Raw genomic sequence first — 56,184 nt, forward strand, 5'->3', positions numbered from 1 at the left:
GAGAATCCTTCGACCAGGCGCTGGCCTGCTCCCGCCCCGGCGGCACCATCGGCTATGTCGGCGTGCCGCATGGCGTGAGCTTCGACGGCCAAAAACTATTCTTCGGTCAGAAGCGCATGTTGGGCGGCCCGGCGCCTGTGCGCCGCTTCCTGCCCGACCTTATGGACCGTGTGCTCAAGGGCGTGATCAAGCCCGGCAAGGTCTTCGACCTCAAGCTGCCGTTGGCCGAGGTTGCCGAAGGCTACCGCGCCATGGACGAGCGGCGCGCCATCAAGGTCATGCTTTCGGTGTGAGCGAAGATTGGACGGACGGCCTGTCCGCGCCCACAAATCAGAAAAGGAACAACGCATATGACGATGAGATTGAAGATAGCCGCCCTGGCGCTTGCGCTTTCGGTCGCCACGCCGGCTTTCTCCCAAGAGTCCCCGATCATCGGCGCATGGCGCATGAGGTCGCTCGAGGCCGGCGCCGATGGAAACCTCAAGCCCGTGCCATATTCCGGCCAGGTCATCTTCACCGAGTCCGGGACCCTCTCGGTGCAGGCCCGGAACCCCGACGCCGAGGCGCCGGACACGCCTTGCACGACGAATGGCTACGAAGCCTATTACGGGCCGGCCGCCATCAACGACCAGGACAAGACCTTCGTCATCACGGTCGAGTCCTCCCTGGTCCGCAACCTTGTCGGGAAGAGCATGAAACGCAAATTCGAAGTCTCGGACAACAAACTGGTCCTCACGCCGGACAATCCGGCCGAGGGCTGGCGCGTGACCTACGAACGTTACTGATCGGAACAGCCGGCTGTCAAAGTGTTATCGGTGGCCACAAATGGCGCGGACTTCAGACCGAAATGGCGCGATAGCGGAACTGGTGCCAATCATGGCGGCTGTCTTCGCTGGCTTCCTTCTGATCGGCTTGGCGCTACCCGTCCTGCCGCTACATCTTCACCAGCAGCTCGGCTTCGGCCCCTTCGCAGTCGGGCTGGGGACGGGCAGCCAGTTCGTCGCCTCGATGCTGTCGCGCATTGGAGCCGGAAATTATGCCGATGGGCGCGGCGGCAAGCGGGCCGTCATCGTCGGCCTCATTGCCGCTGCCCTGGCGGGGTTCATTTATCTCGGCTCGCTGGCATTGCTCGACCGACCGGTAGCGTCCGCATCGGCGCTCTTCGCCGGCCGGGCGGTACTGGGCGCGTCTGAAAGCTTCATCATCACCGGCGGTGTCGCCTGGGGCCTTTCCCTTGCGGGCGGACAGAACTCCGGAAAGGTCATAGCCTGGGTGGGCATGGCGATGTTCGCGGCGCTCGCGCTAGGCGCGCCGATCGGATCTGCGCTTTACGCGGCGAGCGGCTTCGCCGCGATCGCACTCGCGACGGTCGGCCTGCCGCTTGCGACGCTGCTTGCCATCCTGCCTATGCGTGGCACCAGTCTCGCCGCGAGCGCCGCGCGACAGTCATGGGCGAGCGTGGTGCAAGCGGTCTGGCTTCCCGGCGTCGGAGCTGCTTTCAGCAGCCTTGGCTATGGCGCGATCCTGTCCTTTGGCGCGCTGCTCTTTGCCGAACGCGGCTGGCAGCCGGTCTGGCTTCCCTTCACCGCTTATGCCGCGTCGCTGATCGCGGCAAGGCTGTGCTTCGGCCACCTGCCTGACAGGTTAGGTGGCGCCCGCGTCGCCGTGATCTTCGTGGCGGTCGAGGCGGCGGGGCTGATGCTGATCTGGCTTGCGCCCGGGCCCGTTCTCGCCGCCATCGGAGCAGGCCTGACTGGCCTTGGCTACTCGCTGGTCTATCCCGGTTTCGGTGCCGAGGCCGTAAGTCATCTTCCGCCACGCAGCCGCGGCCTGGCCATGGGACTCTATACCGTCTTCCTCGACGTGGCGCTCGGCTTCGGCAGCCCGGCGCTCGGCTTGGTCGCCGCGTCGGCCGGGCTGCAATTCGTCTTCTTCGCCGTCGCGACGGCGACGCTTCCGGCGTTGGGCATCGCTCTGCTGCTGGGTCGCCGTAACGCAACACTGTAGCTATTCTCAGGTCAATTCATGGCGCATGGCGAAGATTCACTTTCGGGTTCTTGTTCCAGCTGGCATTGCAAGCAGGCCGAATTGGGACATGCGCCCTGCCTATACGTGGCTCTTTTTTCAGAACAGGTCGCCATTCAGCCAGCCTTGTCATGATCACGGCGCGGCTGGCGACGCCTGGCCTGATTGGTCCTTGTTCGTCGTCGCGCAAATGTAATTCAGGTTCTTGGTTCCGACGGCGCCGATATCGCCGACCCGGAATCCGCTCTCGGTCAACAGCGAGGCGACCGAATGCATGTCGACATGACCATGCTTGTGGAGCCTGGGCAATCCAGACTTGCGCACCGGCCTGGCGAAATCGATGAGCAACAGCCGGCCTGCTGGCTTCAAGACGCGTGCCGCCTCGCCGATGAAGGCCGATCGAACGGGCTTCGACAGGTGATGCAGCATCAGCGTGCCGACGACGATGTCGAATTGCGCGTCCTTGAAGGGAAGCTCCTGCGCCGTCCCGTGGACGAAAGTCAGATCGAGACCGGACCGCTCGGCCTTGGCGCGCGCCCTCTTGATCATTTCGGCCGACGCATCGACGCCGGTGACGCTTCCGTCCGAACCGACCAGCCGCTTCGCGGCAATGGCAAGGGTACCCGTTCCACAGGCGACATCGAGCATCGCTTCGCCGGGCTGGAGTTTTGCCGGGCGAAGCATGAGCTCGCGAAAGCGGCCCTCGCGGCCAAAGGTCAGAACGCGCGCAAGCAAGTCATAGGCCGCCGCCCGGTGCAGGACGATGCCGATGCCCCTGTCGCTCGCGCCGTGCGCAGCGTTGCCGACCAGCCCCCGGTGACGCAGGCTGCCCCACAGCGCCAATCCCGCGATCACGGCGAGGACGAGGCCGTGGAATGCCGCCGTCCAGGCACCGGCCTGAATATAGCCCATGCCCAATTTGGCGAGGACGAGGAAGCCGGCGACCAGCGACAGCTTGGCAAGCAGGGCCAACGCAATCACCCTCTTGCGCGAATGCGATCCGTTACCGGCGTGATGATCAGATGAGTGCATGTCTGGCGACCTTCTGCTTCATTGCGGCATGCCCAAATCCGATTTGAGCTCCTGGACTTGGCGTATCATAATGGACACAATGTCTGGAAATGCTGTTGTCGGACACCGGACCGCCGAATGTCCGAAACCGGCCACTGCAGAGGGCCATGACCATGAAAATCGAACGTGCGGGCGAGCGGAACACGATCGATCGACGCGTTGCGCGGACGCGCGGCCTGCTGCAGGACGCGCTCATCGCCCTGATCCCGGAGCAGGGATATGCCGCCATAACCGTCGATGACATTTGCCAGCGGGCCAATGTTGGCAGGTCGACCTTCTATACCCACTATGCCGACAAGGATGCTCTGCGCAGCGCGACCATCGAGGCGCATCTGCGGTCGATAGGCCGCAGGCGCGAGGCGGCAAGTCAAGAAACAGGTAGCCGCCTGTTCGAGTTCAGCCTGCCCATGTTCGAGCACGCTCATGCATTCCGACCGCTTCACCACGCATTGCTTGCAAGCAGCGGCGATACGATCCACGACGAATTGCGTGAGCGTATCCGGCGAGCCGTCCGGGAAGAACTCGTCGACAAACGGATCGGCGATCGCGGCATGCCTGCGGAATTCGCAATTCAGTTCATCGCCGGCGCATTTCTTGCGGTCCTCGCCTGGTGGGTCGCCACCGACATGAACCTTTCACCGGCACAGGCAGACGACCTGTTCCAGAGGATGGCGGGAAAAGGCATCGGCGCCTGATCATTGGCACACTGGTCAAGCGATCGCCAGAACGTCGCACCTGCGAAATGACATAGGGCGCTCCGCTCATGGTGGTTCGGGCCGCGGGCCTGCTATAGACCTTCCCGCCGTTCCTCAGGCGGGCGAACCTTGCGGAACATCGCAAGCAGAAGCATATCGTAGACAATCTTCAAGGCGCCGGCGATCAGCAGCGGCCAACCGAAACCGGACATTGCGAGCAGCGAGCCGGCAAGCATCGGGCTGGCGGCTGCCGCGAGGCTGCGCGGGACAGCGGTGACACCCGCGGCCGCGGCCCGCTCACCAGGCGATACCACGGCCATGACGTAGGAGGTGCGGGTCGGTACATCCATCTGCGACAAAGCGCTCCTGATCAGCAGAAGTGCGATAACGGGACCGAGGCTCGACATGAAGGGGATGAGCAAAAGGCAAAGACTGGATGGCAGGTGTGTGAACACCATCGTGTTCACCAGCCCGATCCGTTTAGAGATTTGCACGGCCACCAGATACGACCCACCCGAAAGGATACCCGTCAAGAAGAAGATTGCGCCCGTCGCGGGGAGCGATAGCCCGAACCGTTGGAAAAGCCAAAGAGCCATCAACGACTGGACCACGAAACCGCCCGCAAAAGCGTCAAGGCTGAAAAGTGCAGCGAGCGTGAGGACGATGGTTCGAGATTTGCGTAGTGGTTCCGCCGGTACCGCTCTCGCATCGAGCGGCTCATCCGGCAGTTTCCGATAAAGGAGCAGCGCTCCGAGTCTCAGAAAGGCATAAAGCAGGAAGGCGATCTGGAGAGCTTGCTTGATGTCCAGGCCGACAACCTGTCGGAGAATGTCGGGGGCTCCGGCCGCAAGAGCACCGACCGCCCCTACAAGTGAGCCGACAAGGCTGTAGCGTGCAAAGAGCGCGGTGCGGTCGCGGTCCGTGACACTATGGGCAAGTTGCGCATGCTCCAGCGGCAGAAACACACTGACGTCGCCCGAGGATGGGTTCAACGTTCCCACGAATGCGACAAGGAGCAGCGGCCAGAAATCCTGAACCAACGCGAAGGCGCCTCCCGTGACGACCATCAGGACGGCAGCTGCGATCAGCAGGGAGCGGCGAGAGAAATGGTGTGCGACAAACCCGACGGTCAAAGTGAGCGCCGCTGAACCAGCGAGCGTCGCTGTGGCGAGAACCCCGATCTTGAAAGGGCTGAAACCAAGCGTGGCCAAATAGGCGGGAAGCAGAAGACTGACGAGTCCGTCGCCGAATGCCCTCAATCCCCTGGACGTCAACAGAAGGGCAGCTGCCGGCCTGGCACCGGCAGGCAGCAGCGAAAACCTCTGTTTGGCTAAAGGTTCGCGCGAAGCATTCGTCGGCGTCTGGGCTGCCAGGTATGCCTCCTGCCGCAAAGTGGTTGCGCCTATGGCACTGCTTAAATCGATCCCGTGGCAACGCCATAAAGCACGCCCAGGACAGAGCATGTCGCGAGCACGGGGATCATGCCGATCTTGAAACGAAACACGGCCAGCAGCGCACCGACTGTCAGCACCAGCGACGGCAGGTTGACGGAGCTGAATACCGGCACATCCACCGTAGTGCCCAGCCAGCTGACCTCACGCAGTTCGCGGAACAGCACATGAAGCGCGAACCATACTGCCAGGTTCAGGATCACACCGACCACCGCCGCCGTGATGGCAGACAGCGCTGCCGACAGGGCCTTGTTGCTGCGCATCGTCTCCATGAACGGCGCGCCGAGGAATATCCACAGGAAGCACGGAACGAATGTTACCCACGTCGTCAGCAGACCGCCGAGTGTTCCGGCGACCAGCGGGCTCAGCATTCCTGGCGCCCGGTACGCGCCCATGAAACCAACGAACTGGGTGACCATGATGAGCGGACCGGGCGTGGTCTCGGCCATGCCGAGGCCGTCCAGCATTTCTCCTGGCTTGAGCCAGCCGTAGTGCTCGACGCCTTGCTGAGCGACGTAGGCGAGCACCGCATAGGCGCCGCCGAAAGTGACCATCGCCATCTTCGAGAAGAAGATCGCGATGTCGGTGAAGACATTGCCTTGCCCAAGAAACACAAGAAGTGCCAGGACCGGCACGAGCCACAGCAGCAGACACACCGTTGCGATCTTCAGCGACCAGCTGACGGATGGCCGGGTATGCGCAGGCACCCCTTCGCCAAGCGCCGTATCAGCGTCGGCAACCTGCTTGCCGCCGACCTTGCCATGTCCGTTGCCAGACTGGAATGCAGCCCACCCTGCCCGTCCCCCGACGTAACCGATCACGCCCGCAGCCAGGATGACCAGCGGGAATGGCGCGTGGAAGAAGAACAGAGCGATGAAGGCCGCCGCCGCAAGCCCGATCATGGCATTGTTCTTGAGCGCCCGTCTGCCGATCCGCAACACCGCTTCGAGCACGATGGCAAGGACCGCCGCCTTCAAGCCGAAGAAGAGAGCCTGAACTGCTCCGACATTGCCCAAGATTGCATAGATCCAGCTCAACGCCATGATGGCGATCGCACCAGGCAGCACGAACAGGATACCGGCGACGAGGCCGCCTCTGGTCTTGTGCATGAGCCAGCCGATGTAGATGGCAAGCTGTTGTGCCTCCGGCCCGGGCAGCAGCGTGCAGTAATTGAGCGCATGCAGGAACCTGGTCTCGCCGATCCAGCGTTTCTCCTCGACGATGATGCGGTGCATCATGGCGATCTGACCCGCCGGGCCGCCGAAGCTGAGCGCGGCCACACGCGCCCACACCCGCGTGGCCTCAGCGAACGAAATGCCATGGCCGGGCGTGTCGTCTGGTCGGTTCGATGCTGTCACGGTGTTCTCTGCATTGGCCATGATTAGTACCTCGGATCAGCCGCGCTTCGAGCGGAAATATCGATAGAGGTTGTCGAACACCGAAGCGCCCTCGGCGATCCGTTGCTCGTCACCGGCATTCGCCATGGAGATCCCGGCGATCAGGCTGGCAATGCCGGTAGTTTCCTCGCGATTGAACTTGGCGTCCTTGAGATCAATATCGTGGACGACCTCGGCGATCGCCTGCAAAGCCGTATCCGTAATGCCGGCGCGACCCAGCAGCACCTCGAAGCTGCAGCGGTCGCCTTCATGGGTGATTTCGCCCTCGAACATGTCGAAGCGCAATTCGCCCTCCTTTGGCACGTATCCCTTGCCAGCGACGAAGCGGATTGTTGCGTCGGCATCGATGAAGCGACGGATCAGCCAGCTGCAGGCGATGCGGTCGACATGCACGTCCCGGCGCGTGACCCAGGTCCGGCCCTTGAGCTCACCCGGCTCGGCCGCCTTCTTCGGTTCCTTGGTCATGGTGGCATCCTCAATAAGCAGTGCCTCGAGCTCGGCGATCAGTCCCTCGACAGTGAGGCGACCGCTGGCGCCAAAGAAGTCGATTTTCACGACGTCGGCGAGCCGCTTGCGCAAACGGCCGAGTTGCGGGCGCGCTTCCGCATGTTTTTCCGATGTCGCGTCGGTCTTGATCGCTACGGCCAGATCGCGCGCTTCCTTGACGATCTCCGCATAGTCGGCGTCACGGGCTGCGTCGAAGAGCGCACGGACCTGGGTGTCGGACAAACCATCTACGAGGCGCGCCTCGCACATCATCGCCTCGCCGCCGCCAGCGACGATCTCCTTGAGGAGCCATTCGAAATCCTCCTGCATCTCGGCATTGGCCGGCAGAGCGTAAACGGTGCTTTTGACTGCGACCGCGCCGATGCCTTGCAAGCGTCGCCAGATCTTCACCCGGAAGTAGGCGGGTTTGCTCGGCAGCTGATGGATCAGGAGCAGCCAGCGCTGCTCCTGTGATTGCCCCTCACTCATAAGTGAACCGTATCACGAACAAAGCCAAATGCAACACTTGTATCATTTTTCATTCGAGCATAGCGTTCGCCCCCTCACGGATGGCCGTGCCGCAGAGTGGGGAAACCGATGCCACACCAGATCATGCCGTTGCCGTTCAAGCCGCCTCGCCTCGTCGGCCTCTCCGAGAGGCTGTTGGCAAGTCACTACGAAAACAATTACGGCGGTGCCGTTCGTCGCCTCAACGCCATCGAACAGCGGCTCGACGGGCTCGACTGGGGCGCGGCGCCAGTTTTCGACATCAACGGTCTGAAACGCGAGGAACTGGTCGCAGCCAATTCAGCAATCCTGCACGAAATCTATTTCGACGGACTCGGTGGCACCGGCAATGCCGGAGGCGATCTCGCTGCGGCTCTGGAGCGCGACTTCGGCAGCGTGGCCGCCTGGCGCGGCAAGTTCATGGCCTGTGCCAAGGCGCAGGCAGGAGGCTCGGGATGGACCCTGCTGACCTGGTCGGAGCGGCGCGACCGACTGACGATCCAATGGGCGGCGGACCACACCAACTGTCTTGCCGGCGGCCTGCCGATCCTTGCGCTCGACATGTACGAACATGCCTACCACATGGATTTCGGCACCAAGGCCGGCGCCTATGTCGATGCCTTTATGAAGAACATCCATTGGGAACGGGTCGCTGCCCGCCACCACCGGGCCGTCACGCAGCGTGATCCTTCAACAGGATCGGCATCGGACGACGCGGTTCCAGCGATTGCGCCAGAGGAACTGCGCGCGCGCCTCGATCAAGGAGAAGATCTCGTGGTGCTCGACGTCTGCCTTGCCGAGGATCTGGCAAAGCGCGGCGACATGCTGCCGGGGGCCAAGCTCCGCGCGCCCGAGAAGATCGCCGATTGGGCGGATGAACTGCCGACGGACAGGCCGGTCATCGTCTATTGCGTCTACGGCTTCCAGGTCAGCGGTGACGCCGTCGCCGAACTGCGTCGCCGCGGCGTCAATGCGAGTGCGCTTTCAGGCGGCATTGCCGCTTGGCATGCGATCGGCGCGCGCACTGTCCCTCTGATAGTCAACGAAGAAAGGATTGCGCCATGAAATGGATTACTCGCGAACGTCCGGTCATCGACCGCATTGCCTGCCCCTGGCTAATTGCGCGTTTCATCGACAAGGAACCTGAGTTCCTCTTCGTGCCGCCCGATCAGGTGATCCGAGTTGCCCAGGAAACGGGCGCCACGCCTTACGACGTGCCCGGCGTCGAATTCACGCATGTCGGCGACGGCTGCAGTTTCGACACCTTTGTTTCCAAAAATGGGCTCGAGCGCGACCCGGCGATCGTAACCATTGCCGCGATCGTACGCGGCGCCGACACGGACCGGCACGATCTCACGCCACAGTCGGCAGGGTTGCTGGCGATCTCCATGGGTCTGCGGGACCTGACGCCCGACGACCACGAAGTGCTGAAGCATGGCTTCGTCATCTATGACGCGCTCTACGCGTGGGCTTCGGGCCGCAAGGCGGAAACGCATAGCTGGCCACCCGCTATCAAGCCGGCGGCCGCATGACGAATTGGGCAATGGGGGCAGATCACAAGGAGAAACTCCATGCATGCAAAACTCGTAACCGGAGCAATGCTGATCGCGATGTCGGCGCTGCTCCAACCGGCATCGGCGGCACCCGATTGGCAAACAATCGCTAAGGCGCTCGGCAAATCCGGAACCGAGACGCCTGGCGGTGTCTACCGGGTGGGCTTGCCTCGAACGGACCTGACGGTATCGCTCGATGGCATATCCCTGAAACCCGGATTTGCGCTTGGAGGCTGGATCGCGTTCGAACCCATGAGGAAACAGACCATGGTCATGGGCGACATCGTTCTGACGCAGGACGAGGTGAACCCGGTCATGAAGAAGCTGGAAGAAGGCGGGATCGAGATCACCGCAGTGCACAACCACCTGCTGCGCGCGGAGCCGATGACGCTCTACATGCACGTGTTCGGCCAGGGCGATCCCGTCACGCTCGCCACGGCGCTTCATGCCGGATTGGCGCTGAGCAAAACACCGATGGGAGGCGACGCCCAGCCACAAGCCTCCGCGCAGCAGATCGGCTTCGACGCGGCCGGTGTCGACCAAACTATGGGTTATGAGGGTAAGGCCAATGGCGCGGTCTACCAGTTCACGATCCCGCGCGCTGAGCCGGTCGAGGAAAACGGAATGGAAGTGCCGGCGGCCATGGGCTCGGCTATAGCGATCAATTTCCAATCGACAGGTGGCGGCAAGGCGGCGATCACGGGTGATTTTGTGCTGACGGCAAAGGAGGTCAATCCGGTTATCAATGCCATGCAGGACAACGGCATCGAGATCACCGCGTTGCATAGCCACATGCTCGGTGAGAAGCCGCGGCTCTTCTTCATGCATTTCTGGGCGAACGACGATGCACAGAAGCTGGCGAAAGGACTGCGCGCAGCCCTCGACAAAGTCGCCGTCAAGAAGAGTTAGATTGGGTGTCCGCGCGCGTCCTACGGCGGAGTTCGGCCGGCTCGGAGCGAACGGCCTTCTTCCCGCCGCCTCGGGAACCGTTCTCTGGCGCTGCGTCTCTCCGCCATCAGCATTGCGCCGGAGATCGCCTTTCCATCGCATACGAGCGGCGGGCCGGGTTGTTGTGAACCGATACGTCCGGAACGATCGAAGGCCCGCTTCGTTCTGATTGGATGGACTGGATTAGACTAAGCCTCCTGGCGTTGGCGGGGTTCCTCACCTGGACACTGAACACCCTCTCGGCCGGAGGCGGGGGTCTGTTGCTGATCCCCGCAGTGGCTTTCATCACAGGCAGCGCGGCGGTTGCGCCGGTCATCACCTTGACAGAGCTCATCGGCAATCCCGTCCGCGCCCTGGCCTTTCGGCGCGACATCGATTGGAGCCTGGTCCGTTGGTACCTGCCCGGCGCCATCGCCGGTGCCGCGGCGGGCTCCTGGCTCTTCGCCAACAGTCGGGCGGAATGGCTCCAGATACTCATAGGGATCTATCTGATCAGCGCAGTCTGGGAATTTCGCGGCGGCGCGCGCGAGCGGAGCTACCGAGCCCGCCGCTGGTGGTTTCTCCCGGCCGGCCTGATCGTCGCCCTGTTGTCGGCGCTGATGGGCACTGTGGGACCCGTCCTGAATTCGCTTTATCTGAACTACGGTTCGGAGAAGGAGACGTTGGTCGCCACGAAATCCGTGAACTCGTTTGTGACCGATGTCGTGAAGATCGCGGTATTCACCGGACTCGGCGCGCTCGGTGGTCAGGCGGCTATATACGGCATAGCCGCGGGTTTGGGCGCCGCGCTTGCCAATCTGCTGGCCAAGCCCTGGCTCGAACACCTGAGTGGACAACAGTTCCGCCGCCTAGTGGTCGCTCTCATGGCTATGAGTGGAGCGCTGATGATCTGGAACCAGCACAGCTTCGTTGTGCAGGCCTGGCGGGCGGCCGGGCTCTAACCCGCTCAGGTTGGAGAAGCTTCGCCCGGTTCCGCTAGTCGACCTAATGATGGTGACCTTCGGGTTCGACCATCTTGAACGGCAGCACCTGTTCGCGATCTTTCGCGGTCAGCACCAGATTTGCCTGGAACTCATGCGGCTCGTCAGGAGCCACCGTACTCTCAAGCCGATGATGGTTGTCGGCGACGGCTTCGAGGCGAAGCGTCTCTGGCCCGTTGGGACGGTCGATGATCACCGTCGCTGTCAAATCATCGGTGTGCCGTTCTATGGTCAGCCGCATCCGCTCGCCGGCCGCCGTGTCGACGATTTCCAACGTCCCTTCAGCCAGATCGCAGGCGACCTTGAAGGGCTCCGTCGCATGATGGTGAGCATGAGAGGCTTCCGCGCCAGTGACGGCCGACCCGGCCGGGCTCACCAGGCGGACATTGGCTTCCGCCAACGCCGGCAAGTGGGCGAACAGCTCCTCCTTGAGGGCTTCGGTAACACCCAGCACGTCCTTGGCCGTTGCCTTATCGGCGACACTGATGGCGACGTCGGCATGCAGGCGATGACCGATCCAGCGTGCCTGCACGCCTTCGACGCGCCCGATGCCCGACACGTGATCGGCGGCATGATGGATTTCGTCGATGACGCCGGGCTCGACTCCATCGAGCATGCGCGTCAACACGGCTTTTGACGACTGCCAGACGATGGCGAAAATCGCCACGGTGATCAGCAGCCCGATGATCGGATCGGCAAGCGGAAACCCCAGCCAGACGCCGATAGCGCCGAGCACGACCGCCAGGCTGGTAAAGCCGTCGGTGCGGGCATGATAGCCGTCTGCGATCAACGCCGCGCTGTTGATCTCTCGCCCGACGCGGATACGAAATACGGCGACCGCTTCGTTGCCGATGAAGCCTATGAGGCCGGCGATGGCGACCCAGCCAAGAAATGCGATGGGCCGCGGATTGATCAGCCTGTCGATCGCCTCATAGCCAGCGACGACGGCACTGAAGAGGATGATGAGAACGATGACGATCCCAGCCAGATCCTCGACCCGGCCCAGCCCGTAGGTGAACGTCTTGCTCGGTTTGCGGCGGGCCAGCACGAACGCGATCCACAGCGGAATCGCAGTGACCGCGTCGCCGACATTGTGGATCATGTCGGCCAGCAGCGCCACGCTGCCGGAGAGGAACACGACCACAAGCTGGAGCGCTGCCGTGATGGCCAGAACGACGAATGACCATTTGATCGCCCAGATGCCGCGCGTCGTCGTGGCGATCGTCGGGTCGATGACGCCATGGGTGTGGCCATGGCGACCATCACCGTGGTCATGTCCGTGGCCGCTGAAGCCCTCTGTCATAGGGCCGAAGCCGAACCAGTCCCGCACTCTACCAAGCATGACGTTACTCACAGGTACTTGGTAATATCCTTGAACTCGTCGATCGAGCGGCGCTGCTCGCGCGCCAAGGGCCCGACGACGTCTTCAAGGCAATGGTTGAGATGATCCTGGATCAGGGTCTTCTTGGCTTGCGAGATGGCCTTCTCGACAGCATGAAGCTGCTGGGCGAGGTCGAGGCAGGGCCGGCCCGCTTCGATCATGTCGATGACGCCCTTGAGATGTCCATCGGCCCTTTTCAGGCGCTTGACGATATCGGGATGGGTTTCATGGATGTGGGGTTGGCCGCTCATGCGACGGATACTATCCTCCTGGAGGGGATGCGACAAGCCTCAGAAGGGCCGCCCCTAGCCATTGCGAAACTTTTTGAGAGTCGCCCCATTCCCACCAAGGATGATATTCCTATCTTGGGAATGTAAAGCCCGATTGATATGGCCCGGATGCGGTTTTCGTTCCGCTGTCAACTCGAAGGCGGACCGGTGCCCGCCTTCGACGGTCGGCCTAGCTGCCCATCTTCTTCGCCATCGCGCAGAATTCTGCATGCGACTTGTTAAGCGTGGTATCGCCGCAGTCTTTCAACACCGCCTTCTGTTCATCGGGTTTCATGGCCATCCATGCGGTCTTGAAATCCTTTTCCGTCCTCAACGTTTTCATCCCGGCGTCCGTGAAGAACGGTGACATCTTTGCCGGATCGTCGAGTGCGGATGTGCTGCCAGCAGCTGCGGCGCCGGCCATCATCGCAAGCGCCATCGCGCCCATTGTGAGCATTTTCATGTTCATTGTTTCCTCCGTCGTTAGGTCATTCAGCATGACCTTTGGGGAAACGTGGATCACTGAACTCGGTTCCCGGCGCGTTCCATTAGCCCAACCCCCTGCATGATGAATTTGTAGATCGTGCCTACAAAAAAGCCCGCCGCTGCTGAGGGTGAGCGACGGGCCTTGCTATGGCGGCACTGTAACACAGCCGCCTAGGAATGATGCCCCGGATGGGAAAGGAAAGCAGACATGATCGCCGTGTGGTTCGCTATCCCGGCGCGTTTAGTTGGGATCGCCGGACCTTGAGCCCCCGTGGGCACCGCCACCGGCATTGTCTGATCCGCCGTGCTGGTTGTCGGACTGACCTCGCCCGAACTTATAGCCGCTATTGGAGGAGCCTACGTGAACGTGGTTCTTGTCACCTGATCCTTTACCGGAACGTGATCCACTTGATTTGGCCACCGCCTCGGAGTTCAAACTTGTGCCGAGCAGAAGTGTTATGGCCGGCGGCGTCACGGCCGCGAAACGGCCAGCCTTCTTCAGAAAGTCGCGGCGCGCTTTGGCCTCCGGAACCTGCTTGTTTTGCCCTGTGCTTTCGGTTGCCATTTCAGCACTCCTTTAAGCTACCCTAGTCTTGCATTGCAGAAAATAACATTGCTCCAAAAGGCTTAGGATAGCGGGTTTCAAGTCTTGATCAGTAGGGAATGGAAACGTTAGTGGGACGCGCATGCCGAAACCAAAATGCTGACTTAAATTCAAATTGCGCACTACCGAGGAGCTCGTCAAAGAGTGGACGCGAGCCAGTAATTTGACGGAACGCGATAGGCATTTCGCATATCAGTCCGACCTCCTGTATGCTTGGCGCAAGAGCATGGGAGAAAAGCCGTGTCCCGAGAGCGTGACGCGCGTATGTGGCGCGAGGCCGGGAAACTTGTGGAATCCGGCGACTACGAAGGGTGGCAGGTCATCGAATGGGAGCTTCGCAAAAGAGGGTTCCCACGCGCCAAGCTATTGCTTGATAACGATCGGATCCGCGACAAATTGGATCAGCTCTGCAAGAGCGCACAGGCGCAACGCGCCTATGCCAACCGGACCTAACGGCCAGAAGCGCCCGCCGCTGTGATCGGCAATGCGTCCGCGCATTGCGAACGAGTCTAACGATCTGCGATCTGCGAAACCAAGACGCGGCTCTGGTTTCGGCGTCGCTTTGCTCAGATCGCCGTCGTGGTCATCCTATCAACCGCCACGATTATCACCATCCGGACCTGTTGTTCGGGCCACAGTGGTTTTCCGAAAGGAAGAGCACAACGGCAACAAAGCAGATCAGGAGAAGCGTCGCAAACGTGTTCGCGATCATCTCACGAGGCATCCAATGATGAGCGCCCGCTACTAGGGTGGCGCAATGACGGGCGCCCCATCTGCTGCGTGGCGACCGTCCTGTCGTCGAGCAGACCAGTCTCGCAATCCTCAGGCCGAGCCATCGAATTGATGCCCCGCAATCACGCTCAAGAAAACCTGCCCGAACTCCTTCAGCTTTGCCGCGCCCACGCCATTCACTTCGGCGAAAGCGTCGAGATCGCGCGGGCGGCGCTCGGCCATGTCGATCAGCGTGCGATCGGAAAATACGACATAGGCAGGCACCTGGCGCTCTTTGGCCAGGCGCAGGCGCAAGGATTTGAGCGTGGCCAGCAGAGATGCATCCACGCCTTCCGCGTTCATACCCTCGGCCGCTCGCATCTTGCGCAAGGCGCGGCTGCGCACCTCTACACGATAGTGGAACGGCATCTCGCCACGACCGAGTGCATGGCCCTTTTCGGCGATGGCGAGACCACCATGGCCGCTCGGATCCGGCTCCAGGAAACCGCCCGCGGCGAGCTGCCGGATCAGCGACAGCCAGAAATCCTTCTTGTGCGCCAGCCCGCTGCCGAAGCTGGCGAGCCTCTGGTGGTTCCTGGCCAGCACCTTCTCGGTTTCATGACCGAGCAGAATGTCGATGACATGGCCGGCACCGAAACGTTCGCCGCTCTGTGCGATGGCCGCCAGGATGGTCCGTGCTTCCGCTCCGCCATCGGCGCGCGGCGCCTGATCGAGACAGGTGTCGCAATTGCCGCAAGGCTGCGCTTCCTCCCCGAAATAGCCCAGCAGCACCTGGCGGCGGCACTGCGCCGTCTCGCAATAGCCGATCAGCGTGTCGAGCCGGCGATGCGAACGCCTTTTGTGCTCGACGGCAGCGTCCTCGTCGTCGATGAACAGCCTGCGCATGCGGATATCGCCAAGGCCGAACAGCATATGCGCTTCCGCATCCCGCCCGTCGCGGCCGGCGCGGCCGATCTCCTGGTAGTAGGCCTCCAGACTGCCCGGCATATCGGTGTGGAAGACATAGGCGACGTCAGGCTTGTCGATGCCCATGCCGAAGGCGATGGTCGCCACCATGACGACGCCGGACAGCGTCATGAAAGCGTTTTGATTCGCGTCACGCGCCTCCTTGCTCATGCCGGCATGATAGGCGAGCGCGGTGACGCCGTTCTTTTCGAGGAACGCCGCCATCTCCTCTGTCTTCTTGCGCGACAGGCAATAGACGATGCCGCTGCGGCCGGGATGACGCTCGACGAAGCGCAGCAACTGGCGCTTGCTATCCTGCTTGGCCTCGATGGCAAGCTTGATGTTCGGCCGGTCGAAGCCCAGCACCAGGGTTTCGACACGCTCAGCAAACAGCCGGGCTTCGATGTCGGTGCGCGTGCTCTCGTCGGCGGTCGCGGTCAGCGCGATGATCGGCACATTGGGGAAAATGCCGCGCAGCCGCGACAAGTCCTCATACTCGCGCCGGAACGCCGGGCCCCATTGCGAGATGCAGTGCGCCTCGTCGACGGCGATCAGGCTGATATCGAGCCTGGCCAGCGCGTCGAGCATCCGTTCGGTCATCAGCCGCTCCGGCGCGAGGTAGAGCAGGCGCGTCTGGCCCGAAGCGACGCGTCGCCAGGCGGCGATATTGGCGTCGCGGTCGATCGAGGAGTTGATCGTGTCGGCCGCCACGCCGGCAAGGCGCAAGGCGGCGACCTGATCCTGCATCAACGCCACCAGCGGCGAAACGACAATGGTGAGCCCGCCCAGAACCAGCGCCGGCACCTGGTAGCAGAGCGATTTGCCCGCACCCGTCGGCATGACGGCCAGCACGTGCCGCCCGGCCAGCAGCGCATCCATGACATCGGCCTGGCCGGGGCGAAAATCATCGAAGCCGAACACGTCCTTCAGCACGCGCCGCTTGGGATCCTGCTCTTCTGTCGCGATGACAGCCGCCTGCATCACGGAGCGTCCGTGGTCGGCGCGCTTACCGCCATATCGTACCCGAACTCGGCACAGAAGCGCCCGACGCGGGCGAGAAATGCCGGCGACAGGCCCCTGAGATAGATCCGCAATTCTTCATTGCTTTCCCATTTTCTCAACGATGTCACCCGGATCGGATTGTCCGGATCCTCGCTGAAGCGAATCCGCGGCGTCAGCCCGAACGACTGCGCGATCCTCTCCTGCATGGCATCGGGCGCGCCGACCATGTCTTCGTAACGAACAAAAAGTATCTGCCTGTGCGGCTGTGCCTTCTTCAGCTTTATCAGCGCGTCGTATTCGGCCAGCCAGCGCTGCGGCGTGACGTGGAACCGACGCTCGTTGCGTGTTTGCGGATGCGAACTTGTCAGCGTGTCGAATGGGTGGCGCACGCAATAAATCAAGCCAATGGACGCAGGCAACTTCGCCAAATGCGCAAAGCTGCGCGCATCGCGCTTGACGACGAGGTTGGATTCCGGCCGGTCCAGCATGTCCAGGATTGTGTATCGCGCTTCGGGCGGATGGACGAAAGTGTCCTCGAAACACCTCATCAGCCGCTGTGTCAGTGTCGTCCCGCTGCGCGCACAGCCCGAGATGAAAATTCTGTTGGCCGGCGTCGCGCGTGCGTATGTGCGTGTTTGCATGCGCCGTTTCAGGGACAGTGGTACCAGCCGCTGAAACTCCCGCACGACCCTCCGCGTGGCCGCACCGAACGCAACCTCAAGCCTGAGAGCGCCCTTCATCCGCAATTCCGCTTGCATAATACGGCGACCCGATCTTGCATCAGCGCCACCCAGTGCAAAACCTGCCGCTTGGGGTCCACGGCCAAGATGCTCGTCGCCCGCACTTGCATCAGGCAGACACCGAGCCGACATTTCGTGAATTGGAGAGGATGTGGAAACCGGTCAAAACGACTCTCCGCATGGGCACCTTGCCTTAGCCCAGCAGGCATCGGACCACAACAGGAACAGGTCAGTATAACAGGCCAACCGATCGGCGGCATCGAGCAAGGGCGGGCCTTCCCCAAGGGCACCCGCACCCCGCTGGTTCCCTCACGCACCACGATGTAAGCTCGGCCCGGCAAGCCAGGGAGGGCGCGATGCTGCAGACCAGACAGGATGCTCTCGGCGAGCGTTTTCGCTTGCAGCGTACGGCCTTCGAGGCGCAGCCTTTCCCCGACAATGGCGTCCGCAAGGATCGCCTGAAGCGCCTGCTGGCGCTGACCGGGCGGCATGAGGCCGAGATCTGCGCGGCCATTGACGCCGACTTCGGTGGCCGTTCCGCGCACGAGACGCGGCTTGCGGAATTGTTTGTCGTGCGCGCCGGCATCCGCCACGCGCTTTCCCATCTCAGCGGCTGGATGCGCGAACGTCGCGTTGCCACGAGCATGCCGTTCCTGCCGGGCAGAAATCGCCTCATCGCGCAGCCGCTCGGTGTCGTCGGCATCGTATCGCCCTGGAACTATCCCTTCCAGCTCGCTGTCGCGCCGGTGACCGCCGCCCTTGCCGCCGGTAACCGCGTGCTCATAAAACCTTCCGAACTGACGCCGGCGTTTTCGGCGCTGCTGGCCGAACTCGTTGCCGAGCATTTCGCGCCCGACGAGCTCAGCGTCATCACCGGCGATGCCGAGATGGGCAAGGCGTTCGTGTCGATGCCTTTCGATCATTTGCTGTTCACCGGCTCGACATCGGTCGGACGCCAGGTCGCGATCGCGGCGGCCGCCAACCTGACCCCGGTTACTCTCGAACTCGGCGGCAAGTCGCCGGCGATCTTCGATCCGTCATGCGATCTCGACGCGGCGGTATCCAGCGTCGCCTATGGCAAGCTGTTGAATGCCGGGCAGACCTGCATCGCACCCGACTATCTGCTGGTGCCGAAGGGACAGGCAGAAACGATCGCTGCCAAGCTCGCAATGGCGATCGCGAAGCTCTATCCGACCTTGCGCGACAATCCCGATTACACCGCCATTATCAGCGACCGGCATCACCAGCGCCTGCGCGACATGATCGCCGAGGCGCGTGATGCCGGCGCCGAAGTCACTGAAATCAACCCGGCCGGAGAGGAACTTGGCGCCACAAGCCGGAAATTGCAGCCAACCCTGGTCCGCAACGCCGGTGTAAACCTGCGGTTGATGCGCGAAGAGATTTTCGGGCCGGTGCTGCCGATCGTCGAATATGACGGGATCGACGAGGCGATCGGCCATGTGAACCGGGCAGACCGGCCGCTGGCGCTTTACTGGTTCGGCCGCGACAGCGGCAATCGTCAACGCATCCTGCATGAGACGGTCGCCGGCGGCGTCACCATAAACGACTGCATGCTGCATCTGGTGCAGGAGAACCAGCCTTTCGGCGGCGTCGGCGCCAGCGGCATGGGCGCCTATCACGGCGAATGGGGTTTCCGCACCTTCAGCAAGGAGAAGCCGGTTTTCCACCAATCCCGCCTGAGCGCCGGGGCCTTGCTGCGCCCGCCCTACGGCAAGACGTTCGAGCGGCTTTTCAGCCTGCTCCGGCACATCACCTGACCGAACGCAGCCACCCAGCCATCACGACCATCCGCGCATTAAGACTATCTTCACCATCATGCGGCAGCTTCCGCATCCTGCGGTCATGTCTTGAGTACCGCGGCGCCACAAGCGCCCAGGCAACAACCCGCGCCTCTTCAGGGGCGCGGGTCTTCCCTGCTCGATCTCCCACCGTTAAGCGAGGAAATCGGCCCGGTGCGGCGTAAAACTGTCGACCAAACGCCCCGCTTCGAGCGCCTTGACGCCGTGCACCAGACCCGAAGGCACGATGAAGCTGCCGCCGGCCGCAATGGTTTCGGTCCGGCCGTCGATGGTCACCTCGAAGCGACCCTCGGCGACGTAGCTTGCCTGGACATGCGGGTGCGAATGCAGGGCACCGACGCCACCCTTGTCGAAGCCGAATTCGACCATCATCAATTCATCGGTGTGCAGGAGAACGCGTCGCCTGTTGCCGTCCGGCGTCGCCGTCCACGCGCCCTCGCCGGCATGCGCGAAAATCTTTGCGGTCATCTTCTTCTCTCCTCAACGCGCCAGCCAGCCGCCATCCACCGGCACCACCGCGCCATGCATGTAGTTCGACGCCGGCGCCAGCAGGAACACGGCGGCATCGCCAATGTCTGCCGCTTCGCCCCAGCGGCCGGCCGGTATGCGCACCAGGATGGCGGCGCTGCGGTCGGGATCGGCGCGCAGCGCCTGCGTGTTGTTGGTCTCGATATAGCCCGGCGCGATGGCGTTGACGTTGATACCCTTTCGCGACCATTCGCAGGCGAGCAGCCGGGTGATGCCGAGCACGCCATGCTTTGAGGCGGTATAGGACGCGACCCGTATGCCACCCTGGAAACTCAGCACCGAGGCGATGTTGACGATCTTGCCCTGACGCCTGCCGGCCAGGACACGCCTAGCAAAGGACTGGCAGAGCAAGAAAGCCGTCTTCAAATTGAGGTCCATGACGTCGTCCCAATCGGTCTCGCTGAGATCGACGGCATCGGCGCGCCGGATGATGCCGGCATTGTTGACCAGTCCGTCGAGCGGACCGCTTTCGTTCCAGATACGGTCGAGCAACGGACCCGCTGCCGACGTATCGGCAAGATCGGCGCTGACCGCCTCGAATTGTCCGCCCAAAGCGGCGACCCTGCTTGCCGTATCGTCCATCGACGAGCGGCCGACGCCGATCACCACGCCGCCGGCGCGTGCGATCGACACCGCGATGCCCTGGCCGATGCCGGTGTTGGCGCCGGTCACCAGAATGCGCTTTCCGGCAAGGCTGAAGGCGGAGAGGTCGCTCACCGCAGATCGTCCAAGCTTACCGGATCGACATCGGTATAGTCGACATTGTCCCCGGCCATCGCCCAGATGAAAGCATAGTTGGAGGTGCCGGCGCCCGAATGGATCGACCAGCCCGGCGACAGCACCGCTTCCTCGTTGCGCACCACCAGATGGCGCGTTTCGTCCGGCTCGCCCATGAAGTGGAAGACGCGCGCCGTCTCGGCCAGGTCGAAATAGAGATAGGCCTCCATGCGCCGGTCATGCACATGGCACGGCATGGTGTTCCACACCGAGCCCGGCGCCAGCTGCGTCATGCCGACCACCAGCTGGCAGGTCTTTGCACCCTCGGCATGGATGAACTGGAAGATCGAGCGTTCGTTGCAGGCATCCTTGCTGCCGAGATCGAGGCGCTTGGCATCGCCGATGCGGATCAGCCGGCTGGGCCAGGCGTGATGCGCCGGCGCGCTGAGCAGATAGAATTTTGCCGGCACGCCCTTGTCCGCCGACGCGAACGACACGTCGGCTGTTCCCATGCCGAGATAGAGCATGTCGCGCGCCTGCAATTCAAAGGACTGGCCGCCGGCCTCGATAACGCCTGCCTCACCGATGTTGACGGCGATCAGCTCGCGGCGGTCGAGGAAGTTCTTGGTGCCGGTCGGCTTGATCGCTTCCAGTTGAAGCGGCAAGCCGGTCGGCACGGCGCCGCCGACGATCATGCGGTCGTAATGGGTGTAGGTTAGGCTGATGCGGCCGGGCTGGAACAGGCCGTCAATGTGGAAATTGTGACGCAGCTCATCGGTTGCCATCGCCGCGGCGGCGACCGGATCGATGGCAAATCGTGAGGTGAAGTCGGTATGGCTCTGGCTCATTATAGTCCTGACTTGAGATGATTATTCGCCGCTAGCGGCGGCTTTGACCGAGTCGGTGTAGAAAGCCTGACGCGCATGGAGGCGCTCGCGGTAGCGCTGCTGGCTGGCGGTGAGGTGTTTCCGCATCGCCTCACGCGCAGCCTCGGCATCGCCCGATGTAATGGCGTTGAGGATCACCAGATGCTCGCGCTGCAGCCCGCGCTGGTAGCTGTCGGACTGCACAAGCTCGGTCGACCAGGGAGAAGTCACGTCGCACGGAATGGCACGCCGGCCGAGCACGTCGAGCATCTCGACATAGAACGGGTTGTTGGTGGCGCTGGCGATCGCGCGGTGGAAGGCGAGGTCGGCCGGGCCGGTCGGCTCGCTGGCGAGCAGCAGCCGCTCGAACTCGAAGAACGCTTCCTGGATCGCCGCCTCCTGCGCGGCGTTGCGGCGGATGGCGGCGATCCCGGCCGATTCGATCTCGATCGCAAGCCGCACTTCGAGGACGTTGAGCGCGATCGAATCCTTGCTGCCCATGTCGGCGGCCAGCGCGCCGAACATCGTCGAGATGTGCTCGGTGACGAAGACGCCGGCGCCCTGGCGCGGCTCGACCAGCCCATCGGCGGCAAGCTTGGCCAGGGCCTCGCGGATGACGGTGCGGCTGACGCCGAAGGTCTCGGTCAGCTGGCCCTCGGTCGGCAATTTGTGGCCAGGCTGAATCTCGCCCGCCTGCAGCTGCCTGCGGATCGCCGCGACGACGGTTTCCGACAGTTTGGGTTTTCTCTCGACCTTGAGGTCGGTTGCGGCAGCGGACACGTGGTGGTCTCCTTAAGCAATCCCGGAAAAGCGTGAAACGTTTTCCGTCCGGAATTGCGTCAAAACTCTAGTGGAACAGGCTCGGCAGCCACAATGAGATCTCCGGTATGTAGGTGACAAGCATCAACACGACGAAAGCCGCGCCGTAGAACGGCCAGATCGAGCGCATCGCCGTCCAGATCGGGATCCGTCCGATGGCGCAGCTGACGAACAGCACCGCCCCCACGGGTGGCGTGCACAGGCCGATGCCGAGATTGAGGATCAGGATGACGCCGAAATGCACGGGGTCCACGCCATAGGCCATCACCACGGGCAGGAAGATCGGCGTGGTGATGATGATCAGTGGCGACATGTCCATGAACGTGCCGAGGATGAGCAGCACCACATTGATCATCAGCAGGATGACCAGCTTGTTGTCGGACACGGACTGCAGGAAGGCGACGAGCGCGGCGGGGACCCTGAGATAGGCCAGCAACCAGCCGAAGGCGGCAGCACAGCCGATGATCATCAGCACCATTGCCGTCGTGCGCACGGCCGCCGTTGTGGCGGCGACGAAGTCGTTCCAGCTCATCGAGCGGTAAATGACAAGCGTCACCAGGAAAGCGTAGACGATGGCGATGCACGAGCTTTCAGTGGCCGTGAAGATGCCGGAGCGGACGCCGCCGAAGATAATGCCGATCAGGACCAGGCCTGGAATCGCGGCGACAAGCAGTTGCAATGCGCGGCCGAAACCCGCGAACGGCTCGGTCGGATAGCCGCGACGGCTGGCGACCCAATAGGCGGTGATCATCAGAGACAGCGCCAGCAGCAGGCCGGGTATAACGCCCGCGGTGAACAGGTCGGCGATCGAGATGCGCCCGCCGGCAGAGATTGAATAGATGATCATGTTGTGCGAGGGCGGGATCAGCAGCGCAATGATGGCGCCGACGGAGGTGATGTTGACGGCATAGTCGATGCCATAGCCGCGCGCTTTCATCTGCGGGATCATCAGCCCGCCGACCGCCGAAGCATCGGCCACGGCCGAGCCGGAAATGCCGCCGAACATGGTCGAGGCAGCGATGTTGACCTGCCCCAGCCCGCCACGCAGGTGACCGACCAGGGAACCGGCCAGCGCCACCAGCCTGGCTGCGATACCGCCACGCACCATCAGGTCGCCGGCGAAGATGAAGAACGGGATGGCCATCAGCGAAAATACGCTGACGCCGGAGTTGAGACGCTGGAACACCACGAGCGGCGGCAGGTCCAGCACCAGCACCGTCGCGAAGCTGGCGACGCCGAGGCAGAACGCGATCGGTGTGCCGATGATCAGCAGGAAGACGAAGGTGCCGAACAGAACCGTCAGTGCCATCACAGACCCTCCTCGCCCGTGGCGTACTGATCAGCATCGACCGGCAGTCCTGCAAACCGCCCGGCCAGCCGCTCAAGCGAAAACAGGCAGACAAGCGCGCCGCCCAGGATGACCGGCAGGAAACCGACGCCGCCCGGGAAGGCAAGAGACGGCATCACCGTGTTCCAGGTCAGCCTGGCAAGCTGGACACCGTAGACGATCATGCCGGCGCCGAAGGCGAGCACGACGATGTCCGAAATGCTGCGCAGCACCGCCTTGGCGGCGGTCGGCAGGAAATAGAGCAACACATCGAACCCCAGATGGGTGCGCTCGCGAACACCGACCGCTGCCCCCAGGAAGATGAACCAACCCATCAAAAGCACCGAGAAGGGTTCCGTCCAGCTTGGCGAACTGTTGAGGATATAGCGTGAAAATACCTGCCAGAAGATGATCACCGTCATCAGGGTCAGCCCGATGCCGCTGACCCACAGCGCAAGCTTCGCCAATCCTGACAGCAGCCGCTCTATTGCGAGCCAAAATGGTTTCATATGCGCGCCTCCCCCGGATGATGGCGCGGACAACGCGCCATCATTAGCCACGAACGAATTTACTTGGTTGCCTGGATACGCGACGCGAGGTCTTTCAACTCGGGCGTCGACAGATACTTGTCGTAGACCGGCTTCATCGCATCGATCAGCGGCTGTTTGTCGATCTCGCTGACCTTGACGCCGGCCTTCTCGACAATGTCGCGCGACTTCTTCTCCTGCGCGTCCCACAATTCGCGCATCTTGACGACGCTGTCTTTTGCCGCTTGCCGGACGATCGCCTGGTCTTCCGGCGTGAGCTTGTCCCAGCTCGCCTTCGACATCACCAGCACTTCCGGAACGATCTGGTGCTGGTCCATGGTGTAGTGCTTGGCAACCTCGTAGTGCTTGGCGGATTCGAAGCTCGGCCAGTTGTTCTCGGCGCCGTCGATGACGCCCGTCTGCAAAGCCGAATAGACCTCGCCATAGGCCATCGGCGTGGCATTGGCGCCCAACGCATTGACCATGTCGACGAACACATCGGACTGGATGACACGGAATTTCATGCCCTTCATGTCGGCCATCGAAGTGATGTCCTTCTTGGTGTTGTAGAAGGAGCGCGCGCCGGAATCGTAGAAGGCGAGGCCGACGAGGTCATGCGCCTCGAAAGCCTTCAGGATCTCATCCCCGATCGGCCCATCCATCACATGCCGCATATGATCGACCGATCGGAACATGTACGGCAGAGACGGAACCGCCGTTTCCGGAACGACGCCGTTGAACGGTCCCATCGAGACGCGGTTGAGGTCGATGACGCCGGCCTGGGTCTGCTCGATCGTGTCCTTTTCCTCTCCGAGCTGCGCCGAATGATAGACCTCGACCGAATAGCGGCCATTGGTACGCTGCTTGATCAGGTCGCCCATGTATTTGACCGCCTCGACGGTCGGATAGCCGTCGGGATGGGTATCCGATGACCTCAGCACGGTGTCGGCATTGGCAATGCCGACCAGCAGCGAGCCGAAGGCAAACGTGGCCGCCGTCAATTTCGAAAAATGCAACATGACTTCCTCCCTTTTAAGATCGTAGCGCCCGGCTCAGAGCCGGTACGCCTTCTTCGCAAGCGTGTAGGCAAGCTCCCGCGCCAGCTCATGCGCCTCGTCTTCGCGCAGCCTGTGCTCGGCGACGAGACGCGCGAGGAACGCGCAGTCGACCCGGCGCGCCACATCGTGACGCGCCGGAATGGATGGAAAGGCGCGGGTGTCGTCGTTAAAGCCGACGGTGTTGTAAAAGCCGGCCGTCTCGGTGGTCATCTCGCGGAAGCGCCGCATGCCTTCCGGGCTGTCGTGAAACCACCAGGCAGGCCCGAGCTTCAGCGCCGGATAGACGCCGGCAAGCGGCGCCAGTTCGCGCGCATAGCTGGTCTCGTCGAGCGTGAAGAGGATGATCGTGAGGTCGCGCTCCAGCCCGACGCAGTCGAGCAGCGGTTTCAGCGCCGTCACATAGTCGGTCCGGGTCGGGATATCGAAACCCTTGTCGCGGCCGAACTTCTGGAAGATCGCGGGCGAATGGTTGCGCCAGGAGCCGGGATGTATCTGCAGGACAAGCCCATCGTCGAGGCTCATCTTGGCCATCTCCGTGAGCATCTGAGCGCGGAACAGTTTCCGCTCGCGCTCGTCGTCGGAACCACGGCGAATCCGATTGAACAGCTCCTCGGCCGCCGCTTCGGAGAGATTGGCGGTCTCCGCCGTCGGATGGCCGTGGTCGGACGAGGTCGCGCCAAAACTCTTGAAGAAGGCGCGCCGTTGGCGGTGCGCATCGAGATAGCCAGTCCAGTTGCCGGTGTCGCAGCCGGCGATTTCGCCGAGCCGGTCGAGATTGGTTGAAAACCCCTCGAAGTCTGGATCGACGACCGCGTCAGGCCGGTAAGCCGTCACGACGCGGCCCTGCCAGCCACTGTCGCGGATCATCTGGTGCCATTTGAGATCGTCGAGCGCGCCCTCGGTCGTCGCGATGACCTCGATATTGAAGCGCTCGAACAGCGCGCGCGGGCGGAAATTCTCCCACTGCAGCAGCGTTGCGATGGTGTCGTAGTGGCTGTCGGCGGTCGCCGCGGTCAGCGGTTCGCCGATGCCGAACAGATCGGCGAGCACATGATCGAACCACAGCCGGGTCGGCGTGCCCCGAAACAGATAATAGTGCTCGGCAAAGCGCCGCCAGATCGCCCGGCCGTCGGTCTCCACCGACGCGCCGTCGAGCGTCGCCACGCCGAGATCCTCGAGGCGAACCCCCTGGCTGAACAGCATGCGGAAGATGTAGTGGTCCGGCACGATGAGCAATTGCGCCGGATCCGGGAACGGCTCGTTCAGCGCGTACCAGCGCGGATCGGTGTGACCATGCGGGCTGACCAGGGGCAGATCCTTGATCCCGGCATAGAGATCGCGGGCGATCGAGCGCGGATGCGCCTCGGCGGGAAAAAGCAAATCCGCATTGGTCAGTGCCACGATCATCCTCCCAGACGGCCATTTGGTAGGGTCGACAAGAAATAATGTCAACATACAAAAACTCGCTTGTTGTATGATGACTTTCAATCCCATTGTGTGGCAGAAGTCTGGATGTTACGCCGCTTGCCGACCACTCCCCGAGGGCGATTTCATGCCATCCGAACAGACCAGCCGCGCCACGACGACCAAACGCCTTTCATCGATAACGGCGCGGACATTGCCGGCTTCGATCGCGACGCCTTCGTATGATCGCAGCCGCGTCGTCCCGGGTATCGTGCATCTCGGTGTCGGCGCCTTCCATCGCGCCCATCAGGCAGCTTATATCGACGATTGCCTGGCGGCAGGCGAGACAGGCTGGGGTATCGTCGGTGTGTCGCTGCGCAGCGCCGACACGCGCGACGCGCTCATGCCGCAGGATGGGCTCTATACGCTGGCAATCAGAAGCAGTGGAACCGAAAAGCTTCAGGTCATCGGCTCGATCGCCGCGATGCTGGTGGCGCCGGAAGACCCAAGCGCGGTGCTGGCCGCGCTGACCGATCCGCGCACGCGCATCGTCACGCTGACGATCACCGAAAAGGCCTATCTGCGGGCGGCTGGCGGTGGATTGGACGCCGCCCATCCCGATATCGTCAACGACCTGGCAAATCCGAAAATCCCGAAGACGGCGCATGGTTTCCTAACCGAGGCGCTTGCCCGGCGACGCGCCGCCGGCACGCCGCCCTTCACCGTGCTGTGCTGCGACAACCTGCCGGCCAACGGGGCCACGCTGCACCGGCTGCTGATTGAATTCGCCGAAATGCGAGATGCCAGGCTCGGCGCGAAGGGCGATGCCACACTCGCCAAACACATCGCCGATGCGGTCGCCTTTCCGTCGAGCATGGTCGACCGCATCGTACCGGCGACCACAGATGCCGACCGGGCGCGGATCGCTGTCGAGCTTGGCGTCGAAGATGCTTGGCCTGTTATGACCGAGCCATTCTGCCAGTGGGTAGTCGAAGACAATTTCCCAGGCGGCCGCCCGGCCTGGGAACGGTTCGGCGTCACCATGGTCAACGACGTCAGGCCCTTCGAGGACATGAAGCTACGCCTGCTCAACGGCTCGCATTCGGCCATCGCCTACCTCGGCCTGCTCAGCGGCCATGCCACCGTCGATCGCGCCTTCGCCGATCCGGCGATACGGGCCTTTGTCGATGCGCTCTGGGCTGAGGCCATTCCAACGCTGCCAAAGAATGCCGGGCTGGCTACGGCAAGCTATACGGCTGAACTGGCCGAGCGTTTTTCGAACACCGCTCTCGCCCACCGCACGGCGCAGATCGCCAATGACGGCAGCCAGAAATTGCCGCAGCGCATCGTCGCTTCCGCCCTGGAGAGCATCGAAGCCGGCGCTGTGCCCGAACACCTGACACTGGCGATCGCCGCCTGGATCGCGGCCTGCGAAGCACGCGGCAAGACCTTGCCGGAGAGCCATTTCACCGATCCGCTTGACGCGGCGTTGACAGCAATCGGCGACAAGCGCCTGTCGGCCGCGGAAACCGTCGTGTCGGTTTTTGATCTGGCTGGCTTTGCCAAGGAGGAGTCCGGGCGCGCAAATGTGATGGATCTCACGACCGCCCATCTCGAACAGCTACGCCGTGGCGGACCGGCAGCTGCCTTCGCTGCATTGGGCATCTAACAAAAAAGCGAGGCAAGGCCCCGCTTTTCGATCAATCGTCTGAAGCAAACTTTACGCCGGCAAGATGGCAGCTTCCAGCGTGGTGAGCTGGCTAAGGAACTGTTCAGCCTTGCTTCGCACCTGGTCGTCCTTGGCGTCGGCGGCGTCTTCCCTGGCTTCCTGGATGCGGCGCGCGAGATCGGCGCGGTCGACATCCTTCACCGCGACAGCCGATTCCGCCAGCAGCGTGCAGCCGGCCGGAACGATGTCGGCGAAGCCGCCGAACACCACATAGCGTTCTTCGCCGCCCGCCGCAGTCTTCACCGTGACGACACCCGGCTTGATCGTGGTCATGACCGGAGCGTGATGCGCCATCACGGTCATCTCGCCTTCGGCGCCCGGAATGACGACGGATTCGACCTCGGCGGAAACCAGCAGGCGCTCCGGCGAGACCAGTTCGAACTTGAAAGCTTCAGCCATGTCAATTTAGCGAATAGCGAATAGCGAGTAGCGAGTAGTCAGAAGAATTCGCCGGCCCATATTCCCTATTCGCTACTCCCTATTCGCTATTCGCTTGATTACGCCGCTTCAGCCGCCAGGCGCTGTGCCTTCTCGACCGCTTCCTCGATGCCGCCGACCATGTAGAAGGCAGCTTCCGGAAGGTGATCGTAATCGCCGTTACAGAGGCCCTTGAAGCCCTTGATGGTATCGGCGAGGTCGACCAGCTTGCCCGGCGCGCCGGTGAACACTTCGGCGACGAAGAAGGGCTGCGACAGGAAGCGCTCGATCTTGCGGGCGCGAGCCACGGTCTGCTTGTCCTCTTCCGACAGCTCGTCCATGCCTAGGATGGCGATGATGTCCTGCAGCGACTTGTAGCGCTGGAGGATCGACTGCACCTGGCGCGCGACGCCATAATGCTCGTCGCCGACGACCAGCGGGTCGAGCATGCGCGAGGTCGAATCGAGCGGATCGACGGCCGGATAGATGCCCTTTTCGGCGATGGCGCGGTTGAGCGTCGTCGTCGCGTCAAGGTGGGCGAACGAGGTCGCCGGCGCCGGATCGGTCAAGTCGTCGGCGGGCACGTAGATGGCCTGCACCGAGGTGATCGAGCCCTTGGTGGTGGTGGTGATGCGTTCCTGCAGCGCGCCCATGTCGGTGGCAAGCGTCGGCTGATAGCCGACCGCCGACGGGATACGGCCGAGCAGAGCCGACACTTCCGAACCCGCCTGCGTGAAGCGGAAGATGTTGTCGACGAAGAACAGCACGTCCTGGCCCTGGTCACGGAAATATTCGGCAACCGTCAGGCCGGTCAGGCCGACGCGGGCACGCGCGCCCGGCGGCTCGTTCATCTGGCCGTAGACGAGTGCGGCCTTGGAGCCTTCGCCGCCGCCCTTCTTGTTGACGCCGGATTCGATGAACTCGTGATAGAGATCGTTGCCTTCGCGGGTGCGCTCGCCGACGCCGGCGAACACCGAGTAGCCGCCATGCGCCTTGGCGATGTTGTTGATCAGTTCCTGGATCAGCACGGTCTTGCCGACGCCGGCGCCGCCGAACAGGCCGATCTTGCCGCCCTTGGCGTAGGGAGCCAACAGGTCGAGCACCTTGATGCCGGTGATCAGGATCTGTGCTTCCGTAGACTGCTCGACATAGGTCGGAGCCGGCTGGTGGATGGAGCGCATTTCGATCGCGTCGACAGGGCCTTCTTCGTCGACCGGCTCGCCGATGACATTGATGATGCGGCCGAGCATGCCCGGGCCGACCGGCACGGTGATCGGCGCGCCTGTGTCACGCACGTCCTGGCCGCGAACCAGACCTTCGGTCGAGTCCATGGCGATGCAGCGCACGGTGTTTTCACCCAGATGCTGGGCAACTTCGAGCACGAGGCGGTTGCCGACATTGGTCGTCTCGAGCGCGTTCAGGATCGCCGGCAGGTGATCGCCGAACTGCACGTCGACAACGGCGCCGATGACCTGGCGAACCTTGCCTACAACGCCGGTTGCCTTGCTGGCCACGGCGGCCGTCTTGGCCGGAGCTGCCTTCGCTGCTGGAGCCTTGGCCGCCGCCTTCGCGGGGGCTGCGGTCTTCGCGGCTGCTGCCTTCGGAGCTGCCTTCTGGGGGGTCGCTGCTTTCGCCATCGTCTTTACCCTTTTTCGTCCTTTGTTTCTCACGCGGTCCGGTCGCGGGTCGATGACCCGCGGACCGCGCCTAGAGCGCCTCGGCGCCCGAAATGATTTCGATCAGTTCCTTGGTGATCTGCGCCTGCCGCTGGCGGTTGTAGGTGATCGACAGCTTGTTGATCATCTCGCCGGCGTTGCGCGTCGCATTGTCCATGGCGCTCATCTTGGCGCCCATTTCGCCGGCCGCGTTTTCGAGCAGCGCCCGGAAAACCTGCACCGAGATGTTGCGCGGAATGAGGTCGGAGAGAATTTCGCCCGGCTCCGGTTCGTATTCATAGACGGCGTTTCCGCCATCCGTCACTTCCGCCTGAGCCGAAGCAACGCCCGCCGGAATGATCTGCTGCGCTGTCGGAATCTGGCTGATCACCGACTTGAACTGCGAATAGAACAGCGTGCAGATGTCGAAGCTGCCCTCGTTGAAGAGCTGGATGACCTTCTTGGCGATGGCATCGGCGTTGACGAAACCAAGCGTCTTGACCTCGCGCAGATCGACGCGGTCGATGATCAGCGACGCATAGTCGCGGCGCAGGATGTCGAAACCCTTCTTGCCGACGCAGATGATCTTGACGTGCTTGCCGTCGGCCAGCAGCTTGCGGATATGGTCTCGCGCGTGACGGGCGATCTGTGAATTGAAGCCGCCGCACAGGCCGCGCTCGGCAGTGCAGACGACGAGCAGATGCACGTCATCCTTGCCAGTGCCGGTCATCAGCGCCGGGGCATCGCCGCCGCCGCCGATTGCCTGGGTGATGTTGGCCAGCACGGAACCCATGCGCTCCGAATAGGGGCGCGCCGCTTCCGCGGCCTCTTGCGCGCGGCGCAGCTTCGCCGCGGCGACCATCTGCATCGCCTTGGTGATCTTCTGCGTCGCCTTGACCGAGGCGATGCGGTTACGAAGGTCTTTTAATGAAGGCATGCTTCAAACCTGATCCCGTCTTGTCTCATCCCGACTGGCGCTTCGCTCAGGCGAAGGTCTTGGCGAAAGCGTCGATCTCGGCCTTCAGCTTGGCGCGCAGATCGTCCGACAGCGCCTTTTCCTTGCGGATGGCGTCGAGAATGTCCTTGCCGGCTGCACGCATGTGGCTGAGCAGGCCATGCTCGAACTTGCCGACCTGATTGACCGGCAGTTTGTCGAGATAACCATTGACGCCGGCGAAGATCACCGCGACCTGCTCTTCCGTCTTCAGCGGCGAAAACTGCGGCTGCTTGAGGAGTTCGGTCAGGCGCGACCCACGGTTGAGCAGGCGTTGCGTGGCGGCATCGAGATCCGAGCCGAACTGCGCGAAGGCCGCCATTTCGCGATACTGCGCAAGCTCGCCCTTGATCGACCCGGCAACCTGCTTCATCGCCTTGATCTGCGCGGCCGAGCCGACGCGGCTGACCGACAGGCCGACGTTCACGGCAGGACGGATGCCCTGGAAGAACAGGTTGGTTTCGAGGAAGATCTGGCCGTCGGTGATCGAGATCACGTTGGTCGGGATGTAGGCCGACACGTCGTTGGCCTGCGTTTCGATAATCGGCAATGCGGTCAGCGAACCACCGCCCAGATCGTCGTTGAGCTTGGCGGCCCGCTCGAGCAGGCGCGAATGCAGGTAGAAGACGTCGCCGGGATAGGCTTCGCGGCCCGGCGGGCGGCGCAGCAGCAGCGACATCTGGCGATAGGCGACGGCCTGCTTCGACAGATCGTCATAGCTGATCAGCGCATGCATGCCGTTGTCGCGGAAGTACTCGCCCATGGTGGCGCCGGCGAATGGCGCCAGGAACTGCATCGGCGCCGGATCGGAAGCGGTAGCGGCGATGATGATCGAATATTCGAGCGCGCCGCGCTCTTCCAGCACCTTGACGAACTGCGCGACGGTCGATCGCTTCTGGCCGACGGCGACGTAGACGCAGTAGAGCTTTTCCTTCTCGGGGCCGTTGTCGTGCACCGACTTCTGGTTGAGCATGGTGTCGAGGATGATAGCGGTCTTGCCGGTCTGGCGGTCGCCGATGACCAGCTCGCGCTGGCCGCGGCCGACCGGGATCAGCGCATCGATGGCCTTGAGGCCGGTCGACATCGGCTCGTTCACCGATTTGCGCGGGATGATGCCGGGCGCCTTGACGTCGACGCGCTTGCGCTCGACTGCCTTGATCGGGCCCTTGCCGTCGATCGGATTGCCGAGCGCGTCGACGACGCGGCCGAGCAGGCCGGGGCCGACGGGAACGTCGACGATGGCGCCGGTGCGCTTGACGATGTCGCCTTCCTTGATGTCGCGGTCGGCGCCGAAGATGACGACGCCGACATTATCGGCCTCGAGGTTGAGCGCCATGCCGCGGATACCGCCCGGGAATTCGACCATCTCGCCGGCCTGGACATTGTCGAGGCCGTAGACACGGGCGATACCGTCACCGACGGACAGCACCTGTCCAACTTCGGAGACCTCGGCCTCCTTGCCGAAATTCTTGATCTGGTCTTTCAGAATTGCGGAAATTTCCGCGGCGCGGATGTCCATCAGCCGACCTCTTTCAGTGCAAGCTTGAGCGAATTGAGTTTGGTTTTGAGCGACGTATCTATCTGGCGCGAGCCCATCTTGATCACCAGCCCGCCAAGCAGCGACGGATCGACGGTGACGGAGATGGCCACGTCCTTGCCGGCAACGCTCTTCAGCGCGGCCTTGAGTTCGGTCTGCTGGGCTGCCGTCAGCTCATGTGCCGAAGTCACTTCGGCAGCAGTCTCGCCACGATGTTCAGCTGATATCTGGCGGAACGCCCTGATCATGCCGGGAATGGCGAACAGGCGGCGGTTGCGGGCGACGACTCGCAGGAAATTGCCGGTGAGGCCGGCAATCCCGGCCTTGTCGGCGATCGCCGCGATGGCTTTGGCCTGATCCTCGCTGGAAAACACCGGGCTGTTGATCAGCCCGGTAAGATCGGCGCTGCCTGCCAGCATGGCTTCGAAGCTATTGAGGTCGGCTTCGACCTTGGCGACGGAATTTGCCTGCAGGGCGAGTTCGAACAGCGAACCCGCATAACGTTCTGCGACACCTGAGATTGGCGATGACGATTGAGCCACGGACCGTCTTTTCTCTTGTCTGACAGGCCGTAGATTGTTGGCGCGAGCAAAAACTCTGGCTAAATCTTTGACCTTACTGCATTTTTTCGAGCACGGAGGCGCGGCTTCCGCTATCCCCGGCCGAAAGTCGATTGCCGTCTAGCACAGGCATTTTAAGACCGCAATGCGTCGTTCCGCATGGTTTTCAGGCACTATTGTCGCATCCGGCGAAAGTCGCCGCCCTTCCATCGCGGAATACCTAACGATTCAAGGCAGAAAGCCAAAGGCGAAGGCAAGCGGCAGCGCCGCCAGGGCCAATTCCACCACGATGGAAACCCAATTGAATGGCGTGTTGGCGCCATCCGACATCATCGACAGCAGCCGACCAAAGGCGGTGAACAGCCAGGAGAAGCCAAGCGTCATGTAGATCAGCGGCTGCGCCAAGAGGATGCAACACAGGCCGACGCCCAGATAGAAGCCCGACATTCTGCCGCGTCCCTCGGCGATCGCCGCAGCCTTCTCAGGCTTGGCCTGCAAGCGCAGGGCACGAAAGGCGAGGCCAGGTGCCAGAAAGAACAGAAGTCCGAGCAGCACGGTAATGACGGCACTCGACCAGGCCAGCCATTCGCCCTGGCTCGTCGGCCACGGAAGCGCAAAATCCATCTTGTCCCCTCAAAATGCCTGTTTGCAATTTCGGGGCATTCTAGCGGAGGAAAAACCCGGCGCCAGATGGCTCTCGGCACTTTGGGCGAAACACGTCAACTGAGGGCAAATTCGATCGCCGCCTCGGCATGGATGCGCGTCGTGTCGAAGACCGGGATGTCGAAGTCCTGCTGGCCGATGAGCATGGTGATCTCGGTGCAGCCCATGATGACGCTGTCGGCGGCCCCTTCGCGGCGCAGGCGTTCGGTCTCGGCGATATAGGCCGCCTTGGAGGTTTCGGTGACGATGCCCTGGCACAGTTCGTCGTAGATGACGCGATGGATCATGTCTCGCCCGGCCGCATCGGGCACGACGGAGCTCAAGCCAAATTTGTCGGCGAGCCGGCCCTTGTAGAAATCCTGCTCCATGGTGAAACGCGTCGCCAGCAGTGCCGGGCGCTGCATGCCGGCACGCTTGACTGCCACCGCCGTGGCGTCGGCGATGTGGATCAGCGGGATCGACACCGACGCCTGCACCTGGTCGGCCAGTTTGTGCATGGTGTTGGTGCATAGAAGAAGGCCTTCCGCGCCGCCGGCCTCGAGCTTGCGCGCCGCTTCGACAAGAAGCACGCCGGCGCCCTCCCAGTCGCCGTGGTGCTGCCGCTCGGCGATCTCAGCGAAGTCGAACGACCACAGCAGCAATTTGGCCGAATGCAGCCCGCCCAGCCGCTCGCGCACGATCTCGTTGAGCAGGCGATAGTAGATGGCCGTCGATTCCCAGCTCATGCCGCCCAGAAGGCCAAGGGTTTTCATAAGGGCTGTTCCTTTGCCGTATAATTCCTATATTATGACCACATGAGACCACAAGGAGATTTGCCGTGAGAACGATGCAGGTTCGGGAGGCCAAGGCAGGGTTCTCGGCGCTCGTCGAGGCCGCAGAGAGCGGAGAGCCCACCATTATCACAAAGCACGGCAAGCCGGCAGCGGCCGTCGTCTCGGTCGAGGACTTACACAAGCTTTATCCAGCCAAGCGTCGAAACTTCGGGGAGTTTCTCCTGACCTATCCGGGAGGGATCGAGCTTGAAAGGAACGAGTCACCGTCGCGGGATATCGACCTTTGAGCGGTTATCTTCTCGACACTTCCCTCTTATCCGCGTTCGCTCCCGGCAGGCCGGCGCTTGCGAAAGGTGTCGCCAATTGGATTGTAGCACAAGGTGAAAAGCAAACGCTCTTCATACCGGTTATTGCGATCACCGAAATCGAGAAAGGCATACGCAAGCTCGATCGCGCTGGGGCCAAAAACCGCGCGGACAGCCTCACCGTCTGGCTCAACGACACCATTGAGGGATTTGCAGATCGGATTCTAGCGGTCAATGCCGATATAGCGCGAAGAGCGGGCCGAATGGAGGAAGCAGTCTCTGCGAAAGGGAAGAATCCGGGCTTGGCGGACATACTGATCGCTGCTACGGCGGTAGCTAACGGGCTCACCGTAGTTACAGCAAACGTCAGGCATTTTGAAGCGCTTGACGTTTGGTGCTGGAATATACTGCAAGACCCGCCGAGCCTCGACTGATCATTTTTACAAAAAGCTCTGCGGGTCGATATCCACCTGCACCCGGACCGAGCCGCGCTGCTTCGGCCCGTTCGCCAGCATGGCCCTGATAAAACCTTGCATGTCGGCACGCCGTTCGCCCTGGATCAGCAGGCGGAAGCGATGGCGGCCGCCGAGCAGTGACAATGGCGCCTCGGCTGGCCCCAGTACGAACAGATCGGTGGCCTCCGGCGCGGCGCGGCGCAGGCCGCGTGCATGGCCCTCGGCTTCGGCTCGCGTCACCGCGCTGACGATGACACCGGCGAGCCGGCCGAAGGGCGGCAGCGCGGCCCGCTCGCGCTCGGCGATCTCCCGCTCGTAAAAGGCCTCGGCGTCGCCGGAGACGATCGCCCGCATCACCGGATGGTCGGGCTGAAAGGTCTGTAGCAGGCCGAGGCTCTTTTTGCCGGTACGGCCGGCGCGGCCGGTTACCTGGCTGAGCAGCTGGAACGTGCGCTCGGCGGCGCGCGGATCGCCATTAGCAAGGCCGAGATCGGCATCGACGACGCCGACCAGCGTCATGTTGGGGAAATTGTGGCCCTTGGCGACGAGCTGCGTGCCGATGACGATGTCGGCCTCGCCATTGGCGATCGCCTCCAGCTCCAATCGCAGCCGCCGCACGCCGCCCATCAGGTCGGAGGACAAAACGATGGTGCGCGCGTCGGGAAAATGCGCGACGACCTCTTCGGCGATGCGCTCGACACCTGGCCCGCAGGCGACCAGGTGATCGAGCGTGCCGCATTCCGGGCAGGCTTCGGGGCGGCGCTCATTGTGTCCGCAATGATGGCAGACCAACTGGCCGCGAAACCGGTGCTCGACCAGCCAAGCCGAGCAGACCGGGCAGCCGAAGCGATGGCCGCAGACCCGGCACAGCGTCAGCGGCGCATAGCCACGCCGGTTGAGGAACAGCAGCGACTGTTCCTTCCTCTCCAGCGTCTGGCGCATCTGGTCGAGCAGCACCGGCGACAGGAAGCCGCCGCGCGCCGGCGGCGCCCGCCGCATGTCGACCGCCTTCAGGTGGGGAAGTGCTGCCTCGGCGAAGCGGGCGGAGAGCACCGCCCTGGCGTAGCGCCCCTGGCTGGCATTGACCCGGCTTTCGACCGATGGCGTCGCCGACGCCAGCACGACCGGAAAGCTACCGATATGGCCGCGCACCACCGCCATGTCGCGCGCATTGTAGAAGACGCGGTCCTCCTGTTTGTAGGCAGGATCGTGCTCCTCGTCGACGACGATTAGGCCGAGCTCCTTGAACGGCAGGAACAGCGCCGAGCGCGCGCCGGCGACGACCCGCACGCCGCCCTCCGCCACTTGCCGCCAGACTTTTTCGCGCATCCGCGGCGGCAGGTCGGAATGCCATTCGCCCGGCTTGGCGCCGAAGCGCTGCTGGAAGCGCTCGAGAAAGGCATGCGTCAGCGCGATTTCCGGTAGCAGGATCAACACCTGCTTGCCCTGGTCGAGCGCGGCCGCCACCGCCTCGAAATAGACCTCCGTCTTGCCCGATCCGGTAACGCCGTCGAGCAGTGCGACATTGAACACGCCGGCTGCGACATTGGCGCGCAGCATCATCGCCGCGTCGCTCTGGTCCGGCATCAGTTCCGGTGTGGCGTAGATGGAATCGGGCGCGGCCACCACCGGGCGCGGCGGGATCATCACCGTCTCGAAGACGCCTTGCGCCCTCAGGCCGTCGATCACCGTCGACGACACGCCTGCGGCATGAGCCAACCCGGACCGCGTCCAGGCAAGGCCGCCTTCGGCCGTCTCCAGCACCCGCTCCCTGGCGGCCGTCATCCGGTCGGGCACCAGAAGCGTGCGCTGCAGCCCCTCGATCCATGGTTCGGGATCGAATGCTTCCGGTGCCCTGAGCAGCATGCGCGCCACCATGCCCGGCGGCGACAGCGTGTACTGCGCCACCCAATCGACGAAACGGCGCATCGCGCGGTCGATCGGCGGACAGTCGAAGACCTGCTCGATGGGGCGCAGCTTCTTCGCATCGACCTTCTCGATCGCGCCGTCCCAGACGATGCCCGCAACTTGGCGCGGGCCGAGCGGCACGCGCACGATCGAGCCCGGCACCACGTGCATGCCGGTGGGCACGGCATACGTGTAGGGGCGTTCGGCGGGCATCGGCACCAGCACCGGTGCGGCTGCGACAAAGGGCGAATCTTCGATCATGAGGCGTGACCTTGCCCTGACTTTGGTCTAGATCAAAGGCCGACCCCGAATGTGCATGGCATGCACATAAAAATCTTCAGGAGACCTGCCATGAAATTTTTTGTCGACACCGCCGATATTAAGGATATCCGTGAGCTGAACGATCTGGGACTGCTCGATGGCGTTACCACCAACCCGTCGCTGATCCTGAAATCCGGCGGCAAGATCTCCGAGGTCACCAAGCAGATCTGCGACATCGTCGAAGGGCCGGTGTCGGCGGAAGTGGTGGCCACCGAATTCAAGGCCATGATGGCGGAGGCCGAGACGTTGGCCAAGATCGCGCCCAATGTCTGCATCAAGGTGCCGCTGACGCTCGACGGGCTGAAGGCCTGCAAGACGATCCGCACCCAGATGAACCGTATGGTCAACGTCACGCTGTGCTTCTCGGCCAACCAGGCACTGCTGGCGGCCAAGGCCGGCGCTTCCTTCATTTCGCCCTTCGTCGGCCGTGTCGACGACACCGGCGCGGACGGCATGGAGCTGATCCAGGAGATTCGGCAGATCTACGAAAATTACGATTTCCAGACCGAGATCCTCGTCGCTTCAGTCCGCACGGTGAACCATGTCAAGCAGGCAGCCCTGATCGGCGCCGACGTTGTTACCGCGCCGCCGGCGACCCTGAAGGCGCTGGTCAACCATCCGTTGACCGACAAGGGCCTCGCCGCCTTCCTCGCCGATTGGGCCAAGACCGGCCAGAAGATAGGCTGAGCGATCCGATATCCGATACGAAAAAAGGCCGGGCATCCGGCCTTTTTTATGCGCCGCAGCTTGAAGCGACGGCCGATCAATCCGTGCCGTCATCGTCAGGCGCAGTTGCCGACGGGCGCCGCCCCATGACGATTTCGCGTTTACCGACATGGTTGGGTGCGCCGACCAACCCTTCCTTTTCCATGCGTTCGACCAGGGATGCGGCGCGGTTGTAACCGACGCCCAGGCGGCGCTGGATGTACGACGTCGAACACTTCTTGTCGCGCACCACTACCTTGACCGCCTCGTCGTAGATGGAATCACTGTCTTCGGCTGCAACCGATCCCTTGTCGAAGACCGCGCCTTGGTCGGCTTCGGCTTCTTCGTCATCCTCGTCGGCTGTCACGGTTTCCAGATATTCAGGCCGGCCCTGCGCCTTCAGATGCGCCACGACATGCTCGACCTCCGCGTCGGAGACAAAGGGACCATGCACGCGGGAGATGCGTCCCCCACCCATCATGTGCAGCATGTCGCCCTGGCCGAGCAGCTGTTCGGCGCCCTGCTCGCCAAGGATGGTGCGGCTGTCGATCTTGGACGTCACCTGGAAGGAAATCCGGGTCGGGAAATTGGCCTTGATGGTGCCTGTGATGACATCGACGGAAGGGCGCTGCGTTGCCATGATCAGGTGAATGCCGGCAGCGCGCGCCATCTGCGCCAGACGCTGGATGGCGCCTTCGATCTCCTTGCCGGCGACCATCATCAGGTCGGCCATCTCGTCGACGATGACGACGATGTAGGGCATCGGCGCAAGGTCGATTTCCTGCTGTTCGAAAAGCGGCTCGCCGGTGCCCTTTTCGAAACCGGCCTGCACGGTCATGACAACGGTCTCGCCCTTGTCACGGGCAGCGGCCGCGCGCTCATTGTAGCCATCGATGTTGCGCACACCGAGTCGAGCCATCTTGCGATAGCGGTCCTCCATTTCGCGCACCGCCCACTTGAGCGCGGTGACGGCTTTCTTGGGGTCCGTGACGACGGGCGTCAGAAGATGCGGAATGCCGTCATAAACGGAGAGTTCGAGCATCTTGGGATCGACCATGATCAGCCGGCATTCCTCCGGCTTCAGCCGGTAGAGCAACGACAGGATCATGGTGTTGATGGCAACCGACTTGCCGGATCCGGTGGTTCCGGCCACGAGCAGGTGAGGCATCTTCGCCAGTTCGGCGATGACCGGTTCACCGCCGATCGTCTTGCCCAGGCAAAGCGCCAGCTTGCAACTGGTCCTGCGGAAGCCCTCCGATTCGATCAGCTCGCGAAAATAGACGGTTTCGCGCGTCTCGTTCGGAAGCTCGATGCCGATGACGTTGCGACCAGGCACGACGGCGACGCGCGCCGAAATCGCCGACATGGAGCGGGCAATATCATCGGCAAGCCCGATGACACGGGAGGATTTTACTCCCGGCGCCGGCTCGAACTCATAGAGCGTGACGACTGGGCCGGGGCGAACATGAATGATCTCGCCGCGCACACCGAAATCCTCGAGCACGCTTTCCAACAGATCAGCGTTCTGCTCGAGCCGCTCCTGCGACATGTAGAAGCCTTGCCCCTCAGGGGGCTGCTGCAACAGCTCCTCCGAAGGAAGCTCATAAAGTTCGCCCGCGGTTGACAGCACAATATTCCCGGCCCTTGGCAAGCGCGGAGAGCGAGCGCCGGCGACCCTGACAGTGACGTCCACGCCTGGCGCGGCCGGCGTAGGAACGGCATCGCTTTTAGCAGTGAGGATTGCGGCAGCGTCGGCTCGGGGCGGAATGCCCGCAGATACGTCAGGCTGGACGACGGCCTGGTTCGAGTTAGCCGGCAAAACGTCCGGCAACGACTTCGATGTCTGACCTGGAAGCCATTCGATGATGCGAAACAGCGAGGTGGCATCGGTCACCATCGGCGAGCGGTTGTCGAGCCGCTCAGCGGCGATGACAGGCGCTGCGGCGACCGGTGCAGGCGAAGTTGGGCTGGCCTGCCGGGCCTGTGACGAAACATCGACCAGATACGGCGGCATAGCCTCGAAGAAGGCGTGATCCGAAAGATAGGGCCAGCGCAGTTTTTCGGCAGCGGCCGGTTTGATCGGCGCGCCCGGAGCGGCAGCCGCGCGCGCGGAAGCTCGTCCCGTTGCTGCAGTCACCGAAGCTACGACCCTCTCCTTCTCTCTGGCCCGTCCCGGAAGGGCGAGAGCCGCAGCCGGCGGTGACGGCCTTTGCGTGGCGGCTCCGCGGCCGGCCAACGGCTGGGAGGCATGGCTTTTCACCGAGGCCGGCAACGCCAGGAGCGAGGGCGCGGAGGATGCCTGATCGACCATGGCTTGCGCGACTGTTTGCGGCGTGGGGAGCGCGTCTGCATCGCCTTGCTCGGCAACACGCTCGTGCTGCGGGCGTTGCTTCTTGGCTTCATAGTCTGGTGTGCGGGTGAAACGCACGTTGGGCGCGAGGAAGAAGTATTCCTGCCAGGCAGGACTTTCGATATCGCCGTTTTTCAAGGACGCGTTGCTCGCCTCCGCGCCCCTTGGCTCCATATAGGGCCGCCTGTTGCCGCCGAGATCGACAATCGGCGCGGAATAGCCGACCTGGTGCGTGCCGGGCTGCCGGCCATCCAGTCCCTTGTGGGCCGGACGATCAAGATCGCCTGTCGCGGCTGAAGACGTTCGCTGCCCACCCTTGTCGCGCTTCACCTCGGGATCATCGGGCGATGCTGCCTTCAACAGATTGACCCGGGAAAAACGCCTGGCTTCCATTCTCAAGACTCACTCTGAATTGCCTGCCGAGCAATAGGGAGCGAGTGGTTAACAGTTGCTTCCCGAATGGATCGCCGACGATCCTTGGACAGCAAAATCGTCGTGACGGCCTCCGCGAACGACGCAGCCGAATCGTCATCCACAGCGCACGCCGTGGCGCGATCTGCCCGCTGTGCTGGGGCGGCTGATGGCGTCTCTTCGCGGCGATGCAGGACGTCTCTATCCGGGAAACTGATCGTGATCTCACGATCATCCCACCATGCTCGGGCCGCTAGGCCGATGGCCGCGCTAGCTGGCCTTGGCGTGCCTGACCAGATCCTGGGCGATGGACAATTGCAGCGCTTCGGCCAGTTCGCGCGCGGCGCGATTCTCGGCGTCGATCTGCGCCCGGTATGCGGCGAACTCCTGACGCGGCCTGTCAAAGGACGAGGTGATCGAACGCTTGCCGGATGCGATGACCACACCGGTCTTCACATCGGACAGCGTATAGTTGCCGGTCAGCGTCACGGAACCGGCGGTCGGTTCGTCCTCGTTGGTCCCAACCTGCACAAGTGCCGCGGATTCGACGGCTTCGGTCACGCCGAGATTGAGCGAATAGGCCGGTGAGGCCGGCTCGCCGGCACCTCGTCCAAACCCGAAAATCAGATCGTTGCGCACCTGCTGGGCATAACGCGAGCTGACCGGCTTGATGGCGATCGAAGCCAGTTCGGCACTGGCGCTCGCCTGCGAACCCGACAGCGACGCGCTCGAATAGAGCGGCCGCACCGTGCAGGCCGAGACAAGCGCGAGCGAGCCGACCAGGCCGGCGAACGCGATATGGCGCAGCACACGGCTCAACCCTGTCTTTTCCCGATCAGGCAACGACATTGACGATCCTCTGCGGCACGATGATCACCTTGCGCGGAGCCTTTCCTTCGAGCGCTTTCTGCACGAAGTCGAGAGCCAATACCGCTTTTTCGACCGCACCTTGGTCCGCGTCGCGGGCAATTGTCAAATCTCCCCGCTTCTTGCCGTTGACCTGCACCGGATAGGTGACTTCGTTGTCGACGACCAGCGCCGGATCGAACGCCGGCCACGGCCGTTCGGCAACCAGATCGGTGCCGCCGAGCGTTTCCCAGCACTCCTCTGCCAGATGCGGCATGACCGGTGCGATCAGATGCACGAGAATCTCCACGGCCTGCCGGGAGGCACCCTTGAGCGCTGCATCAGCCTTGCCTTCGGCCACCTCGTTGAGCGGCGAGGTCAGCGCGTTGGCCAGTTCGTACATGCGGGCGATGGCGCGGTTGAAAGCCAGCTTCTCGATATCCTCACCGACCGCCTTCAGGATCTTGTGCGCGGCCTTGGAAACCACAGCGGCCTCGCCGCTGCCAGCGCCCGCGGGCTCGATGCCGGCCAACGTTTCGGCCGCTGTCGACACCAGGCGCCAGATACGCTGGATGAAGCGATGCGCGCCGGCGGCGCCATCGTCGGTCCATTCAACGTCGCGCTCTGGCGGCGAATCCGACAGCATGAACCAGCGCGCCGTGTCGGCGCCGTAACCATCGGTGATGTCTTCCGGGCTGACCGTGTTCTTCTTCGACTTCGACATCTTTTCGAGCGGGCCGATCGTCGCCGTCTCGCCCGTAGAGATCTCGATGGCGCGACGCTTGCCGTCAACGTCTTCCAGCCGAACCTCGGTGGGCGCCAGCCAGCGGCCATTCGATGCCGAGCCGACGCGATAGGTCTCGTGCACCACCATGCCTTGCGTGAACAGCCCTTTGAACGGCTCGGCCAGATCGACATGACCGGCCTCGCGCATGGCACGGGTGAAGAAGCGGGAATAGAGCAGGTGCAGGATCGCGTGCTCGATGCCGCCAATATACTGGTCGACAGGCAGCCATTCATTGGCCGCCATGGGATCAGTCGGTTCATGCGCCCAGGGTGCTGTGAAGCGCGCGAAATACCAGGACGAATCGACGAAGGTGTCCATCGTGTCGGTTTCGCGCCGCGCATCTCCACCGCATTGCGGGCATTTCACATGCCGCCATGTCGGATGCCGGTCGAGCGGATTGCCCGGCCGGTCGAAATCGACATCGTCGGGCAACTTGACCGGCAGGTCGGCTTTCGGCACCGGCACCACGCCGCAATCCTCGCAATGGATCATCGGGATCGGGCAGCCCCAGTAGCGTTGGCGCGAAATGCCCCAGTCGCGCAGGCGGAAATTCACCTTGCGCTCCGCCATCGGCCGGTTGCCGATGGTCTTCTGTTCCAGCAGCTTCGCCACCTCGTCGAAAGCCTGATCCGGCTGCATGCCGTCGAGGAAGCGCGAGTTGATCATCACGCCATCGTCGACAAAGGCTTGATCGATGATCTGGAAGCTTGCCGGATTCTCGCCTTCCGGCATCACCACCGGGATAACCGGCAGGCCGTATTTGTTGGCGAAGTCGAGGTCGCGTTGGTCGCCGGACGGACAGCCGAAGATGGCGCCGGTGCCGTATTCCATCAGCACGAAATTGGCGACATAGACAGGCAGCGTCCAACTGTCGTCAAACGGATGGACGACGCGGATACCGGTGTCAAAGCCCTTCTTTTCAGCCGTCTCAAGCGCCGCCACCGAGGTGCCCATATGGCTGATATCCTCGATGAACTTCGCCAGCGCCGGATTGCCCTCCGCAGCCTTCTTGGCCAGCGGATGATCGGCGGCGACAGCCATGAAGGAAGCGCCGAAGATGGTGTCGGGCCGTGTCGTATAGACTTCCAGCTCATGCTCGCCACCGACAGCATCTGCCAGCGGCCAACGGATCAGCAGGCCTTCCGAGCGGCCGATCCAGTTCTGCTGCATCAGCTTCACTTTTTCCGGCCATTCCTCGAGGCCGTCGAGCGAATCCAGCAGATCCTGCGCAAAGTCGGTGATCTTGAAGAACCACTGCGTTAGTTCGCGCTGTTCCACCAGCGCGCCCGAGCGCCAGCCGCGCCCGTCGATGACCTGCTCGTTGGCGAGCACGGTCATGTCCTCCGGATCCCAGTTGACCTTGGAGGACTTGCGCGTCACCAGCCCCTTCTCGACGAAATCGAGGAACAGCATCTGCTGGCGATGGTAGTAGTCGACGTCGCAGGTGGCGAATTCGCGCGCCCAGTCCAGCGACAGGCCCATGACCTTGAGCTGCTCGCGCATGGTGGCGATGTTTTGATAGGTCCATTCCTTGGGATGGACCTTGTTCTGCATCGCCGCGTTCTCGGCCGGCATGCCGAACGCGTCCCAGCCCATCGGGTGCAGCACATTGAAACCCTTGGCCCGCTTGTAGCGTGCCACGACGTCACCCATCGTGTAGTTGCGGGTGTGGCCGATATGGATACGCCCCGACGGATAAGGGAACATCTCCAGCACGTAGTATTTCGGGCGCGGATCGTCATTTTGCGCTTCGAACAGCTTCTTGGCGTCCCAGGCCTTCTGCCATTTGGGCTCTGACGCGCGCGGATTGTATCGTTCGGTTGCCATGGGATTATTTTCACTTAAAAGCATGCGCGAACTGCGGGCAACGGCTCGGCAGTTCAGGGAATGTGGTCCGGGTGTTCACCATGGTTTGGCAAACCCGTCAACCATATGGGTATCGCGTCTGACAAAAACGCGGGCCAAATCAGCAGGATTTGCATATGGGCGACGCCGTTCAGCAGTTTTTCACGGTCAAGGCCAGGATTGCCGCGGCGGAACAAGAGGCTGGCCGCCAGGCTGGAGCGGTGACGCTGGTCGCCGTTTCCAAGACTTTTGACGCCGCCGACATCCGCCCGATCATCGAGGCCGGCCAGCGCGTCTTCGGCGAAAACCGGGTGCAGGAAGCGCAAGGCAAATGGCCGGCGCTGAAGGAGGCATTTGCGGATATCGAACTGCATCTGATCGGCCCGCTGCAGTCGAACAAGGCGAAGGAGGCGGTGACGTTGTTCGATGTCATCGAGACGGTCGATCGCGAGAAGATCGCCGCCGAACTTGCCAAGGAGATCGCCAGACAAAGCCATGCGCCAAGGCTTTATGTCCAGGTCAACACCGGCTCCGAGCCGCAGAAGGCCGGCATCGAGCCGCGCCAGGCCGTCGCCTTCGTCGCCCGCTGCCGCGATGTGCACGGGCTCGCCATCGAGGGCCTGATGTGCATTCCGCCAGCTGACGAAAATCCGGGTCCGCACTTTGCCCTGCTGGAGAAGCTTGGCCGAGAGGCTGGCGTCGCGAAGCTGTCGATGGGCATGTCCGGCGACTACGAGAATGCGATCGCCTTCGGCGCCACCAGTGTCAGGGTCGGTTCCGCGATCTTCGGCATTCGATAGCCATTGATAGTTGCAGTTCGAGTGCGGCATTTTTTGCTGCCTCACCGCAACAATGCTATATCTAGCCAAGCTAGCTAGGAAGCATTCTCATGAACTGGCATCTTCAGGACGCAAAGAACAATTTTTCCAAGGTGGTTCAACGCGCGCGCAGCGAGGGACCGCAGACGGTGACCCTGCGCGGCGAGCGCGCGGCAGTGGTGCTCTCTGCGGAAGACTACGACCGCTTGGCCGGAAAGAAGAAAAGCCTTGCTGAGTATCTTTTGACTGGCCCGGTCTGGGACGATGATTTCGCCGAGGAGGTCAACCGTCGCTCGGATACGATGATTCGGGATGTCGACCTCTGATGTACCTGCTCGACACGAACATCGTTTCGGACGTGCAGAGGCGGCTACCCAAGCCGACTGAATGGCTTACTTCGGTGGATCCGACATCGGTGAGCCTCAGCGTCATTACCCTTGGCGAGATCGAGCGTGAGATCGTCAAGCTACGCAAGGTCGACTCCGAAAAGGCAACGCGCCTCGATTTGTGGCTACGGGAGCTGCGGCGGGATAACGCCGACCGCATTCTTGCCGTTACGGAAGATGTCGCGTTGGCCTGGGGGCGCATCACTGCTGGTCGTACAAGGGGCAGCGCCGACACGCTCATCGCGGCAACCGCGCTTGTCCATGACCTCATTCTCGTGACCCGCAATGTTGCCGACTTTGATAATACCGGCGTGACGGTCTTCAATCCCTGGGTGATCTGACCCGTCCCACATTGCCACAAACCCCGGAGGTTGGATGCGGCAGCCGCGTCACAGCATCGCATTGCGATGCCGCGCCCCCTCCCTACCTCCGTCGGAGACCCTGAGCGACCGTCATGGCCGTTCCTTTGCAATGTCGAAGGAGGGCATCATGAACAACGAACACCTTTCCCACAAACAACCCCGTGACCGGCCTCACAACCGGCATGTCTCCGACCGGCTGCATCCAGATATCTATGGTGCGATGGCTGGACTTGCCGGATGGTACGCACTGTCCGCCTGGGCAGGCTTCGGCGGCAGCAGCTACGCCGATTATCTTCTCGTCGTCATGACCGGCTTCCTTGTTATCGCGGTGGCGTTGCCGGCCGTCGCCGGGCATGTCTGGCATCGGCACCGCCCGTGGACACCCGCGAGTATCGGCAGCTTCGAGGATTGGATCGCCGGCGAATTCGATCTCGGCCAGGGCAACCGCGTTGCCTCCAAAGAGAGCGCTGCTCGAAATTCTGCTGCCGCTTGCCGCCGTCCACTTCGGCATGACAGCCTTCGCGATCGTGGCGCTACTGGCCAGCTGACCGTCGGCACGTCCAGGCATTGGCCAGATGAGAAATTCTTTGGGCCATCACTAGAAACGAAACGTACCGTTCCTATTTGCTTTGTGTCATCACAAACTCTCTGGAGCCTCCACATGCGTTACAACCAGCTTGGAAATACGGGGATGTTCGTCTCCGAACTCTGCCTCGGCACCATGACCTTCGGTGCCGCCGGCGAAAATGCCCAATGGGGCCTGATCGCCAGCCTCGATCAGAAGGGCGTCAACGAGATCATTGCCCGCTCGCTCGCCGCCGGGGTCAATTTCTTCGATACCGCCGACGTCTACTCCTTCGGCGCGTCCGAACGGCTGCTCGGCCAGTCGCTCAGGGATCTCGGCGTCAACAGACAGAATGTGGTCATCGCCACCAAGGTGCACGGCGCCATGGGCGAAGGCCCCAACCAGCGTGGCTCGTCACGCGGACACATCATGGATTCGGTCGACGCCAGTCTCGAGCGGCTGCAACTCGACCATATCGATCTCTATCAGCTGCACGGCACCGACACCGTGACGCCGATCGACGAGACGCTGCGGGCGCTGGACGACCTCGTTGTAAGCGGCAAGGTCCGCTATGTCGGCGTCTCCAACTGGCAGGCCTGGCGCATCGCCAAGGCGCTCGGCATCGCCGACCGCAAGGGTTTTGCTCGCTTCGAGACCGTCCAGTCGTATTACTCGATAGCCGGTCGCGACCTTGAACGCGAGATCGTGCCGCTGCTCAATGGGGAGAAGCTCGGCCTGATGGTGTGGTCGCCGATGGCCGGCGGACTGCTGTCGGGCAAATACGGACCCGGCGCACCGGGCAATGGCGAAGGGCGCCGCGCTTCCTTCAACTTCCCACCGGTCAACGAGGACCGCGCCTGGGCGGCTGTGGCCGTCATGCGCGAGATCGCCAAAAAGCATGACGTGAGTGTCGCGACAGTCGCGCTGGGCTATGTTTTGGTCAAACCCTTCGTGATGAGCGTCATCATCGGCGCGAGCCGTATGGAGCAGCTGGAGCAGAATCTTGCGGCGTCGCAGCTGAAGCTCGATGCCGACGATCTCGTCAGCCTCGATGAGGTCAGCGCCTTGCCGGCCGAATATCCCGGCTGGATGGTGGAGCGTCAGGCTGCCGGCCGGCGTCCGGCGCCGTTCACGCCGAAACCATAACGCGGCCAATGCCGACATCTCGGGAGCCCATGGCCTCCCGAGTGCCAGTCAGCTCAGCCGAACGCTCTCCCCGAGAAAATCGAGAAAGGCGCGCACCCGCGCCGGCAGATGCCGGCCTTGGCCGACATAGACGGCGTGGGTGGCCTCCTCATCGCCTGGATTGAAATCCTCGAGCAGCGGCACCAGCCGGCCGGCAGCGATATCGGCCGCCACGTGCCAGCGGGCCAGCCGGGCGATGCCCGCGCCCGCCAGCGCCATCAGCCGCATTGCCTCGCCATCGCTCACCAGCGTGTTGCCGATGATTGGAACCATGATGGAGTTGCCAGCCGCATCAAGAAAAGGCCAACCGTCGAGGTGCCGCACGAAACCGAAGCCCATGCGGTTGTGCCTGTCGAGATCGGTCGGTGTCAGCAGCGTTCCGTGCGTTTCGACGTATGAGGGCGCCGCGACGACCACCACTGGGCTTTGCCCAAGCTTTCGCGCCATCAGCCGTGATTCGCTGAGCGGCCCGGCACGAATGGCGACGTCGGCACGTTCCGCCATCAGGTCGATGACGCTGTCGCTCAGCACCAGATCGACCGAAATCTCGGGATAGCGCTCGAGGAAGCGCGGCAGCAGCGGGATCAGCCGGTGCACTCCGAAGGGAACGTAGGTGTTGACGCGCAGCCGTCCGCGCGGTGCCGCACCCGCCGCGGCCTCCTGCTCGGCCGCCGCCATGTCGGCGAGGATGCGCAGGCCGCTTTCGTAGAACGCGGTGCCTTCCGGCGTCAGTTGCAGTTTTCGCGTCGAACGGCTGACCAGCCGCGCGCCGAGCCGCGCCTCCAGCCGCCCGATCAGCTTGCTGACCGCCGACGGCGTCATCCGCAATGCGCGTGCCGCGGCGGAAAAACTACCGTCCTCGACGACACGCACGAAGACTTCGATCTCGCCGGAGCGATTGATGTCGGGCCTAGCCATCTGTGAATCTATTTCACAGAAAATATGCCCAGCGCAAGTCTGGTTCACAATGCATGGTGACACGATCTTTCGGGCCGGGGCGCGGGACGGCGCTCGTCGCCATCGAAGTGGAAACCGCCATGCCTCTTGCTCTCTACGCCCTCGCCGCCGGTGCCTTCGGCATCGGTGTCACCGAATTCGTCATCATGGGTCTGCTGCTCGATGTCAGCAAGGATCTCGGCGTCTCGATCTCGGCCGCCGGCCAGCTCATTTCGGGCTATGCGCTCGGCGTCGTCATCGGCGCACCCCTGCTGACCATCGCCACCGGCAACTGGCCGCGCAAGACCGTGCTTCTGGCGCTGATGGCGATCTTCACGCTTGGCAATCTCGCCTGTGCGCTGGCGCCCGACTACTGGACGCTGATGGGCGCCCGCATCATCACCGCCTTTGCCCATGGCACCTTCTTCGGCGTCGGCTCTGTTGTCGCCACCGGGCTGGTCGCACCCAACAGGAAGGCCTCGGCGATTGCGCTGATGTTCACCGGCCTGACCATCGCCAACATCCTCGGCGTTCCCTTCGGCACCTGGCTCGGCCAGGCCTTGGGCTGGAGGTCGACCTTCTGGGCGGTGACCGTGGTCGGCCTGGCGGCCTTCGCCGTCATCCTGGCTCTGGTGCCACGCAGCCAGACGGCGCCCGAAAAGAGCGACCTGCGCGCCGATCTAGCCGTCTTGCGCCGCACGCCCGTCCTGCTCGGCCTCGCCACCACCGTGCTCGGCTATGCCGGTGTCTTCGCCGTCTTCACCTACGTCGCCCCGTTGCTGACCGAGATAAGCGGCTTCAAGGAAGCGGCGGTATCGCCGATCCTGCTCGTCTTCGGTGGCGGTCTCATCGCCGGCAATCTCGCCGGCGGCAAAGTCGCCGACCGCTGGCTGGTGCCGGCAGTGCTGGGCAGTCTCGTGGTGCTGGCCGTGGTGCTCGCCACCATGACCTTCGCCATCCACAGCCAGGTGATGGCCGTGATTTATGTCGGCCTGCTCGGTGCCGCCGCCTTCGGCACCGTGGCGCCGCTGCAGATGTGGATGCTGGACAAGGCGCAAGGTGCCGGCCAGAGCCTTGCCTCGTCCTTCAACATCGCCGCCTTCAATCTCGGCAACGCGGCAGGTGCCTGGCTCGGTGGCGCGGTGATTACCGATGGCCTCGGCCTTGGTGCGCTCACCTGGGTCGCCGCCCTGCTGCCGCTCGCGGCACTCGCCGTGGCGGGACTGGCGATGCGTCTCGATCGTCCCCAGGCGCTCGGCGCGCCTGCCTCCGTCCGGTCGTGAATATCTGAACCGGATTGATTTCGACACCCTTCTTCCACACCACCAGGAGCAAGAAAATGGACTATCGACGTCTCGGTGCTTCAGGCCTGAGAGTGCCCGCACTCTCGTTTGGCGCGGGAACCTTTGGCGGCTCCGGCCCACTGTTCGGCGCCTGGGGCAACAGCGACGCCAGGGAAGCGCGGCGGCTGATCGACATCTGCCTGGAGGCCGGCGTCACTTTGTTCGACACTGCCGACGTCTATTCGAACGGTGCCTCGGAAGAGGTGCTTGGCGAAGCGATAGAAGGCCGTCGCGATGCCGTGCTGATCTCGACCAAGACCTCGCTGCCGATGGGCGACGGGCCGGCCGATTACGGCTCGTCGCGTTCGCGGCTAATCAAGTCGGTGGACGCCGCGTTGAAACGTCTCGGCACCGACTACATCGACCTTTTGCAGCTACACGCCTTCGATGCCGGCACGCCGGTCGAAGAGGTGCTGTCGACGCTGGACGATCTCGTACGCGCCGGCAAGCTGCGTTATGTCGGCGTCTCCAACTTTTCCGGCTGGCAAGTGATGAAGTCGCTGGGGGAAGCCGGCAAGCACGGCTACTCGCGCTATGTCGCGCATCAGGTCTACTATTCGCTGGTCGGCCGCGACTATGAATGGGAGCTGATGCCGCTCGGCCTCGACCAGGGCGTCGGCGCTTTGGTGTGGAGCCCGCTCGGCTGGGGTCGCCTGACCGGCAAGATCCGCCGTGGTCAGGCGTTGCCGGAAAAGAGCCGGCTGCACGACACGGCAAGCTTCGGGCCGCCGGTCGAGGACGAGCATCTCTACCGGGTCATGGATGCGCTGGACGCGGTGGCCGGGGAAACCGGCAAGACCGTGCCGCAGATCGCCATCAACTGGCTGCTGCAGCGCCCGACCGTATCGTCGGTCATCATCGGCGCACGCAACGAGGAACAGCTGCGCCAGAACCTCGGCGCTGTCGGTTGGAATTTGACGCCGGAGCAGATGAAAAAGCTCGACGCGGCAAGCGAAGTCACCGCGCCTTACCCGTATTTCCCCTATCGCCGCCAGGAAGGCTTCGCCCGGCTGAACCCGCCGGCGGTTTGAGTTGGCAACCCCTGAACGGCGGCCCTGCCGCCGTTCAGTGCAAGACGAACTCGCCGTCCACCTTGCGCCATTCATTCGGCGCGATCAGCTTCTGGTGTGTGTAGCTGATCGAATGCAGCGGCCCGTCGAGCTTGGCCTTCCAGAATTCGATGAACTTGATCAGCACCGGAAAGTTCGGCGCCAGATCGTAATCCTGCCAGATGAAGCTCTGCAACAGATGCGGATGGTCGGGGAAATGATAGAGAATCTTGGCCGTGGTCAGGCCATAGCCTTTGAACATCAGGTCCATTTCGGAATGGTCGCGCATGGCAGTCCTCTTGGGTGGTCTCTGGTTGAGTCTCCTTTCCTCCCAAGGTCAGAGTGTGCGCGCCGTTGCTTAACTGTCTATTGATTTTTCCTGATCGAGAACGGGTTTTCCGCGCGAAAACATGCAGTTAGCAGCGAGCTGATCTGAGTGCTGACAGCCTTGGATAGGCCCCCTGCGGCATCCCGCCGCGCGAATCCAACGTCTAATATTGCGATGACGGACGAACTGGTAATAATGCCGCCGAATTCGCGGCAGCTTTGCTGCGATCCCGCCGGCGTTTCAAGCCGGCGGATCGGTTTGGGAGGGAAGTCCGGAATGTCCGAGGTTCATGTCCATCGCGTCCAGCCGGCGTGGAAGAAAAACGCGCTGATCGACAATGACACGTACCTGAAATGGTATGCCGACAGCGTCAAGAACCCGGACAAGTTCTGGGGCAAGCACGGCAAGCGCATCGACTGGTTCAAGCCTTACAGCAAGGTCAAGAACACCTCCTTCGATGGCAAGGTCTCGATCAAATGGTTCGAGGACGGGCTGACCAACGTCTCGGTCAACTGCATCGACCGGCACCTGAAGAAGCGGGGCAACCAGACCGCCATCATCTGGGAAGGCGACAATCCCTACGACGACAAGAAGATCACCTACAACGAGCTCTACGAGCATGTCTGCCGGCTTGCCAATGTGATGAGGAAGCACGGCGTCAAGAAGGGCGATCGCGTCACCATCTATATGCCGATGATCCCGGAAGCCGCCTATGCGATGCTGGCCTGCACTCGGCTAGGCGCCATCCACTCGATCGTCTTCGGCGGCTTTTCGCCGGATGCGCTGGCCGGTCGCATCGACGATTGCAAGTCGACCTTCGTCATCACCGCCGATGAGGGCCTGCGTGGCGGCAAGCCGATCCCGTTGAAGGACAACGCCGACAAGGCGATCGACATCGCCGCGAAGGCCGGAACGAAAGTCGAAAAGGTGGTGGTCGTGCGCCGCACCGGCGGCAAGACCGGCTGGGTAGCCGGACGCGACGTCTGGTATCACGACGAGGTCGCGACGGTTAAGGCCGAGTGCAAGCCCGAGAAGATGAAGGCCGAGGATCCGCTGTTCATCCTCTATACCTCCGGCTCGACCGGCAAGCCGAAGGGCGTGCTGCATACCACCGCCGGCTACCTCGTCTACGTCTCGATGACGCACCAATATGTCTTCGACTATCATGACGGCGATATCTACTGGTGCACCGCCGACGTCGGCTGGGTGACCGGCCACAGCTACATCGTCTACGGCCCGCTCGCCAACGGCGCCACCACGCTGATGTTCGAAGGCGTGCCGAACTATCCGTCGCAGTCGCGCTTCTGGGACGTCATCGACAAGCACAAGGTCAACATCTTCTACACCGCGCCCACGGCGCTGCGCGCGCTGATGGGCGCCGGCGATGCGCATGTCACCAAGACGTCGCGCAAATCGCTGCGCGTGCTGGGTTCGGTCGGCGAGCCGATCAACCCGGAAGCCTGGGAGTGGTATTTCAACGTCGTCGGCAACGGCAAGGTGCCGATCGTCGACACCTGGTGGCAGACCGAGACCGGCGGCATCCTGATCACGCCGCTGCCTGGCGCCACCGATCTCAAGGCAGGTTCCGCGACGCGGCCGTTCTTCGGCGTCAAGCCGCAGCTGCTCGACGGCGAAGGCAAGGTGCTGGAGGGTGCCGCCGACGGCAATCTGTGCATCACCGATTCCTGGCCCGGCCAGATGCGCACCGTCTATGGCGATCACGATCGCTTCATCCAGACCTATTTCTCGACCTACAAGGGCAAATACTTCACCGGCGACGGCTGCCGCCGCGACGCCGATGGCTATTATTGGATCACCGGTCGCGTCGACGACGTCATCAACGTCTCCGGCCATCGCATGGGCACGGCAGAAGTCGAATCCGCGCTTGTCAGTCACGACAAGGTTTCGGAAGCCGCCGTCGTAGGCTATCCGCACGACATCAAGGGCCAGGGCATTTACTGTTATGTCACGCTGATGGCTGGCGAGCAGCCGAGCGAGGAATTGCGCAAGGAGCTCATCGCTCATGTCCGCAAGGAGATCGGTGCCATCGCTTCGCCCGACAAGATCCAGTTCGCGCCCGGCCTGCCGAAGACGCGCTCGGGCAAGATCATGCGTCGCATCCTGCGCAAGATCGCCGAGGATGATTTTTCGGCACTCGGCGACACCTCGACGCTGGCCGACCCGGCCGTCGTCGACGATCTGATCGCCAACCGGCAGAACAGGAAGGCTTGATCCAAACCAGGACTGCACTTGCACGGTCGGTCGATCGCCCGGCCAGCATCGAGGTCGGCGACACGATGAGCGTCCTGTAAGCTACCGGTACAGATCCGCCCGCGTCGGCGGCAGCCCGCTTGGGCCACGCGCGCGCTTGGTGGCGACGGTCTGGAAAATCTGCGCCGAGGCCCGTTCGAAGGTGATCGAACAGCCGGTCAGGTAGAGCAGCCACAGGCGTGCCTTCGGCTCGCCCACCTCGGCGATTGCCTCTGCGAAACGTGCACGCAATCGCTCGGCCCACAACCTGCAGGTGCGGGCATAGTGCTCGCGCAGGTTCTCGACATCGTAGACAAGAAAACCATGCGCCTCGAGATTGCCGAGCGTCATGCCGATTGTGTCGAGTTCACCGCCGGGGAAGATGTATTTGATCAGGGCCTTGTATTCCGGCCCCTTGCGCAGGGTCTTTTTCATGTCGCCCTTGCTGCGCCTGGTGATGGCGTGATGCAGGTAGATGCCGCCCGGATTGAGCAGGCGATGAACGGTCGAGAAATAAGCGGCATGGTTGGCAAGGCCGAGATGCTCGAACATGCCGATTGACGATATCTTGTCGAACGAGCCGGAGAGTTCCGTATAGGATTTTATCTCGATGGTGATGCGGTCCTCCAGCCCCTCGGCGCGGATGCGCTCACGGGCAAGACTGGTCTGCGCCTCCGACAGCGAGACACCATGGCCGATGACGCCATAGTTCTTCGCGGCATGGATGAGCATCGCTCCCCAGCCACAGCCGATGTCGAGCAGTCTTTCTCCGGGCTTCAGCCGGAGCTTGCGACAGATGTGGTCGAGCTTGTCGATCTGCGCTTGATCGATGCTGTTGGCGAAATCTTTGAAGTAGCCGCAGCTGTAGACCATGCGCTCGTCGAGGAAGAGCCGATAGAAAGCGTTCGAAATGTCATAGTGATGCTGGATCGCTTCCTGGCTTGAACCGCTGACGAAGGGATTGCGTCCTGAAAGATCGGTCCGCGCCGTCATCTGTTTCCTTGAAAACAGCACTGCCGGCAGGTCCCGCAGGATCGCCAGCTTCGGCAATGTCTTCAACTTCGTCCTGAGTTTGCCTTGCGAGGGCAAGGCGTAGAAATCGAACAGCGATCCCTCTTCGATGTCGACGGTCTTGGATATCCACATTTCGATCAGCGTCGAGAAGGTGGGGTGGCGGACCATCTGCCAGACGATGTCCTGGTCGTTGATGGTGAGCACCGGGCCGGTGACCGGGCCGATCCGTTCGCCGGTCCACAATCTGACCGCGAAGCCTGGCTTCAGCGTCTCGATGATCGTTCGAACGATCCGAGCTGCCTTGTCGGCTGCCTCCATGACAATCCTCCCTCCCTTCTAGCTTGGTCAGGTTGAGTTTGCCCGTCAGACCGGTCGGTCGCAATCCCGCGGAAAACCCGCTGGCGCCTTTTTCAACACGACGCCTTGCCATTTCCCAAATGAGACCCCATCATCTCGGAGTGTTCAACAAATCGAAAGGAGGTGATCCGATGTCGAGTGATTTCGTTTTCCAGAACGTGGCCTCAGCGGATTGCACTTTCGGGAGGCAGTCTTCCCGTTAAGGCGCGAGATGCGCGGCGGGTGACCTGTGTCATCGCCATAGGGCCGCGCCACGGACGGAAACACGGAAGGCCGCCAGCTTCGCAAGAAGCGGCGGCCTTTTCCTTTTTGCGGATTACTGGGTCAACATGACCTTTTCGGTGTTGCGGATGATTTCCTGAAAGGCGGAGTCCAATTCTGCTCCGGTGGAAACTTCGAAGAAATGTCTCTTGGCGGCGGAGACGTCCTTCGATGAACAGTCCTTCAGCACCGCCTTGGCCTGGTCGCGCTCGGTTGCCGACATGTCCTTGTCGTTCAGATCGAAGCCGATGGTGAAAATCTCGATGCCGTCGCTTTTCATGTTGCCGCACAGCGTCTCGGCGTTGCCGCGCGCAAGGCTGCCTTGGCTGTTGTAGCTGCTCCCGACGCCGGCGAAGGCGGTGTTGAATTGGCCATCGGTCATCAGGATCGCTACCTTGGCGATCTTCTTCGGATCGGCATCCGAGGCGCCTTTGCCCAGACCGGCATTGTTGATCGCAGTGCGCCATTGCGGCGACAGCATATAGTAGGTCCACTGAATGGCGATTGCGCCGGCCGTGTAGCCATCGGCCCGGAAGGCGTCGATCGAATCCAGCAATGCGCTGGACTCGGCGGTCAGCGGGATCACTTTCGCATCAGGGCACCTGTTCATTCCCCCGCCACCGAGATGATCATCCCGGTTGACCAGGGCGTAATATTTCTTGCCGTTCCCGTCTGCCCGAACCGTGTCCGGGCCGTCGGCGCTCAAATCCGCATCGCCGTTTTTGTCCTTG

At 62.6% G+C, this 56,184-nt stretch carries 53 protein-coding genes and 1 pseudogene (1 of these 54 only partly in view); 21 read left to right on the forward strand and 33 right to left on the reverse strand.

The features are described from left to right. The 3 genes and pseudogenes from NKJ01_RS25165 to NKJ01_RS25175 form a co-directional block, all read left to right on the forward strand. A pseudogene (locus tag NKJ01_RS25165) lies at positions 1–293 on the forward strand (IMP dehydrogenase); the annotation flags it as partial. Between the two features lie 57 nt (positions 294–350). Beyond that, on the forward strand, positions 351–785 hold the full coding sequence (locus NKJ01_RS25170; RefSeq protein WP_352731932.1) for a lipocalin-like domain-containing protein: 435 nt from the start codon (positions 351–353) through the stop codon (positions 783–785). A gap of 40 nt (positions 786–825) precedes the next feature. Further along, positions 826–2,007 (forward strand): arabinose transporter, encoded by a 1,182-nt coding sequence (locus NKJ01_RS25175; protein ID WP_352731934.1) that lies wholly within the window; start codon positions 826–828, stop codon positions 2,005–2,007. A gap of 153 nt (positions 2,008–2,160) precedes the next feature. Here NKJ01_RS25175 and NKJ01_RS25180 read toward each other — a convergent pair whose 3' ends face one another. Further along, on the reverse strand, positions 2,161–2,997 hold the full coding sequence (locus NKJ01_RS25180; protein WP_352731937.1) for a class I SAM-dependent methyltransferase: 837 nt from the start codon (positions 2,995–2,997) through the stop codon (positions 2,161–2,163). Positions 2,998–3,203: 206 nt separating this feature from the next. On the opposite strand from NKJ01_RS25180, the gene NKJ01_RS25185 reads away from it, so the two are divergent. Continuing rightward, positions 3,204–3,791: a TetR/AcrR family transcriptional regulator gene (locus NKJ01_RS25185; protein ID WP_352731939.1), complete on the forward strand. Its 588-nt coding sequence runs from the start codon at positions 3,204–3,206 to the stop codon at positions 3,789–3,791. Positions 3,792–3,883: 92 nt separating this feature from the next. Here the strand turns inward: NKJ01_RS25185 and NKJ01_RS25190 are convergent, their stop codons facing one another. From NKJ01_RS25190 to NKJ01_RS25200, 3 genes are all read right to left on the reverse strand, one after another. Next, positions 3,884–5,050 (reverse strand): MFS transporter, encoded by a 1,167-nt coding sequence (locus tag NKJ01_RS25190; RefSeq protein WP_352731942.1) that lies wholly within the window; start codon positions 5,048–5,050, stop codon positions 3,884–3,886. Positions 5,051–5,205: 155 nt separating this feature from the next. Continuing rightward, complete coding sequence (gene chrA, locus NKJ01_RS25195) at positions 5,206–6,621, reverse strand: chromate efflux transporter (protein WP_352731944.1); 1,416 nt, start codon at positions 6,619–6,621, stop codon at positions 5,206–5,208. Positions 6,622–6,636: 15 nt separating this feature from the next. After that, positions 6,637–7,614, reverse strand: a complete 978-nt coding sequence (locus tag NKJ01_RS25200) for a chromate resistance protein ChrB domain-containing protein (protein ID WP_352731947.1) — start codon at positions 7,612–7,614, stop codon at positions 6,637–6,639. A 108-nt stretch (positions 7,615–7,722) separates the two neighbouring features. On the opposite strand from NKJ01_RS25200, the gene NKJ01_RS25205 reads away from it, so the two are divergent. From NKJ01_RS25205 to NKJ01_RS25220, 4 genes are all read left to right on the forward strand, one after another. Next, entirely contained in the window at positions 7,723–8,697 is a 975-nt protein-coding gene (locus tag NKJ01_RS25205) for a Fe-Mn family superoxide dismutase (protein WP_352731949.1), read from the forward strand. Next, positions 8,694–9,164, forward strand: coding sequence for a chromate resistance protein ChrB domain-containing protein (locus NKJ01_RS25210; protein ID WP_352731952.1), 471 nt, complete (start codon positions 8,694–8,696; stop codon positions 9,162–9,164). Before NKJ01_RS25205 ends, NKJ01_RS25210 begins: the two co-directional genes overlap by 4 nt. 39 nt (positions 9,165–9,203) lie before the next feature. After that, on the forward strand, positions 9,204–10,094 hold the full coding sequence (locus tag NKJ01_RS25215; protein ID WP_352731954.1) for a DUF1259 domain-containing protein: 891 nt from the start codon (positions 9,204–9,206) through the stop codon (positions 10,092–10,094). Between the two features lie 212 nt (positions 10,095–10,306). Further along, positions 10,307–11,074, forward strand: a complete 768-nt coding sequence (locus tag NKJ01_RS25220; RefSeq protein WP_352731957.1) for a sulfite exporter TauE/SafE family protein — start codon at positions 10,307–10,309, stop codon at positions 11,072–11,074. 43 nt (positions 11,075–11,117) lie between these two features. Here NKJ01_RS25220 and NKJ01_RS25225 read toward each other — a convergent pair whose 3' ends face one another. The 4 genes from NKJ01_RS25225 to NKJ01_RS25240 all read right to left on the reverse strand — a co-directional run bounded on the left by NKJ01_RS25225 (position 11,118) and on the right by NKJ01_RS25240 (position 13,814). Further along, complete coding sequence (locus tag NKJ01_RS25225; RefSeq protein WP_352731959.1) at positions 11,118–12,455, reverse strand: cation diffusion facilitator family transporter; 1,338 nt, start codon at positions 12,453–12,455, stop codon at positions 11,118–11,120. An 8-nt stretch (positions 12,456–12,463) separates the two neighbouring features. Continuing rightward, positions 12,464–12,745, reverse strand: a complete 282-nt coding sequence (locus NKJ01_RS25230) for a metal-sensing transcriptional repressor (RefSeq protein ID WP_352664930.1) — start codon at positions 12,743–12,745, stop codon at positions 12,464–12,466. Between the two features lie 208 nt (positions 12,746–12,953). After that, positions 12,954–13,232: a hypothetical protein gene (locus NKJ01_RS25235; RefSeq protein WP_352731962.1), complete on the reverse strand. Its 279-nt coding sequence runs from the start codon at positions 13,230–13,232 to the stop codon at positions 12,954–12,956. Between the two features lie 258 nt (positions 13,233–13,490). After that, entirely contained in the window at positions 13,491–13,814 is a 324-nt protein-coding gene (locus tag NKJ01_RS25240) for a hypothetical protein (RefSeq protein WP_352731964.1), read from the reverse strand. 279 nt (positions 13,815–14,093) lie between these two features. Here NKJ01_RS25240 and NKJ01_RS25245 point away from each other — a divergent pair, with 279 nt between their 5' ends. Further along, positions 14,094–14,306 carry a hypothetical protein gene (locus NKJ01_RS25245; RefSeq protein WP_352487311.1) on the forward strand — a complete coding sequence of 71 codons (213 nt, stop codon included), beginning with the start codon at positions 14,094–14,096 and terminating at the stop codon, positions 14,304–14,306. 369 nt (positions 14,307–14,675) lie between these two features. Here NKJ01_RS25245 and recQ read toward each other — a convergent pair whose 3' ends face one another. Together recQ and NKJ01_RS25255 are read right to left on the reverse strand one after the other, a co-directional pair. Next, the gene (gene recQ / locus NKJ01_RS25250; RefSeq protein WP_352731966.1) at positions 14,676–16,511 is read right to left on the reverse strand and encodes a DNA helicase RecQ; all 1,836 of its coding nucleotides are present in this window, start codon (positions 16,509–16,511) and stop codon (positions 14,676–14,678) included. Continuing rightward, complete coding sequence (locus NKJ01_RS25255; protein ID WP_352731968.1) at positions 16,511–17,404, reverse strand: sulfotransferase family protein; 894 nt, start codon at positions 17,402–17,404, stop codon at positions 16,511–16,513. The genes recQ and NKJ01_RS25255 overlap by 1 nt, the downstream gene beginning before the upstream one ends. Positions 17,405–17,628: 224 nt before the next feature. On the opposite strand from NKJ01_RS25255, the gene NKJ01_RS25260 reads away from it, so the two are divergent. Further along, complete coding sequence (locus NKJ01_RS25260) at positions 17,629–19,050, forward strand: coniferyl aldehyde dehydrogenase (RefSeq protein WP_352731970.1); 1,422 nt, start codon at positions 17,629–17,631, stop codon at positions 19,048–19,050. 174 nt (positions 19,051–19,224) lie between these two features. On the opposite strand, the gene NKJ01_RS25265 is transcribed toward NKJ01_RS25260, so the two are convergent. The 8 genes from NKJ01_RS25265 to uxaC all read right to left on the reverse strand — a co-directional run bounded on the left by NKJ01_RS25265 (position 19,225) and on the right by uxaC (position 26,341). Beyond that, positions 19,225–19,560, reverse strand: coding sequence for a cupin domain-containing protein (locus tag NKJ01_RS25265; protein ID WP_352731972.1), 336 nt, complete (start codon positions 19,558–19,560; stop codon positions 19,225–19,227). A 12-nt stretch (positions 19,561–19,572) separates the two neighbouring features. After that, positions 19,573–20,337: a 2-dehydro-3-deoxy-D-gluconate 5-dehydrogenase KduD gene (kduD, locus tag NKJ01_RS25270; protein WP_352731974.1), complete on the reverse strand. Its 765-nt coding sequence runs from the start codon at positions 20,335–20,337 to the stop codon at positions 19,573–19,575. Continuing rightward, complete coding sequence (gene kduI, locus NKJ01_RS25275) at positions 20,334–21,185, reverse strand: 5-dehydro-4-deoxy-D-glucuronate isomerase (RefSeq protein WP_352731976.1); 852 nt, start codon at positions 21,183–21,185, stop codon at positions 20,334–20,336. Before kduI ends, kduD begins: the two co-directional genes overlap by 4 nt. Before the next feature lie 21 nt (positions 21,186–21,206). After that, the gene (locus tag NKJ01_RS25280) at positions 21,207–21,983 is read right to left on the reverse strand and encodes a FadR/GntR family transcriptional regulator (RefSeq protein ID WP_023762486.1); all 777 of its coding nucleotides are present in this window, start codon (positions 21,981–21,983) and stop codon (positions 21,207–21,209) included. A gap of 67 nt (positions 21,984–22,050) precedes the next feature. Beyond that, positions 22,051–23,331 carry a TRAP transporter large permease gene (locus NKJ01_RS25285; protein ID WP_352606339.1) on the reverse strand — a complete coding sequence of 427 codons (1,281 nt, stop codon included), beginning with the start codon at positions 23,329–23,331 and terminating at the stop codon, positions 22,051–22,053. Next, entirely contained in the window at positions 23,331–23,858 is a 528-nt protein-coding gene (locus NKJ01_RS25290) for a TRAP transporter small permease (RefSeq protein ID WP_031261209.1), read from the reverse strand. The genes NKJ01_RS25285 and NKJ01_RS25290 overlap by 1 nt, the downstream gene beginning before the upstream one ends. A gap of 59 nt (positions 23,859–23,917) precedes the next feature. Beyond that, positions 23,918–24,895, reverse strand: coding sequence for a TRAP transporter substrate-binding protein (locus NKJ01_RS25295; RefSeq protein WP_023762489.1), 978 nt, complete (start codon positions 24,893–24,895; stop codon positions 23,918–23,920). A 33-nt stretch (positions 24,896–24,928) separates the two neighbouring features. Beyond that, positions 24,929–26,341 carry a glucuronate isomerase gene (gene uxaC / locus NKJ01_RS25300; RefSeq protein WP_502898135.1) on the reverse strand — a complete coding sequence of 471 codons (1,413 nt, stop codon included), beginning with the start codon at positions 26,339–26,341 and terminating at the stop codon, positions 24,929–24,931. A gap of 145 nt (positions 26,342–26,486) precedes the next feature. Between uxaC and NKJ01_RS25305 the strand changes: the two genes are divergently transcribed. Continuing rightward, positions 26,487–28,007, forward strand: a complete 1,521-nt coding sequence (locus NKJ01_RS25305) for a mannitol dehydrogenase family protein (RefSeq protein WP_352731980.1) — start codon at positions 26,487–26,489, stop codon at positions 28,005–28,007. 51 nt (positions 28,008–28,058) lie between these two features. On the opposite strand, the gene NKJ01_RS25310 is transcribed toward NKJ01_RS25305, so the two are convergent. The 7 genes from NKJ01_RS25310 to NKJ01_RS25340 form a co-directional block, all read right to left on the reverse strand. Beyond that, positions 28,059–28,466, reverse strand: a complete 408-nt coding sequence (locus NKJ01_RS25310) for a F0F1 ATP synthase subunit epsilon (protein ID WP_352731983.1) — start codon at positions 28,464–28,466, stop codon at positions 28,059–28,061. Between the two features lie 98 nt (positions 28,467–28,564). After that, positions 28,565–30,121, reverse strand: a complete 1,557-nt coding sequence (atpD, locus tag NKJ01_RS25315; protein ID WP_352731985.1) for a F0F1 ATP synthase subunit beta — start codon at positions 30,119–30,121, stop codon at positions 28,565–28,567. Between the two features lie 70 nt (positions 30,122–30,191). After that, positions 30,192–31,076 carry a F0F1 ATP synthase subunit gamma gene (locus NKJ01_RS25320; protein ID WP_352731988.1) on the reverse strand — a complete coding sequence of 295 codons (885 nt, stop codon included), beginning with the start codon at positions 31,074–31,076 and terminating at the stop codon, positions 30,192–30,194. A gap of 46 nt (positions 31,077–31,122) precedes the next feature. Then, the gene (atpA, locus tag NKJ01_RS25325; RefSeq protein ID WP_023762495.1) at positions 31,123–32,652 is read right to left on the reverse strand and encodes a F0F1 ATP synthase subunit alpha; all 1,530 of its coding nucleotides are present in this window, start codon (positions 32,650–32,652) and stop codon (positions 31,123–31,125) included. Continuing rightward, positions 32,652–33,212: a F0F1 ATP synthase subunit delta gene (locus NKJ01_RS25330; protein ID WP_352731991.1), complete on the reverse strand. Its 561-nt coding sequence runs from the start codon at positions 33,210–33,212 to the stop codon at positions 32,652–32,654. The genes atpA and NKJ01_RS25330 overlap by 1 nt, the downstream gene beginning before the upstream one ends. Before the next feature lie 246 nt (positions 33,213–33,458). Next, complete coding sequence (locus NKJ01_RS25335; protein ID WP_352731993.1) at positions 33,459–33,854, reverse strand: AGROH133_08824 family phage infection protein; 396 nt, start codon at positions 33,852–33,854, stop codon at positions 33,459–33,461. 95 nt (positions 33,855–33,949) lie between these two features. Further along, positions 33,950–34,645 carry an aspartate/glutamate racemase family protein gene (locus NKJ01_RS25340; RefSeq protein WP_352731995.1) on the reverse strand — a complete coding sequence of 232 codons (696 nt, stop codon included), beginning with the start codon at positions 34,643–34,645 and terminating at the stop codon, positions 33,950–33,952. A gap of 74 nt (positions 34,646–34,719) precedes the next feature. On the opposite strand from NKJ01_RS25340, the gene NKJ01_RS25345 reads away from it, so the two are divergent. Further along, positions 34,720–34,953, forward strand: coding sequence for a type II toxin-antitoxin system Phd/YefM family antitoxin (locus NKJ01_RS25345; RefSeq protein ID WP_502898134.1), 234 nt, complete (start codon positions 34,720–34,722; stop codon positions 34,951–34,953). Continuing rightward, on the forward strand, positions 34,950–35,405 hold the full coding sequence (locus NKJ01_RS25350) for a type II toxin-antitoxin system VapC family toxin (RefSeq protein WP_352732000.1): 456 nt from the start codon (positions 34,950–34,952) through the stop codon (positions 35,403–35,405). Before NKJ01_RS25345 ends, NKJ01_RS25350 begins: the two co-directional genes overlap by 4 nt. A gap of 6 nt (positions 35,406–35,411) precedes the next feature. Here the strand turns inward: NKJ01_RS25350 and NKJ01_RS25355 are convergent, their stop codons facing one another. Continuing rightward, positions 35,412–37,595 carry a primosomal protein N' gene (locus NKJ01_RS25355; RefSeq protein ID WP_352732003.1) on the reverse strand — a complete coding sequence of 728 codons (2,184 nt, stop codon included), beginning with the start codon at positions 37,593–37,595 and terminating at the stop codon, positions 35,412–35,414. A 90-nt stretch (positions 37,596–37,685) separates the two neighbouring features. Here NKJ01_RS25355 and fsa point away from each other — a divergent pair, with 90 nt between their 5' ends. Next, positions 37,686–38,342, forward strand: coding sequence for a fructose-6-phosphate aldolase (gene fsa, locus NKJ01_RS25360; protein WP_023762502.1), 657 nt, complete (start codon positions 37,686–37,688; stop codon positions 38,340–38,342). A 76-nt stretch (positions 38,343–38,418) separates the two neighbouring features. On the opposite strand, the gene NKJ01_RS25365 is transcribed toward fsa, so the two are convergent. The 3 genes from NKJ01_RS25365 to leuS form a co-directional block, all read right to left on the reverse strand. After that, positions 38,419–41,103: a DNA translocase FtsK gene (locus tag NKJ01_RS25365; protein WP_352732005.1), complete on the reverse strand. Its 2,685-nt coding sequence runs from the start codon at positions 41,101–41,103 to the stop codon at positions 38,419–38,421. 288 nt (positions 41,104–41,391) lie between these two features. Beyond that, entirely contained in the window at positions 41,392–41,970 is a 579-nt protein-coding gene (gene lptE / locus NKJ01_RS25370) for an LPS assembly lipoprotein LptE (protein WP_352732008.1), read from the reverse strand. Then, positions 41,957–44,581 carry a leucine--tRNA ligase gene (gene leuS, locus NKJ01_RS25375; RefSeq protein WP_352732010.1) on the reverse strand — a complete coding sequence of 875 codons (2,625 nt, stop codon included), beginning with the start codon at positions 44,579–44,581 and terminating at the stop codon, positions 41,957–41,959. Before leuS ends, lptE begins: the two co-directional genes overlap by 14 nt. A 155-nt stretch (positions 44,582–44,736) precedes the next feature. On the opposite strand from leuS, the gene NKJ01_RS25380 reads away from it, so the two are divergent. The 4 genes from NKJ01_RS25380 to NKJ01_RS25395 all read left to right on the forward strand — a co-directional run bounded on the left by NKJ01_RS25380 (position 44,737) and on the right by NKJ01_RS25395 (position 47,876). After that, a complete protein-coding gene (locus NKJ01_RS25380) occupies positions 44,737–45,399 on the forward strand; it encodes a YggS family pyridoxal phosphate-dependent enzyme (RefSeq protein ID WP_352732012.1) in 663 nt (220 codons plus the stop codon). A gap of 89 nt (positions 45,400–45,488) precedes the next feature. Next, entirely contained in the window at positions 45,489–45,743 is a 255-nt protein-coding gene (locus tag NKJ01_RS25385) for a type II toxin-antitoxin system Phd/YefM family antitoxin (RefSeq protein WP_023762507.1), read from the forward strand. Continuing rightward, positions 45,743–46,144, forward strand: coding sequence for a type II toxin-antitoxin system VapC family toxin (locus NKJ01_RS25390; RefSeq protein WP_352606308.1), 402 nt, complete (start codon positions 45,743–45,745; stop codon positions 46,142–46,144). The genes NKJ01_RS25385 and NKJ01_RS25390 overlap by 1 nt, the downstream gene beginning before the upstream one ends. A gap of 682 nt (positions 46,145–46,826) precedes the next feature. Next, entirely contained in the window at positions 46,827–47,876 is a 1,050-nt protein-coding gene (locus NKJ01_RS25395) for an aldo/keto reductase (protein ID WP_352732042.1), read from the forward strand. Positions 47,877–47,924: 48 nt separating this feature from the next. Here NKJ01_RS25395 and NKJ01_RS25400 read toward each other — a convergent pair whose 3' ends face one another. Continuing rightward, positions 47,925–48,833: a LysR family transcriptional regulator gene (locus NKJ01_RS25400; protein ID WP_352732015.1), complete on the reverse strand. Its 909-nt coding sequence runs from the start codon at positions 48,831–48,833 to the stop codon at positions 47,925–47,927. A 119-nt stretch (positions 48,834–48,952) separates the two neighbouring features. Here NKJ01_RS25400 and NKJ01_RS25405 point away from each other — a divergent pair, with 119 nt between their 5' ends. Then, positions 48,953–50,134 carry an MFS transporter gene (locus tag NKJ01_RS25405; RefSeq protein ID WP_352732044.1) on the forward strand — a complete coding sequence of 394 codons (1,182 nt, stop codon included), beginning with the start codon at positions 48,953–48,955 and terminating at the stop codon, positions 50,132–50,134. A gap of 56 nt (positions 50,135–50,190) precedes the next feature. Next, complete coding sequence (locus NKJ01_RS25410) at positions 50,191–51,225, forward strand: aldo/keto reductase (RefSeq protein ID WP_352732017.1); 1,035 nt, start codon at positions 50,191–50,193, stop codon at positions 51,223–51,225. 34 nt (positions 51,226–51,259) lie between these two features. On the opposite strand, the gene NKJ01_RS25415 is transcribed toward NKJ01_RS25410, so the two are convergent. Then, positions 51,260–51,532, reverse strand: a complete 273-nt coding sequence (locus NKJ01_RS25415; protein ID WP_352732019.1) for an usg protein — start codon at positions 51,530–51,532, stop codon at positions 51,260–51,262. Positions 51,533–51,847: 315 nt separating this feature from the next. On the opposite strand from NKJ01_RS25415, the gene acs reads away from it, so the two are divergent. Then, a complete protein-coding gene (acs, locus tag NKJ01_RS25420) occupies positions 51,848–53,803 on the forward strand; it encodes an acetate--CoA ligase (RefSeq protein WP_352732021.1) in 1,956 nt (651 codons plus the stop codon). A gap of 81 nt (positions 53,804–53,884) precedes the next feature. Here the strand turns inward: acs and NKJ01_RS25425 are convergent, their stop codons facing one another. Both NKJ01_RS25425 and NKJ01_RS25430 read right to left on the reverse strand, forming a co-directional pair. Further along, positions 53,885–55,153 carry a class I SAM-dependent methyltransferase gene (locus tag NKJ01_RS25425; protein WP_352732023.1) on the reverse strand — a complete coding sequence of 423 codons (1,269 nt, stop codon included), beginning with the start codon at positions 55,151–55,153 and terminating at the stop codon, positions 53,885–53,887. A gap of 355 nt (positions 55,154–55,508) precedes the next feature. Beyond that, positions 55,509–56,184: the 3' portion of a pilus assembly protein TadG-related protein gene (locus NKJ01_RS25430; protein ID WP_352732025.1), read on the reverse strand. The gene runs 803 nt beyond the window's last position; 676 of the gene's 1,479 nt are visible here — the last part of the coding sequence; its start codon lies beyond the right edge, outside the window — the gene reads right to left on this strand; its stop codon occupies positions 55,509–55,511.

The sequence above is a fragment of the Mesorhizobium sp. M0276 genome (assembly GCF_040321755.1).
Lineage (GTDB): Bacteria > Pseudomonadota > Alphaproteobacteria > Rhizobiales > Rhizobiaceae > Mesorhizobium.

Excerpts from the sequence above, each read along its gene's own strand:
- NKJ01_RS25240 (WP_352731964.1), bottom strand. The coding sequence starts at position 13,814 with ATGGCAACCGAAAGCACAGGGCAAAACAAGCAGGTTCCGGAGGCCAAA.
- NKJ01_RS25170 (WP_352731932.1), top strand. The coding sequence starts at position 351 with ATGACGATGAGATTGAAGATAGCCGCCCTGGCGCTTGCGCTTTCGGTC.
- NKJ01_RS25285 (WP_352606339.1), bottom strand. The coding sequence starts at position 23,331 with ATGGCACTGACGGTTCTGTTCGGCACCTTCGTCTTCCTGCTGATCATC.
- NKJ01_RS25265 (WP_352731972.1), bottom strand. The coding sequence starts at position 19,560 with ATGACCGCAAAGATTTTCGCGCATGCCGGCGAGGGCGCGTGGACGGCG.
- NKJ01_RS25415 (WP_352732019.1), bottom strand. The coding sequence starts at position 51,532 with ATGCGCGACCATTCCGAAATGGACCTGATGTTCAAAGGCTATGGCCTG.
- NKJ01_RS25355 (WP_352732003.1), bottom strand. The coding sequence starts at position 37,595 with ATGATCGAAGATTCGCCCTTTGTCGCAGCCGCACCGGTGCTGGTGCCG.
- NKJ01_RS25380 (WP_352732012.1), top strand. The coding sequence starts at position 44,737 with ATGGGCGACGCCGTTCAGCAGTTTTTCACGGTCAAGGCCAGGATTGCC.
- acs (WP_352732021.1), top strand. The coding sequence starts at position 51,848 with ATGTCCGAGGTTCATGTCCATCGCGTCCAGCCGGCGTGGAAGAAAAAC.
- kduI (WP_352731976.1), bottom strand. The coding sequence starts at position 21,185 with ATGAGCCAGAGCCATACCGACTTCACCTCACGATTTGCCATCGATCCG.
- NKJ01_RS25215 (WP_352731954.1), top strand. The coding sequence starts at position 9,204 with ATGCATGCAAAACTCGTAACCGGAGCAATGCTGATCGCGATGTCGGCG.
- NKJ01_RS25305 (WP_352731980.1), top strand. The coding sequence starts at position 26,487 with ATGCCATCCGAACAGACCAGCCGCGCCACGACGACCAAACGCCTTTCA.
- atpA (WP_023762495.1), bottom strand. The coding sequence starts at position 32,652 with ATGGACATCCGCGCCGCGGAAATTTCCGCAATTCTGAAAGACCAGATC.
- chrA (WP_352731944.1), bottom strand. The coding sequence starts at position 6,621 with ATGGCCAATGCAGAGAACACCGTGACAGCATCGAACCGACCAGACGAC.
- NKJ01_RS25310 (WP_352731983.1), bottom strand. The coding sequence starts at position 28,466 with ATGGCTGAAGCTTTCAAGTTCGAACTGGTCTCGCCGGAGCGCCTGCTG.
- atpD (WP_352731985.1), bottom strand. The coding sequence starts at position 30,121 with ATGGCGAAAGCAGCGACCCCCCAGAAGGCAGCTCCGAAGGCAGCAGCC.
- NKJ01_RS25205 (WP_352731949.1), top strand. The coding sequence starts at position 7,723 with ATGCCACACCAGATCATGCCGTTGCCGTTCAAGCCGCCTCGCCTCGTC.
- uxaC (WP_502898135.1), bottom strand. The coding sequence starts at position 26,341 with ATGATCGTGGCACTGACCAATGCGGATTTGCTTTTTCCCGCCGAGGCG.
- recQ (WP_352731966.1), bottom strand. The coding sequence starts at position 16,511 with ATGCAGGCGGCTGTCATCGCGACAGAAGAGCAGGATCCCAAGCGGCGC.
- NKJ01_RS25340 (WP_352731995.1), bottom strand. The coding sequence starts at position 34,645 with ATGAAAACCCTTGGCCTTCTGGGCGGCATGAGCTGGGAATCGACGGCC.
- NKJ01_RS25210 (WP_352731952.1), top strand. The coding sequence starts at position 8,694 with ATGAAATGGATTACTCGCGAACGTCCGGTCATCGACCGCATTGCCTGC.
- NKJ01_RS25255 (WP_352731968.1), bottom strand. The coding sequence starts at position 17,404 with ATGTCGGCTCGGTGTCTGCCTGATGCAAGTGCGGGCGACGAGCATCTT.
- NKJ01_RS25390 (WP_352606308.1), top strand. The coding sequence starts at position 45,743 with ATGTACCTGCTCGACACGAACATCGTTTCGGACGTGCAGAGGCGGCTA.
- NKJ01_RS25320 (WP_352731988.1), bottom strand. The coding sequence starts at position 31,076 with ATGCCTTCATTAAAAGACCTTCGTAACCGCATCGCCTCGGTCAAGGCG.
- NKJ01_RS25260 (WP_352731970.1), top strand. The coding sequence starts at position 17,629 with ATGCTGCAGACCAGACAGGATGCTCTCGGCGAGCGTTTTCGCTTGCAG.
- NKJ01_RS25410 (WP_352732017.1), top strand. The coding sequence starts at position 50,191 with ATGGACTATCGACGTCTCGGTGCTTCAGGCCTGAGAGTGCCCGCACTC.
- NKJ01_RS25225 (WP_352731959.1), bottom strand. The coding sequence starts at position 12,455 with ATGCTTGGTAGAGTGCGGGACTGGTTCGGCTTCGGCCCTATGACAGAG.
- NKJ01_RS25235 (WP_352731962.1), bottom strand. The coding sequence starts at position 13,232 with ATGAACATGAAAATGCTCACAATGGGCGCGATGGCGCTTGCGATGATG.
- NKJ01_RS25385 (WP_023762507.1), top strand. The coding sequence starts at position 45,489 with ATGAACTGGCATCTTCAGGACGCAAAGAACAATTTTTCCAAGGTGGTT.
- NKJ01_RS25200 (WP_352731947.1), bottom strand. The coding sequence starts at position 7,614 with ATGAGTGAGGGGCAATCACAGGAGCAGCGCTGGCTGCTCCTGATCCAT.
- lptE (WP_352732008.1), bottom strand. The coding sequence starts at position 41,970 with ATGTCGTTGCCTGATCGGGAAAAGACAGGGTTGAGCCGTGTGCTGCGC.
- NKJ01_RS25185 (WP_352731939.1), top strand. The coding sequence starts at position 3,204 with ATGACCATGAAAATCGAACGTGCGGGCGAGCGGAACACGATCGATCGA.
- NKJ01_RS25335 (WP_352731993.1), bottom strand. The coding sequence starts at position 33,854 with ATGGATTTTGCGCTTCCGTGGCCGACGAGCCAGGGCGAATGGCTGGCC.
- fsa (WP_023762502.1), top strand. The coding sequence starts at position 37,686 with ATGAAATTTTTTGTCGACACCGCCGATATTAAGGATATCCGTGAGCTG.
- NKJ01_RS25425 (WP_352732023.1), bottom strand. The coding sequence starts at position 55,153 with ATGGAGGCAGCCGACAAGGCAGCTCGGATCGTTCGAACGATCATCGAG.
- NKJ01_RS25175 (WP_352731934.1), top strand. The coding sequence starts at position 826 with ATGGCGCGGACTTCAGACCGAAATGGCGCGATAGCGGAACTGGTGCCA.
- NKJ01_RS25365 (WP_352732005.1), bottom strand. The coding sequence starts at position 41,103 with ATGGAAGCCAGGCGTTTTTCCCGGGTCAATCTGTTGAAGGCAGCATCG.
- NKJ01_RS25345 (WP_502898134.1), top strand. The coding sequence starts at position 34,720 with ATGCAGGTTCGGGAGGCCAAGGCAGGGTTCTCGGCGCTCGTCGAGGCC.
- NKJ01_RS25295 (WP_023762489.1), bottom strand. The coding sequence starts at position 24,895 with ATGTTGCATTTTTCGAAATTGACGGCGGCCACGTTTGCCTTCGGCTCG.
- leuS (WP_352732010.1), bottom strand. The coding sequence starts at position 44,581 with ATGGCAACCGAACGATACAATCCGCGCGCGTCAGAGCCCAAATGGCAG.
- NKJ01_RS25290 (WP_031261209.1), bottom strand. The coding sequence starts at position 23,858 with ATGAAACCATTTTGGCTCGCAATAGAGCGGCTGCTGTCAGGATTGGCG.
- NKJ01_RS25405 (WP_352732044.1), top strand. The coding sequence starts at position 48,953 with ATGCCTCTTGCTCTCTACGCCCTCGCCGCCGGTGCCTTCGGCATCGGT.
- NKJ01_RS25400 (WP_352732015.1), bottom strand. The coding sequence starts at position 48,833 with ATGGCTAGGCCCGACATCAATCGCTCCGGCGAGATCGAAGTCTTCGTG.
- NKJ01_RS25220 (WP_352731957.1), top strand. The coding sequence starts at position 10,307 with ATGGACTGGATTAGACTAAGCCTCCTGGCGTTGGCGGGGTTCCTCACC.
- NKJ01_RS25230 (WP_352664930.1), bottom strand. The coding sequence starts at position 12,745 with ATGAGCGGCCAACCCCACATCCATGAAACCCATCCCGATATCGTCAAG.
- NKJ01_RS25395 (WP_352732042.1), top strand. The coding sequence starts at position 46,827 with ATGCGTTACAACCAGCTTGGAAATACGGGGATGTTCGTCTCCGAACTC.